The following is a 54,514-nucleotide window of genomic DNA, read 5'->3' as shown; positions in this document are numbered from 1 at the left end:
GGGGGGGCCGCAGCCGCGCTGGAGCGGGCCCGGGTAGCGCTTGAGCAGGCGCGTGTCGATCTTCGGCGCAACGAACAGCTGGCCCGGCAGAACTTCATATCGCCCGCCAAGCTCGACGCCGACAGGCTGGCCCTGCAGGCTGCGCAAAAGGATGTCGAGGCTGCCTTGGAGTCTCGCCACGTCGCCGAGCACGAGGCGGAGGTCGCCCGCGCAGCCTTGCTGGCGGTGCGCGCACCGGCGGGCGCGGCGAATGCCTTTGCTGTGCGCGCGCCGGTGGCCGGGCGCGTGCTGCGCGTGACGCAAGGCAGCGAAGCCACGGTGGCACTGGGCGCGCCGTTGCTGGAGATCGGCGACACCGCGCAACTCGAGATCGTGGCCGAGCTGCTGACGACGGACGCGCTGCAGGCGCTGCCGGGCTCGCTGGTGCGCATCGAGCGCTGGGGTGGCCTCGATACCTTGGAGGGTCGCGTGCGGCTGGTCGAGCCTGCTGCCTTCACCAAGGTGTCTGCGCTCGGTGTCGAGGAGCAGCGGGTCAACGTCCTGATCGAACTCACGAGCCCGCCTGCTTCCTGGCAAGCGCTGGGTGACGGCTACCGCGTCGGTGTGCGCATCGTCACGCAAGCCCAGGCTTCGGTGCTGCGCGTGCCGGTGAGCGCGGTATTTCCGCATGCCGACGGCGGCATGGCGGTGTTCGTGCTCGAAGGCGGGCGTGCACGGTTGACCCCGGTGGAGCTGGGCGGGCGCAACGGCAGCCAGGCGTGGATACGCAGCGGCATCGCAGAAGGCGCAACGGTGGTCGTCTACCCTGCAGCGGCGCTGCGCGATGGCGCTCGGGCGAAGGCGCGGCATGTGCCGGTGCAGGCAGCGTCGTGAGACCAGGCGCCGGAGATCCGTCCGAGCTCAGCTTGCACTGTGTGTGCTAGGGGAGCAGCACCGCGGCACCCTGAAGACGGCCGGCGCGAAGGTCGGCGAGCGCTTCGTTGGCCTGTGCCAGGCCATAGGTGGTGATGTGGATCTGCGGCGGGTGCGCTTGCACCTGGTCCAGGAACTCGCGGGCGTCAAGGCGCGTGAGATTGGCCACGGAGACCAACTGCCGTTCTTCCCAGAGCAGTCGGTAGGCAAAGGAGGGAATGTCGCTCATGTGGATGCCACCGCAGACGACCCGGCCGCCCTTGCGTACCGCGCTCAGCGCGATCGGGACGAGTTCGCCCGCCGGCGCGAAGATGATCGCCGCATCCAGCGGGACGGCGGGCATCTCGTCCGAGCCCCCGGCCCAGGTGGCTCCCAGCGATCGCGCAAAGGCCTGGCCCGCGGCATCGCCCGGCCGGGTGAAGGCATGGACCTGCCGGCCCTGGCCGACGGCGACCTGGGTGATCAGGTGGGCGGCCGCGCCGAACCCATACAGGCCCAGGCGCCGTGCGCCTTCACCGGCCGCCTTCAGGCTGCGCCAGCCGATCAAGCCGGCGCACATGAGAGGTGCGATCCGCGCCGGCTCCTGCGTCAACATGTCAAGCGGCAGGCAGAAATCGGCCTCGGCGATGACATGGCTCGCAAAGCCGCCGTCGCGGTGGTAGCCGGTGAAGCGCGGCGCATCGCACAGGTTCTCATGGCCGGTCGCGCAGAAGGTGCAGTGGCCGCAGCTGTGGCCCAGCCAGGGCACCCCGACGCGGTCGCCGATGCGGTGCGTGACGACGCCCGCACCAAGGGCTTCGACCTCGCCGACGATTTCGTGCCCCGGCACGATCGGAATCACGGGCAGCGGCAAGTCACCATCGACCACGTGCAGGTCGGTGCGGCAGACCGCGCAGGCCAGCACGCGCAGGCGCAACTCGCCGGCGGCCGGCTCCGGCAGCGGGCGCTGCTCCATCTGCAGCGCCTGGCCCGCGGCGTGGAGCACCATCGCCTGCATTACAGCTACGCCTCGTCCGTCAAGCGCATGCAAGTTGCAACTTCTCGTCATCGATGGAGAGTGCGGCCACTCAGGGCATGTACTTGCCGCCGTTGATGGACAGCGTGATGCCAGTGATGAAGCCGGCCTCGTCGGCGGCGAGAAAGACGACGCCGCGCGCGATCTCCGCCGGTGTCGCCAGCCGTCCCATCGGGACGGTCTTCAGGATCTGCGCCAGCGCGTCAGGCGGCACCGCGCCGACCATGGCAGTGTCGGTGTAGCCCGGCGCGACGACGTTGGCCGTGATGTTGCGGGACGCGCCTTCCAGGGCAAGGGACTTCGTGAAGCCGACCAGGCCCGCCTTGGTTGCTGCGTAGTTGGTCTGCCCCGCCTGGCCCGACAGTCCGTTGACCGAGCTCATGTTGACGATGCGGCCGAAGCGGCGCTCCCGCATGCCCTCGATCACGGCTCGGCACATGTTGAAGCAACCGCCCAGGTTGACGTCCAGCACCTCACGCCACTGCTCGAGCGTCATCTTGTGCAGCATCGCGTCGCGCGTGATGCCGGCATTGTTGATCAGCACCTCGATCGGTCCCAGTTCGGCCTCCACGCGTGCCACGCCCGCCTTGCATGCCGCCGGATCGGCCACGTTCCACGCGAATGCGGGTATGCCGGTTCGTGCGGTGAACGCCTCCGCCGCCCCGGTGTTCGAGCCGTAGTTGGCGGCGACGCGGTAGCCGGCGGCCGAAAGGGCTTCGGCCACGGCAGCTCCGATGCCGGCCGTTGCGCCGGTGACCAGTGCGACGCGCATCGTCAGGCTTCGACGAGCAGGTTGTTGATCACGTTGGCGACGCCCGGCGCCGACCATGCGGCGCCCTGGGCGGCCTTGCGTTCGGCCCAGGAGTGGACCTTGCCGCTGAGCGTGACATGGGCACCGTTCACCTCGATCTTGATGTGCCGGGCCTCGCGATCGGCCTGCCGCTCCAGGGCTTCCTGGATCTTATTTTCGATGTCGGCCGCCGTGAACTTCGGTTTGACGACGACCCGGTTCGTGACGCCGGTGACGCCGAGCAGGTCGCGCACGGCACTTTCAGCCGCCCTGCGCTGGTAATCCCACTCGACTTCTCCATTGAGCGTGACCCAGCCGCCTTCCACCATCGGATGGATCTTGTCGTCGGGCACGAGCACGTTCCACTCGATGGCGCGTTCCACCGCCATCGCGATGTCGGCGTCGGTTCGCGTGTAGTCGGAACTGAGCTTGACAGGCATCTCGATCGCCAGCGCCTTCACGCCCTTGACGCGCTGCGCAGCGCGCTCGATGGCATATTTCTCGGCATGGCTGGAGGGATGGCCGGTCAAGGTGACCACGCCATCCTTGACGATCACGCCGACGTCGGTCGCGGTGATCGCCGGGTCCCAGTTCAGTTCGGCGACGATGTCGCTTCTGAGTTGTGCATCGGATCTCATGGGATTTCCCTTTCGGTGGTGGATGGTGGCCAGTCATGGCGCCCCTGGTTTCGGGCTTGCGATGCCTGTGACCTCACTTTAGGAAGCCCATGGCGGTCGGGCGTTGCGCTGGATCAAGGGATCGGCATGGCGCGGTCACCGCCCCATGACATAGGTGCCCGGTGCATCGCAGACGGGGGCGTAGCCGAGCTGTGCGTGGCCCATGCGCGGTGGCTTGCGCCGCGGCCCCGAGCGAGCCGCGAGCCATGCTTGCAGCGCAGGCCACCAGGAGCCTTCGACCTGCTCGGCGCGGGTGGTGTACTCATCCGGCGATACGTAGGGCGCATTCCTGGCGCGGTGAAGGACCCGATAGTGGCGGTGCGCATGGCCGGGTTCGCTCAGGATGCCTGCGTTGTGGCCGCCGTCGGTGAGGACGAAGCTGATCTCGGTATCGCACAGCAGGTTCAGCTTGTAGACGGAGCGCCAGGGGGCGACATGGTCGGTTCGTGTGCCCACGGCGAAGATCGGTACTTCGATGTCGCCGAGCGAGACCGGGCTTCCGTTCACCCGGTATTGGCCGCGCGCAAGCGCGTTGTCGAGGAACAGGCTGCGCAGGTAGTCGGCGTGCATCCGGTAGGGCATGCGCGTGCCGTCTGCGTTCCAGGCCATGAGGTCGGTCATCGGCGTGCGTTCGCCGAGGAGGTAGTTCTGCACCATGGGTGACCAGATGAGGTCGATGGCGCGCAACAGGTGGAATGCGCCGGCCATCTGGCTCGAATCCAGATAGCCCTGGCGCGCCATCAGGTCTTCCATGAAGCTGAGCTGGCTCTCGTCGATGAAGAGGCCGAGTTCCCCCGGCTCCGTGAAATCAGTCTGCGCGGCCAGCAGCGTCACCGTCGCGAGCCGGTCGTCGCGGTCGCGCGCCATGGCTGCGGCGCCGATGGCCAGCAGCGTGCCTCCCAGGCAGTAGCCCACCGCATGCACGCGCTGCCGGGGCACGATGGCGTTGACCGCATCGAGGCTGGCCATGAGCCCCTGCGCCAGGTAGTCGCCGATGCCGAGGTCCCGATCCTTCGCATCGGGGTTTCTCCACGAGATCGCGAACACGGTATGGCCGTTGTCGACCAGATAGCGGATCAGGGAGTTGTGCGGGGAGAGATCGAGGATGTAGTACTTCATGATCCAGGCGCTCATGATCAGCACCGGCTCCGGATGGACCGTGGCCGTCGTGGGCGCGTACTGGATGAGCTCCATCAAGTGGTTGCGCAAGACGACCTTGCCAGGGGTGATCGCCACGTCGCGCCCAGGGAGGAAGTTCTCGGCGCCCTTTGGCGGCAGGCGCTGGAGGCTGCGCTGCAGATCTTCTGCAAAGTTGCGGGCGCCCTGCAGCAGATTCAGTCCGCCTGTCGCAGCGGTTCTTTGCAGCACCAGCGGGTGGGTGGCGGGCCAGTTCGCCGGCGAGCAGATCTCGTGCAACTGCCTTGCCGCAAAGGCGACGACCTGTTCGTGGTGGCGCTCGACGCCGGGCACGCCTTCGGTCAGCTGTCGCAGCCACTGGCCGCTTGCCCGGAACGCCTGCCGATACAGGTTGAAGGGCCACGCATCCCACGAAGGGTCTGCAAGGCGGCGGTCGTCTTCGTGCGAGTCCGGCGCAGGCGGCCCATGGGAGGGCAATGCCTGGAAAGCCTGGTCGGTGGCCTCGAGCCCCCGCGCCAGCGGAGCGCCCAGGAGCACTTGTGCACTGCGTGCCGGCTGCGCCGCCAGGTGGATGGCCCAGTCCGACCAGGCCAGCAACAGCGCTGCGGGTGAAAGCCCTCTCGTCAGTTGGGCCAGTCCGGCGTGCAGCGTCCGGTCCAGTGCTTCGACTCTGTCGTCCATCCAGATCCTCGATTTGATTGCCAATGGCGTCGAAGTCTGGGCGCTCGGGCGAGCCGGGCGTTTGATCGATGTCAAGGTGTCGCAACGTCGATCGCCGCGACTGCGGCAGCCCGGCTAGCGGACGCCGGCGAACTTCAGCACCAGTTCCGTGACTTGTGCGATCAGCTGGCGCAGGTCATCGCTCTGCGGCACGCTGCCCTTGAACGTCGCTTGCGCCGCATGGTCGGCGTAGAACTGGGTCACGGCGCAGAGATGGAGCAGGAACACCATCGGGTCGGCTGGCGCCATGAGGTCGTTGTTGATCCAGTCCTGGATCATCATTGCGACCTGGTGAGTGCGCTGCCTGCTCGTGTCCGTCATCGTCCTGAGCACCGGCGCACCGCGCAACACCTCGGCGGCCAGGATGCGCGCGCGCAGCGGATGCTCGAAAGAGAACACCATCTTGCGGTGGATCAGCTCCACCAGCACCCTGCGCGGCTCGCAGGCGCCGCGGCTGAAGTCGCAGCCACCGATCAGATCATCGACGATATCCTTCAGGACTTGCCGGTAGAGGCCTTCCTTGCTCTCGATGTAGTAGTACAGCTGCGCCTTCGATAGCCCCGCCTTGTCGGCGATTGCCTGGGCTGAAGCGCGGGCCGGGCCTTCGCTTGCGAACTCCCCGATCGCGGCATGATAGATTGCGTCCAGCACCTGCGCGTGCTTGCGCTTGCCAGGTGCCGAGGGCGCTGCCGTCCTGACTGGAGCACGCCCAGGCTGAACTTCCGTTCCGGTGGGTACGGCGTTGAGAAGTGCGACGTCTTCTGCTTCACTCATCGGGAGCTCCGTTGCTGGCGAGATGAACTTTGTTGTACTTCCGCAGGTCCGGCCAGAACTTGCGCTGCGTCAAGCGCGGTGTGGACGCTTCGACCGGGCGCCCGTGTGTTGACGCGCATCAAGACCGATGGGCATCCGTGCCCTGAAACTCGCACCGAACACCCTCTGGCCCTGCCGGGGGCTTGGCCATGTACAACCGCATTCCTGTTCCCTTCGACCGCAGCACGACCTCGGCAGGCCGTGCATCGGAGTTCGTCGCCGCGGCATGAGATTCACCGGCCGGTGCGATGAGGCCTGATCAAGACCCTGCGATCGACGACGCGCACCTGCAGTCTGCGGATGCCCTCGCCGCGCGCCTGGAGGTGAATCCGCGGATTGGCCTGACGGCCGAGCAGGCGCAGCGGCGGCGGGACATTCACGGCGAGAACCGGCTGCCCGAGGCAGCTCCGCGCGGCGTGATCCGGCGCATCGTCGATCAGTTCCGCGATTTCATGGTGCTGGTCCTGATCTCGGCTGCGCTGCTGTCCGGAGTCATCGGAGATCTTGCGGACACGGTGGCGATCGCGGCCATCGTGCTGCTCAACGCCGCGATCGGGCTCACCCAGGAGTGGCGCGCAGAGCGCGCGCTCGATGCATTGAAGCGCCTGGCCGCCGCGCGCACGACCGTTCGGCGCGATGGTCTCGCGCTGACCATCGACACCTCGCACCTGGTGCCCGGCGACGTGGTGCTGCTCGAGGCGGGCAACCTTGTCCCCGCCGATCTGCGCCTGCACAAGGTGGCCCAGCTGCGCGTGGACGAGTCGACGTTGACGGGAGAGTCCGTCACGGTGGAGAAGAGCACCGCGCACCTCCGCGAAGGTGAACATCCGCTCGGCGATCGGCTGAACATGGCCTTCAAGGGAACGGTGGTCACGCATGGTCGCGCCGAAGGACTGGTGGTCGCCACCGGCCAGCGCACGGAACTGGGCCGCATCGCCGGCTTGCTGCGTGACACCGGCGCGCGGAGCACGCCACTCCAGCTGCGCCTTGCCGACTTCGGCCGGCGGCTCTCCCTCGTGGTCCTGTTCATCTGCGGGCTGGTCTTCACCATCGGGGTGGTGCGGGGCGAGCCGGTGCTGCTGATGGCTCTCACGGCCGTCAGCCTTGCGGTGGCTGCGATTCCGGAGGCGCTGCCCGCGGTCGTTACGGTCCTTCTGGCGCTCGGCGCCCGACGCATGGTGAAGGTGAACGCCCTCGTCCGTCGGCTGCCCTCGGTGGAGACGCTGGGGTCGGTCAGCGTGATCTGCTCCGACAAGACCGGCACGCTGACCCAGAACCGCATGCAAGTGCAGGCCGTCGAATACCCCGGCGGCGGGACACCGCAACCGTTGTGGACCGCAGCGCTGCTGTGCAACGACGCGAGTCCGGACGCCAACGGCGCGTGGGTGGGCGACCCGACCGAGACGGCGCTCGTCGATGCGGCCATGAGAAGCGGCATGGACCCCCAGGCCATCCGCGCGGCGCATGTGCGGCTTCATGAATGGCCTTTCGATTCCGAGCGAAAGCGGATGAGCACCTTGCATCGGGATGGCAGCGACTGGGTCGTCTTCACCAAGGGCGCTCCCGAAGCGCTGGTGCCGCGCTGCACGCGCGTGGCCCGCGGACAGCAGGAGGCCGCGCTCGATGTCGCACAAGCCTTGGGCGCGGCGGCAGCGATGGCCGAGCAGGGCTTGCGCGTCCTCGCCGTGGCCCGGCGCTCGTTCGGGACGGACCCCGCCGGACAACCTGCGGAGGCCGTCGAGGCCGACCTGGTCCTGCTCGGCCTCGTGGGTCTGGCGGACCCGCCGCGTCCCGAGGTCAAGGCAGCCGTCTCGGATTGCCGCAGCGCGGGCATCACGCCAGTGATGATCACTGGCGATCATCCGGCGACTGCGCTGGCCATTGCGCGCGAGCTCGGCATTGCCGACGCCAACTCGCCCGTGCTGACCGGCGTGCAGCTCGCCGAGCTGGACGAGCCTGCGCTGCGACGCCTGGCCGGCGACGTGCATGTGTATGCACGGGTCGATCCGGCCCAGAAGATACGCATCGTGCAGGCGCTTCAGGCGCAAGGCCAGTTCGTTGCGATGACGGGCGATGGCGTCAACGACGCACCCGCGCTCAAGCAGGCTGACATCGGCGTTGCCATGGGGCTGGGCGGTACCGACGTGGCACGCGAGGCGGCGAGCCTGGTGCTCCTCGACGACAACTTCGCCAGCATCGTGGCTGCCGTCCGCGAGGGAAGGCGCATCTTCGACAACATCCGGAAGTTCATCCGCTACGCCATCACCGGGAACTCCGCGGAGATCTGGACCTTGCTTCTCGCGCCGCTCATGGGCATGCCGATTCCACTGCTGCCGCTGCATATCCTCTGGATCAATCTGGTCACCGATGGATTGCCCGGCCTGGCGTTTGCGGCAGAACCCGCCGAACGAGGCGTGATGCGGCGGCCCCCGCGCCCGCCAGGCGAGAGCCTGTTCGCAGGAGGAATCTGGCAGCACACGCTGTGGGTCGGGCTCCTGATCGCGGCCCTGTGCCTTGGCGTGCAGGCCTGGGCCTTGAAGACAGGCATGCATTGGCAAACGATGGTGTTCACGGTGCTCACGCTTTCGCAGATGGGATACGTGCTGGCCATCCGCTCGGAGAGCGAATCGCTCTTCACGCAAGGATTGCGCAGCAACCTGCCGATGGCCGGTGCGGTGTTGTCGACCTTCGCGCTCCAGCTCGCGGTGATCTATGTTCCGCCTTTGCAGAAGGTGTTTCGCACCGAAGCACTGGCGGTCGGCGAATTGGCGATATGTCTGGCATCCGCGGTCGTGGTGTTTGCCATCGTCGAAACGGAAAAGTGGTTGCGCCGGTCGGCACGCCGCCTCCGGCCGGCAGAGGCGGGCACGCACCAGGAGCCGGCTGCCTAGTAGCGCCCGGTGCCGTCCGCCGAGGGCGCGCGTCGGCTGGGCATCCCTCTTTGCAGATCCTGCGCCCGGGACGAGGGAAATCGGATGCACACTATTGGAATGACCGCGCCAGATTCAACTGCCGTCGCAGCGGACCGCACGCTGGTAACGGCCTTGCGTGAGCGCCTGCAGTCGGACACGGGCGAAGCGGTCTCTCTGGTGGAGACCCACATCTCGTGGGTGCTGCTGACCTCGCAGCTGGCCTACAAGCTGAAGAAGCCCGTCTCCCTGGGTTTCGTCGACTTCAGCACGCTCCCGCTACGCAAGCACTTCTGCGAAGAGGAGGTGCGCCTCAATCGGCGGCTCGCCCCTTCGCTCTACCTCGGCGTGGTGGCCGTGTGCGGCACGACCCGGGCTCCGCGCATAGGAGAAGGCGATCCCATCGACTTCGCCGTCTGCATGCGGCGTTTTCCCGAGGATGACTTGCTGCAAAGCCTGCTTGAGGCCGGGCGGCTGGAGGACAGGCATCTTGAACAGTTCGGACAGCGGTTGGCTGCGTTCCACGCGCAGGCGCAGATTGCCGCGCCTGCGTCCGAGTTCGGTGCGCCGGACCAGGTGGGTCGTCCAGCAGTCGATGCATTGGCACGTCTGCGCACCGATGCTGGCGCGCAGCGCACGAGAAGCCTGCAGGCCTGGATATTCGAGCAAGGGAAGGCGTTGCGCACGGCCTGGTTCGCGAGGCAGCGCAACGGCGCGGTGCGCGAGTGCCATGGCGACCTTCACCTGGCCAACGTGGTGCTGATCGACGACCATCTGACCGCCTTCGACTGCATCGAGTTCGATCCCGCTCTGCGCTGGATCGACGTGATGAGCGACGTCGCCTTCCTGACGATGGACCTGCAGGCGCACGGCCGCAGGGATCTCGCGTTCCGCTTTCTCGACGCGTACCTGCAGCACAGCGGCGACTACGCCGGCGTGCCGGTGTTGCGCTTCTACGAGGTGTACAGGGCACTGGTGCGCGCATGGGTGGCTCGCCTGCGTGTGCATGCAGGCGCCGGGCTTGGGCAGACCGTCGAGCCGGACTACCTCGCCTGCGCAACACGACTAGCGCAGACGTCGAGCACCGCACCGCGCCTGATGCTCACGCACGGCCTCTCGGGCTCCGGAAAGTCGACCATGGCCGCGGCGCTGCTGGCGGCCGCGGGCGCAATCCGCATCCGGTCGGATGTCGAGCGCAAACGCCTCTTCGGATTGGCTGCGCACCAGCGGTCCGTCGACCAGCACGCGGAGATCTACACGCAGGACGCGACTCAACGCACTTTCGCGCGCCTGGCCGAGTGCGCGCGCACAGCCCTGCAGGCCGGCTACCCGGTGATCGTCGACGCCGCCTTCCTGCGCCGCGACGAGCGGCTGGCATTCCGGGCCCTGGCGGCGGAGTTGCGCGTGCCCTTCTCGATTCTTCGTTGCCGCGCGGGCGAAGCGGTGCTGCGCAGGCGGGTGGCGGCGCGCGATGCCCAGGGACGCGATGCCTCCGAGGCGACCCTGGACGTACTGGAGCGGCAGCTTGCAACCCAGGAGCCCCTGGATCCGGCCGAATGCGCCCTCACGCTCGACGTTGCCACGGACGCGCCGGTGAATCTGGCTGTGCTGAGCGCCCGCTGGCTTGCGCTCCCCCTCTGATCCCGGCGCGAGGCCGCGACGGCGTGCGGCCGGTCACTCGAAGGCCAGGGCGCCCGTCGGCAAGCTCACCGTCTTCGTCGACTCGACCGGCTCGGCGGTCGAGTCGACCTCCGGCGCGCGCACCAGGAGCACCGGCACGTTTGCATAGCGCAGGATGTGCTCCGCACTGCTGCCCATGACGACCCGACCGACACCGCGGCGCCCGTGAGTGCCCAGGACGATCAGGTCCGCGGGCCACTTGGCGGCTTCGGCGTTGACCAGTTCGTGAACCGCGCCCGTAAAGCTGTCGGACAACACCGCGTCGGCTTCGATGCCGGCCGCCCGGGCGCTGGCCGTCGCATCGTCGAGGAGGCGCCTGCCGTTTTCACGAAGAATGTTCAGCCAGTCGCCGGCGTACCCCGAGTAGGCGTCCATGGCGAGGGCGAAGGAGAGCTCGTCGATGACATGGAAGAGACGCAGCCGCCCTTGCGTGAGCTTGGCCACGCGAATGGCCTCTTCGAGCCCGTGCCTCGATGTCGGACTGCCGTCGATGGGAACAAGAATCCGCTGATACATGACACGCTCCTTCAGTGCAGGTGAGACGGCCAGTATCGGAATGATGGTGCGCTGCATATTGATCTGGCTCAAGCGAACCCTTCGATCTGTGGTCATGGGGCCGCACTGTGCGGATCGTTGAAGAACTCGTGGCCGGCTCCGTCGCCAGGCGGCCTCAAGGCCTGAGCGCTTCGAGCCGGTCGATGAAGACGACCAGCCCAGGAAGGATGCTCCTGCGTGCTGATGCCGTCGCGAACCAGGCACCGCGGTCTGCTTCTGCGAACGTCCTGAGCGTGCCCGACCGCGGCGGCCATTCCAGCTCGAACGTGTTCGACACGAGCGCCTCGGGATCGCAGTCGCCCTCGAAGGCCCAGGCCGACACGAGCTTGCCGCCGCGCTGGCGAGCCTCTCCCAGGCTCAGATGCCGTGTTCCCGGCGCAAAACCGGTCTCTTCGGTGAATTCTCGTTTGGCTGCATCGAGGGCATCCTCGAGGCCGCTGTCGTACTCGCCCTTCGGAAACGACCATGCTCCCTCGTCGCGCCGTGCCCAGTACGGACCGCCGGGGTGCACCAGCAGCACCTCGAGCACACCGCCCTTGCGGCGGTACATGAGCAATCCAGCGCTTCGCTTTGCCATCTGCGGGCATTGGATCATGGGCAGCGACCTTGTGCGGGCGACGTGACGATCATTTGATCTGCAGCAAAGCCGCGCCGCGGCCGCCATGGGAGGCTAGAGCCCACCAACTGGAATTTGTATGGTCCACACCACCACCAAAATCATCCGTGAAGAGCATGCAGCGCTTTCGGCAATGCTGCGCTCCATCCTGTTGCTCCTGGCGCAGCATCGCCGGCAAGGTACGCTGCCCGACTTCGGCGCGTTGAGGGCGATGTTGTTCTACGTCGACGAGTTTCCCGAGAAGCGGCACCACCGCAAGGAGACGGAGTTGCTGTTCCCGAAGCTGCGTGCGCGGACGCCGCTTTCGCGGGAACTGCTCGATCGCCTGGACGACGACCACGCGCGTGGCGAGCGAAAGATCCGCGAAGTCGAGCATGCCTTGCTCGGCTTCGAGATGATCGGCGAGCCGCGGCGGCAGGCCTTCGAGCAGGCTGCAGAGCGCTATGTGGATTTCTATCTTGCCCACATGGCGATGGAAGAAAGGGAGATCCTGCCGTTGGCCGAACGGGTGCTCACCGACGACGATTGGGCCGACCTCGATGCGGCCTTCCGCGCCAACCAGGACCCGTTGACCGGATGCGAGCCCGAGGCGGACTACCGTGCGCTTTTCACCCGCATCGTCAATGCGGTGCCCGCACCGATCGGGTTGGGCGCGGCCAGTTGACGGGCGCTGGAGCGCCGCGGCTTGATCTGCCGCAAGCCTGCGCCATGGTCTGGGCATGAACATCACGCGAGCAACTCACGAGGCCCGAATGACCCACCCGACCAGCCGCTCTGCGGCAGACGATCTTTCCCTCCTTGATGCATGGTGGCGGGCCGCGAACTACCTGTCCGTAGGCCAGATCTACCTGATGGACAACCCGCTGCTGCGTGTGCCGCTCGCGCTGGAGCACATCAAGCCGCGCCTGCTGGGCCACTGGGGCACGACGCCGGGCTTGAACTTCATCTACGCGCACATGAATCGCGCGATCAGGGCGCGCGACCTGGATGCGATCTTCATTGCGGGACCCGGTCATGGCGGCCCGGGCGTCGTGGCCAACGCGTGGCTGGAAGGTACCTACAGCGAGGTCTATCCCAACGTAGGGCAGGACGCACAGGGGATCCAACGACTTTGCAAGCAGTTTTCCTTTCCGGGTGGCGTCTCGAGTCACGTCGGGGCCGAAACGCCAGGCTCGATCCACGAGGGCGGCGAACTCGGCTATTCCCTGCTGCACGCCTACGGTGCCGTCTTCGACAACCCGGACCTGCTGGCCTGCTGCGTGGTGGGTGACGGCGAAGCGGAGACCGGCGCACTGGCCGCCAGTTGGCATTCGAACAAGTTCCTGAACCCGGCACACGACGGCGCCGTGCTGCCGATCCTGCATCTCAACGGCTACAAGATCGCCGGCCCGACGGTCCTTGCACGCATCAGCGACGAGGAGTTGACCCAGCTGATGCGCGGCTACGGCTACGAGCCTCATTTTGTTTCGGGGCACGAGCCGGATGCAATGCACCGGGCGATGGCCGCCGCACTCGACACGGCGCTCGATGTGATCAACGCCATACAGGTGGAAGCCCGCGAGGATGGCTTCAGCCGACGCCGGCACTGGCCGATGATCGTCCTGCGCTCCCCCAAGGGCTGGACAGGTCCCAAGACCGTGGATGGAGTGCCGATCGAGGGGACGCAACGCGCGCACCAGGTGCCTTTGAACGGGTTCGTCGAGAACCCTTCCCATGTCGGGCTGCTCGAGGACTGGATGCGCAGCTACCGCCCGGAGGAGCTCTTCGACGAAGGCGGTGCATTGCGTGCGGACATTGCCGATCTCGCTCCCCGCGGGGCGCGTCGCATGAGCGCCAATCCGCACGCCAACGGCGGTCTGCTTCTCAAGGATCTGCGGATGCCGGAATTCTGCGACTACGCAGTGGCCGTCCCCGCGCCGGGAGCGGTGAAGGCGGAAGCCACACGGGTTACCGGCGAGTTCTTGCGCGACGTCATGCGGCTCAATGCCGCAGACTGCAATTTCCGGATGATGGCACCCGACGAAACCACCTCGAACCGCCTGGGCGCGGTCTTCGAGGTCAGCAAGCGGACCTCGACGGCCGAGATCCTCCCGGGCGACGACCACGTCGCGCCGGACGGGCGCGTGATGGAAGTGCTCAGCGAACAGCTGTGCCAAGGGTGGCTGGAAGGCTATCTGCTTTCCGGGCGGCACGGCCTGTTCTCGTGCTACGAAGCCTTCATTCACATCATCGACTCGATGTTCAACCAGCATGCGAAATGGCTGAAGGTGTCCAGCGGCATTCCGTGGCGCAGGCCGATCGCATCATTGAACTATCTGCTGACCAGCCACGTCTGGCGACAGGACCACAATGGCTTCAGCCATCAGGATCCGGGCTTCATCGATCACGTGGCCAGCAAGAAGGCCGAAGTGGTGCGCATCTACCTGCCGCCCGATGCCAACACGCTGCTCTCGGTGACCGATCACTGCTTGCGAAGCCGCGGCTATGTCAACGTGATCGTGGCCGGAAAGCAACCTGAGTTCCAGTGGCTCGACATGGAGTCCGCCGTGCGGCACTGCAGCGTCGGGATGGGGATATGGACCTGGGCCAGCAACGACGAAGGCCTGGCACCCGATGTGGTCATGGCCTGTGCCGGCGACGTGGCGACGCTGGAAACGCTCGCTGCGGTCGATCTGCTCCGGCGGGAGTTGCCCGACCTGAAGGTGCGCGTGGTCAATGTGGTCGACTTGATGAGCTTGCAGTCGCCGTCGGAACACCCTCATGGACTGGCGGATGCGGAGTTCGATTCGATCTTCACCGAGGACAAGCCGGTGGTCTTCGCCTTCCACGGCTACCCGTGGCTCATTCATCGGCTGACGTACAGGCGCACCAACCACGCCAACTTCCACGTCCATGGCTACCGGGAGGAAGGCACGACCACGACCCCGTTCGACATGACCGTGCTGAACAGGCTTGACCGCTTCCACCTCGCCGCTGATGCCATCGACCGCGTGCCGCGTGTCCGGGCGGCCGCGGGTCATGTCAAGCAGCACCTGCGCGATCGTCTCCTGGCGCACCGGGCATGGATCACGTCCCGCGGAGAGGACATGCCGGAGATCTTGAATTGGCGTTGGGAAGCCTGATTCGATCCTGAGACGGCGAATTCGAAGGAGGGCCGTTTGATCGCTCCGGTCGCCGCCTCGCCTTCCCGTCTACCATAGGGCCATGCCACTTTCGCAACTCCCGGCTGTTGACGCCAGGCAGCCTTTTTGCTGATGCTGCGGGCTCGAGCCGTGCGGCTGCTCTGGCGTCTGCTGGCCATTGTTCTTCTCGTTCTCGGCATGGTGGGGGTGCTTCTCCCCATTGTGCCGACGGTGCCCTTTCTTCTGGCGGCTGCCTGGGCGGCTGCACGGGGCTGGCCGGCACTGGAGCAGTGGCTTCTCGACCACCCGACCTACGGCGGGTTCATCCGCCAATGGCGCACTGCAGGGGCAGTACCACGGCGGGCGAAGTGGGCCGCGAGCCTGATGATGCTCATCAGTTCGGTGGCGTTGCTCGCCACGTCGGTGCCGGTCGGAGTGAAGATCGGCGTTCCCCTGGTCATGGGCCTGGTGGCGATCTGGCTCTGGAGCCGGCCCGAGCAGTAGCCCAAGTACCGGCAGCCGCTCTGCTGCCGCTGCTTCCCCATCTCACGCGGTCCCGGCCGGCTTCGCAATCATGAGCCAGAACAGGGCCAGGAAAAGGAAGAAGGCCGGCACGCCGAGGACGGCCCACCACCTGAACAATCTCCAGTAACGCGCGGGCAGCGCCTGGCCACGGCTCGCCGCTTCCGAGGCGAGATCGCGCAGCCGCATCTGCAGCCACACCACAGGCAGCCAACAGAGCATCGCGAGCACATAGCAGACGATCGACGCCTTGACCCAGGGCGTTTGCAGCGGCAGTCCGGCCAGATGCATCAGCCAGAAGCCGGTCAGCGGTTGCAGAACGGCGGTGGTTGCCGTGAAGAGCCAGTCGGCGCGCACCACCATCCGCGCCACCACGGCCACCGCGCGCACATCGCGCGAGAGCGTGGTCGCGAGAAGATAGAAGGCGGAGCCGACGCCGGTCCCGAAGAGCACGGTCGACGAGATCACGTGCAGCCATTTGACGAAGAGATATTCCATGGGCCCGCGTTCGTTGTTCAGCGGCGGGCAGCCCCGCGCCCGCTGTCCAGCGCCCAGAGCAGGAGAATGGCTGCGCACATGGGCAGGTTCTTCGACAAGGGCCCAAAGGGGTGCAGCCAGAACTCCGGCATTGCGATGCTGATGGCGGCCGTGTAGAAGGCGATCAGCGCCAACTGCGACGGCCACAGCCATCGCGCGCGGCCACGCGCACCCACCAGCAGGGTGGCGATGCCGAGCGCCAGGTCGAAGAAGGCTGCGCCGACGAGGGCGAGTTGCGCCCAGCCACCCTCGATTCCGACGCGTGCCAGCAAATCGAGGCTTTGGTCGCGCGGGTACAAGCCGATGGAGACGATGAAGGTCCAGATCCAGACAAAGGCGATTGCAAGACGCAGCGCCGGGAGCATCCACGCCAGCCAGGATGCTCGGCGCATGGCCTCGGCCTGCGCGGGCGCGACGAAGTGCCCGGGTGCGCGCGGCGGGCGGCCGAGCAGGGCGGCGAACTCGTCGGGCGCTGCCACGTTGCCGGCCAGCAGCATGCGCGCGGTGTCGCCGTCGAGAAAGCTCTGGCGCCAGTGCCCGGCGAGCTTCGCCATGTGGAGAAAGATGCTCTCCGGCAGCGGGACGACGAGCTGCCGGCGCCCTTGCCCGAGCTGCGAGCGCAGTTCGTGCAGGTAGTCGTTGAAGGCCAGTGCGCAAGGGCCGACGAAGGCCAGCGTGCGGGTGCCCGAGGGGCGCTGCGCTACCAGGGCGGCCACGCCCGCGACCAGATCCTCGATGTGCACGGGCTGCACGGCTTGCCGGCCGCCGCCCGGAAGCGCCAGCACCGGCAGTACGGCAAGCGCCGCGAAGAGCCGCGCGCTCGCGCCTTCGTCGCCCCATACGAGCGAAGGCTGCACGATGGCCGAGGCCAGCGGAAGGCCGCGCAGATAGGCATCCGCGGCGGCCTTGCTGCGGTGGTAGCCGGTGGCGGCCTCCTCGGTCGCGCCGAGTGCCGAGATCTGCACGACGAAGGCCACGCCAGCGGCTGCGCAGGCGTCGAACAGGCGCGCGGGCCCCTCGAGATGCACGGCCGCGAAGGCGCCCGGGCGGCCTTCTCGCAGCACGCCGGCCGCATTGATCACCACGTCGCCAGGCAGCAGATGGGCAAGCCAGAACGAAGGCGGCGGGATGGCATCGAAATCGACTGCAAGCCAACGCGTGCGCGCCTGGAGCCAGCCCGCGCCGCGCGCGGCTGCAACAGGATTGCGTGCCGTGCACAGCAGTTCATGACCGCGGCGCGCGAACTCGGCGGCCAGCGTCCCGCCCAGAAAGCCGCCAGCGCCTGCGATCACGATTCTCACGGCGAGCTGCGTCTGTTGGCGGCCAGGCATCCGGCCGCCAGGCCGACGGCGAAGGCGCCGTACACCAGCGCCATGGCGCCGGTGGACAAACGATGCTCGAATCCCGGCGTGAGCCGTTTGGGTGTGGCCTTGTAGTCGACCAAGCAGGCCAAGGCGGAGGCGACCGTGGCGCCCGCCATCGCCTTGGGCACCGTCTGCGCGTCCTGGCGATTGCCGTGCAGCCACGCATAGAGCACGGCCCAGAAGGTGGAACTGAGGTGGTGGATCGCATACCCGACCGCCGTATGGCGCAGCGTCGGCCGGTCGACCGCCAGGGCCTCGCCGCCCCAGAGCCAGTGGCTGATCGCGTTGGTCGGAGCCACAGCGCTGCCGGTCTCTCGCCGCCCGGCCAGGGCCAGCGCGACGGTGGACACCACGCTGGCCATCGCGCCCGCGATCAGGCCGGTGCGCAGAGCGGCGCCCAGTGCCGCGTCCGCACGCTTCTCGACCTGCCCGGCATCGGCGGGCGAGCCTTCTTCATGCGTATGGTCGTGGTAATTGGCCGCAGAAAACGTGGATGGCGCGGAATACGGCGGCTGGACCATGGCGAGGCTCCTATTGTTCAGCATGGATTGGCGAAGGCTCAGGACTGCAAGCGCGCTGCAGGTTCCACAACTGCAACCTACGGGCGAACGGGTCGTACCCATGTAGGAAGCAGCGCATTTCTTTCTTGGTGGCCGGCGGCACCGCTGGTTCCGCTTCATGCGGTACAAAGCCGCATGACCCTCCGACTCGCGGCTTCCCTCCTCGATCTCGTGCTCGGCCTGGAGCTCGGTCCTTCCGACAAGGGGACTCCCAATCGCTGCTCGCTCGACGGCGTCACATGGGAATCCAGGCAGGAGGGCGTGATCGATATCGGAATCCGCAAACTCGAGGCCGCAGCGCTTCGGCTTGCGTCGGGTGCGCTCGTGCTGGAGATCGGCCGCATTGCCGTGCACGAACTGGCGGGCCAGGTGCGGATCGAGGCCGGCGTGCCGCGCCTGTCTGCCCTCGGGGCCGCAGGGGTCGAGTTATCGGGAGTGAAGCTGCACGGCCCCTTGGGCTTGTCGCCGCAGCTCCAGGAGGTGTGGAACGCCCTGCCAGGGTCACCGCCTGCCGGCATCACGGCGGGCCAGGCCGCAGCGGATGCCTGGTCCCTCGGCCCGCTCGGCGAGGCCGAGGGCGTCATCCGCGGGGAGATCACCGACGCCCACCTGCTGTTCGACGCCGAGGTGACGGTGCCGATACGGCACGGGCAAATCGACTTCAGCGACGCGACCGTCGAGCACGTGGGGCCCGACTCGCGCATGGGCGTGAGCCGGCTGGGCCTCTATGTCGATGCGCCGAACGGGCGCAGCTACCTGTACCAGTTCGCGTCGGCGCCGCTCGCGGGCGTGGAGTTCGAGCGCCGCGGCGCCTTGCTGAGCCCCTGGGTCTCCGAGCGCGGCACGCTGCGGCTGCAGGCCTTCGCGGAGTCGATGCTGCGCCAGGGTCGCCGCGGCCACGGCCAGGGACTGACGGAGCAGGCCCGCCTGTTGCTGGGCCGCACCGCTTTGTCGGGCGAAGTGCAACTCGGCGATGGTCGCTTTGCCGTGCCGGGCCTGCAAGCGCACATGGTGGGACGCAGCGAAGGCCGCAATGCGCTCGGGCTGCGTTCCGAGGCCGTGGGCCACGGCTTGACCGTCGAGATGGCTTCATTGTCGGCCCGCGACGCAGCGGCGAAGTGGAAGGGCGCCGAGCTGGCCTGCGATGAAGTCACGGCGGGTCTCAAGCTCCAGCTCTTTGTAGAAGGCCGGCAGGTGCGCTTCGTCCTGGAAGTCGAGAACGGCAGGGCAGCGGGGCCGCGGCTGGATCTTGGTCGTTCCGAAAGTGCGTAACACGCAGGAAAGCGAACTTTCTCCGGACTTGCTTTGTAGGAAGCATCCTACTAATCTTCGTTTCGGTTTCTCCCGGGTGGGCATCAAGGACCAACCCCTTCAGGCCCGCCTCGTGCGGGCCTTTTTTCGAGGTCGGCGGCCATGCCGACTGCGCGGCAAGCGGGAATGCACAAGCTTGGCATGATCGGGGGCGGCATGGTCCTCGCGCATGCCTCGATACGTCCCAGCCTTCTCATGACGCCGCAGCTCTCGTCCTCCCGATCCTCGCCCCGCGTCAACGGGCGCGCCATCGCCATGATGATCGGTGCCATGGGCTGCTTCGTGCTCAACGACGCGCTGGTCAAGCACGTCAGTCAATCCATGCCTTCGGCGCAGCTGATCTTCGTGCGCGGGGTCATGGCCTCGGCGCTGGTGCTGCTGGTCGCCCACCGCCTGGGCGCGCTGGGCCACGCGAGTGCGGTGCTGAATCCCCAGGTGGCGCTTCGGGGCGCGGTCGATGCCTGCGCGACCATGATGTACCTGCTGTCGCTGTTCCGATTGCCGATCGGCAACGCCACGGCCATCAACCTCGCTGCGCCGCTCTTCATGACCGTGTTCGCGGTGTTCTTCCTGGGCGAGCGCGCCGGCGTGGCGCGCTGGTCAGCGGTGGTGTTGGGTTTCGTGGGCGTGCTCTGCGTGGTGCAGCCCAGCGGGGAAGGCTTCAACGCATGGGCGCTGCTGTGCCTGGCCGGCACGCTGTTCCACGCCATGCGCGACCTGATGACACGGCGTATCGATCCAGCCATCCCGTCCGTCATCATCACCCTTGCCACGGCACTGGCCGTCACCTTGCTGGCCGGCTGCCTGACTTTGCTGAGCGGCTGGCAGGCATTCGCGCTGCGCGACCTGGGTTTGCTGGGCGTCGCGGCCGCCTTCCTGGCATCGGGCTATTTCCTGCTGGTGCAATGCATGCGCACCGGCGAGGTCTCGCTCACGGCGCCCTTCCGCTACACGGCGGTTCTCTTCGCCATGCTGCTGGGCTACGCGATATGGAATGAGGTCCCCACCGGGTGGGCTTGGGTGGGGATCACGCTGCTCGTCGGATCGGGGCTGTACATGCTGCACAGCGAGCGGGGCCGGACCCGCGCGGCGGCGCTGGAGGCGCAGCCGGAATGAAAAATCACTTCGTGTGGGGCCGTCGGGTCATCGCTTGGACATGTGCGGGCACACGGCCGGCGGGCGAGGCTGCGGATCGCCGATGAAGGTGCGAGCCGACCATAGCTCGGGGAACGGGATCTCGTCCATCGTGGGCGCCAGCCATGCGATGCCCTCGGTGCCGAAGTACGCCGGCCTGGCGCCAAAGGTCCGGCGCGTTGCCATCAGGTGGCGATACTTCCAGTGCGTAAAGCCCTCTGCGATGTCGGCAAGTGTCTCGCCGAGCTGCTGCAGTTCGATGTGAGTGTCCGGGTCCGCATAGATGTTGCGCCAGACCTGCTCGACCTCCTTGCTGGGGCTGTAGCGTGCGCTCAGGTCACGCTCCAGCCAGGCACGCGGCACATCCATGCCGATGCGTGCGAAGCAGGCCAGCACATCGTCGTAGAGGCTCGGCTCGGCCAGTGCCTTGGTGAGCTGAGCCAGGCGCTGAGGCTGGGGAGCGAAGTGCTGCAGATGTTCCGCCTGCTTGATGCCCAGCAGATAGGCCATGTGCCGATAGGTCCATCCCTGCAGCGCCGTGTCCTTGCCATGCGTCGCGGCCGCGCGCGAGAGAATGGCCAGCAGGTCGTTGGGCGTCATCCAGGCAATGGAGCGCCAGATCGCATCCAGGGGTTCCTGATGGGCAACCACCCGCAGCAAGGTCCGGTGGGCCTGGGCGAGATTGTCCGCGCGCAGGCAGGTCTGCGCCGTCTGGATCTCCTTGATGATGAGCATCCAGTAGAGCTCGGACACCTGCACGTGCACGATCCACGCGTGCTCGCCCGGATGGTCGCTGACCGTGCGCTGCAGCGAGTGAAGCACGTCGGTCTGGATCCATGCGCTGTAGGGCGTCTGGCCGGCCGCCGTGCGCAGCGCTTCGGGCCTCTCGACGTTCTGGGGGCTGTTGCTCATTTCGTGCTCCTGGTTGTATTCACGTGGTGCAGAGGACTTCAGGCCGCGGCCGTGGCGGCACAGTGCGCGACGCCATCCATGTATGCAGAGTGCGGCATCGATCGGATGGAGGCCTGGATCGCCTCCTTGCAGAGGGACGGCCGCTCGGCGAGCATCTCGAAATAGCGCTCGACATGGGGAAGTCCTGCCCACATCGAGGACAGTCCCAGATAGTTCAGGCGGACAAGATTGACACCCCACAGCACGTCGGCGAGCGAGAAGGCGTTGCCGGACAGGCAGGAGAACGACTTCGCCCCGAGGTCTCGCTCCAGGCCCTTCAGGAGATCGTCCGCCGTTTGGCGAGCCGCACGTTGAAAAGCAGGGTCGCGGCACACCTTCTTGCCGCCGCTCTCCTTCGCGATCTTGGCGCGGCAGGCGGCAACCAGCTCGGCGTCGTCGGCATGGGTGGCAATCAAGCGCTCCAGCGCCATGATCTTGTAGTCATAGACCGTCTCCATGGACGACTTGAGTGGATCGGGCCGCCGGTCGGCGTCGGGGTGGAACCCGTAGAGCAGCGCCCCGTTCGGAATCCTGTCGACGATGCCGACCTGGCGCATCACCTCTGTGCGTGCCTCGGGATCGTCCGGCACGAGCCGGACCGGCGCGCTCGAGACCGCATCGAGATAGCAGCAGATCCGCCGCGAATCCGCCACCACTCGACCTGCCTGGTAGTCCACCAGCAACGGCACCACGCAAGGGTCGAAGCCTTCCGTTTCGACCGAGGTGCGGCCGCTGTAGCCGCTCACGAATTCCAGATCCAGCTCGCGCGCTGCGAGCAGCCGCAGGCGGATGTAGGCCGTGCTGTAGTGCTCGGCCGGTACCAGGCCGTGCGGTCCCATCGTACTGAGGATGAGCATGTCGTTGGAACGATAGGGCAGTGCCTTCTCGTGCAGCACCGTGCGCACCTTCTGCGAGCAGAGGGAGCTCGCGGCGTGGAACAGTTCGAAGCGCGGGTTCGCGCTGTCACCCACGACCGTGGTGCGGCCTGGGTCCTGGATGGCGGCGCGGGCGGAAGCGGCCATCGTCATCAACGGGGGCGTCATCACATTTCTCCTTCTCTGTGTGGCGGGCAGGTCGACCATTCACGATCGGTCTGGCATGGCAGGCAGGCAGACCGATGTGGCGGATGCAGCAGTCGCTCCATCCGCCGTGCGATCCGCAGCAGTGCGGCGTCCTCGCCGGGGCGGCCCACGACCTGCAGCCCGACGGGGAGCGCGCCGGGACGCCTGCGCAGCGGGATGGAAACGGCGGGGCAGCCTGCGAGGTTGAAGGGCGCCGTATAGGTCATCAGGGCTTCGCGCACGCTGCCGGTCCAGCCTCCGATCGCCAGCCTTGTCTGGCCGACGAGCGGTGCGGTGCATGGCGTGGCGGGCAGCACGAGGAAGCGGTGCCTGGCCATGAGGCGCTGGAGGCCGGCGGCGAACTTTCGCCGCGCCTGTTGCGCCAACGCGTAATCTTCCACTCGCGTCGCCCTGGCATGAGTGAGCCGTTCGACCGTTTCCGCGCCGTAGTGCGCGGCAATCCAATCGGAGTCTCTTCTCCCGAAGTGGACGAGTCCGCCTTCGGCCAGCACGATGCGCGCGAAGGCGTCGAAGCTGCCGCTGAAGAGATCCCCCGCGTTCAACTCCTCCAGAGGGAGGGCCGACGCCAGCGCATCCGCCGCGACGGCGAATGCGCATGCGACGTCCGAAGCGGGAGGCAGCGAAGCGATGCCGCAGATCACGCCGACCCGGGCATCATCGAGTTCGTCCGCTGCGCCGCTGCTGCCGACGATGCCCAGCGCATCGGCAAGAATGCTCACGTCGCCGACGCTTGCCCCCAGAAGGCCGGGATGATCAAGGCTGGCGGCCAGTGGAAACACGCCCTGCGTCGGCAGCGCACCATGGGTCGGCTTGAATCCGGCCACGCCGCAGAGCGCGGCCGGAATGCGCACCGAGCCGCCGGTGTCCGTGCCAAGCCCGGCAGCCATCACGCCGTCGGCGATGGCCACGGCCGCACCGCCGCTCGAGCCGCCCGGAATGCGGCGCGCGTCCAGCGGGTGGAGGGTATCGCCGAAGGCAGCGCTCGCCGTAGTGACTCCCCAGGCGAATTCGTGCGTGGTCGTCTTGCCGACCACGATGGCGCCCTGTTGCACGAGCATGCGCACGACGGCGGCGTCGGCGGAAGGGATGTTGCCGATGAAGGCGGGCGAACCGTAGCGCGTCTCGATCCCTCGGGTGTCGATCAGGTCCTTGACGCCGATGGGCAGGCCTTCGAGCGGACGTTGCGTGCCTTCGGCGTAGCGGCGATCGCTGGCGAGCGCCGCCGCCATCGCCCGCTCGCGCGGGATGGTGGCAAAGGCATTCAGCCTGCGCTGCGTGTCGTCGGCCCGCCGCAGCGTGTCCCGCACGAGCTCGCTTGCACTGATCCGGCCAGCGTCGAGATCGTCCAGCGATTGCCGCAGCGATGGCGCGGCCCGCGGTGAATGCAGACTCACCACAGGCTCTCCAGCAGCGGATCGAGGCGCGCGAGTGCGTCGTCGCCGAGATCCGCGACCTCTTGGGGATAGTTGGCCTTGAGCATCGCGGCCACTTCCGGCAGCTTTGCACGGTCGAGGTCGAAGTCGGACACGCGGCTCGGCAGCCCGAGCGCCGCGACGACGGCAGCGATGCGCCCGGCCAGCCGCGCCGCCGCGCCGGGCCCGCCGGGAGACAGCGCTTCGAGCTTGTCGCCGTAGAAGCCTGCGCATGCCTGGATGACGGGAGCGAGCGTGATGCACGAGGTCGCGCTGTGCGGCAGACCGAAGCTGCCTCCCAAGATGTGGCCGATGCGGTGGCTCAGTCCGTAGATCACCGAGGCCGGCGAGAAATAGCACTGCCAGGCGCCGAGCTGGAGTTGCAGCAGGTCGTCGTCGCTCACGAGTCCTGCCTCGATGGCTTGGCGGGTCTCGAGCTTGGCGGGCCACTTCTCGAGCACCCGGAGGAAGCGATCCACGCCGCTGGCGGCCATGATCGCGTGCGGATGGCTGCGCATCACCTTGCGCATTCCCTCGACGGCATGGTCGATGCCCTTGATGGCGGAAGACAGCAGCAACGTCCGCGGTGTGCCGCGCACCAGCAGCGGATCGATGAGCACCACCTTCGGCGTGGTCTCGCGCACCGCGTAGCTGCGCTTGAATTTCCGCGGCCCGTCGGTCTCGGTGATACCGAAGTAGTGCGAGAACTCCGAGCCCGAGAGCGTCGTCGGCAGCGCGACGATCGGCAGATGCCTGCCGGTCCGGCCGTGATGCAGGTGGGAGACCGCCTTGGCGGCGTCGAGCACCGAGCCACCGCCGAGTCCCACGATGGCGCGCGCATTCGAGTGCAGGCAGGCCTCGAGCGCCGCGTGCACTGCCACATCGGGGACGTGCGCGGGGAGGTCGACGAAGTAGCCGGCAGTGCCCTTCAGGTGCGGCTCGACATGGTCGCGAGCCAGCGCTTCGAGCGGTTCGACCGTGAAGACGATCGGCCGTTCGATGCCGTAGTCCCCGATGCGCGGGAGCGCGGCGGCCAGCGTGTTCTTGCCCCAGAACACCGCGTCTTGCGGCAGGCAGTTCAGATGGTTCATGTCGGCAGTCCTGATCCGATGGAGTCGGTGGACCGCGACGATAGGGCCGATGCGGCCTTGCTGGAACCACCCAGGCAAGGACTCTGCGTCCAGGGTTCTGGACGATCGCCGCGGCGGGCTTCAGTGGCCTGCGAAGCTGGTGACCTTCGGGATCTCGACCGCCAGGAAGTCCACCAGCGATCGCACCGCAGGCAGCAGTCCGGTGCGGTAGGGAATGAGTGCCGCAATGCGTGCATCGGCCGCGATCCAGCCGGACAGGATCTGCCGAAGCGATCCCGCCTCGAGCTCACTGCGGCAGATATAGCCTGGCAATGCCGCGATGCCGAGCCCTGCGCAGGCGGCCTCCTTGAGGGACACCATGCTGTTGCTCTGGAACCGCGGGGCCATGGCAACCACGAATTCCTTGCCGCCGGGGCCCTTGAGTTGCCACTGCACCGGGCCGTTTCGCACGATGGAGATGCTCGCGTGGTGCAGAAGGTCTTCCGGGCTTCGAGGCTCCTTCATCTTCGCAAGATAGGCCGGGCTGGCGAACAGGTACCACGGCACGCTCGCGATGGCGCGCTGCACGAGTGTCGAGTTCTGCAGCGGCGTCGTATGCCCGCGAATGGCCAGGTCGAAGCCCTCGCCCACGATGTCGACCAGCCTGTCGGTTGCGATCTCGACGATCTGGACCTTGGGGTGTCGGTTGAGGAAGACCGGCAGGAGGTCCCGCAATGCGAACTGCGCGATCTCCACCGCGGTGGTGATGCGGATGACCCCGCTGGGTTCGCCGAGACGCTGTCGAATGGCCTCTTCGGCGATGTCGGAGCTGCGCAGCATCGCGACGGCGTACTGGTAGAACTCCTTGCCGACGTCGGTCGTCCCGAACTGGCGCGAGGTCCGGTTGAGCAGCCGCACGCCCAGCGATGCCTCGAGTTCCTGCACGCGATGGCTCAGTGTCGATTTGGGCAACCGCAGCGCCTGGCCGGCCGAGGTGAAGCCGCCGCGGTCGACGACCTGCACGAAGTAGTAGACGTCCTTGAGATCGAGCATCGGTGTGGCGTGTCGGGGGGAATCGCGGCGAGCATAACGCCGCGGCGCCACGAATCACCCATCGTCCAGGAATCCGCAACCTTGCGTGCAAGCCGCGCCGGCTTCTCAAGCACGCTCGCGGTTCATACGATCTGCTCGCCTGGTCAACGCACCCGCTCACGACCACCACCACCCACGGATGGAGACACTTCAATGAACTCGCTCATCGACGAACTCATTTGCGAGCGCCGCACCAAGCGCGGCTTTCTCGATCGCCCCGTACCTCTTGCGACAGTGAGGGACATCCTGTCCGTCGCGAAGTACGCCCCCAGTTCGAGCAATACGCAACCGTGGCGCTGCTACGTGGTCACGGGCGAGGCACGCGAACGCGTGACGCGGGCCGCCGTCGAGGCGTTCCGCGCCGGGCCCGAGAAGCTCGCCCCCGAGTACCCCTTCTTCCCGCAGCCGCTGCACGATCCCTACTCGTCGCGCTTCAACACCTTCCGCGGCCAACTCGGCGACGCGCAGGGTGTGCACCGCAGCGACAAGGCGGGCCGCATGCGAGACGTGGAGCGGCAGTTCCTCTTCTTCGACGCGCCGGTCGGGATCATCTTCACGATGGACCGGCGCCTGGAGTGGGCCAGCTTCATCTGCTACGGCTGCTTCCTGCAGAACATCATGCTCGCGGCCAAGGGGCGGGACCTGGACACCTGTCCGCAGCAGATCTGGTCGCTGCAGTACCCCGTGCTTCGCGCCGAGCTCGGAATTCCCGAGGGCGAGATGGTCGTTGCGGGAATGTCGCTCGGGTATGCGGACAACAGCATGCCGGAGAACCGCATGGCCCTGCACAAGCTGGAGGTCGAGGAGTTCACCACCTTCATCGCCGCCTGATGGCGCATAGCGCTTCACCCCACCCAACCACTCAACAAGGAACCCGGATGTCGATCATCAAAGGCTTTCATCACCTGACCGCCTGCGTCAGCGGTGCCCAGGAGGACGTGGATTTCTACGTCAAGCTGCTCGGCCAGAGCCTGGTCAAGAAGACCGTTCTGCTGGACGGCGAGGACCCGATCTACCACCTCTACTACGGCAACCGCCAAGGCGATGCCGGCACGCTCGTCACCTCTTTCCCCTTCAGGCAGAAGGGCGTGAAGGGGCGCCGCGGCTCCGGGCAGATCCGCGTCATCAACTACTCCGTGCCGAAGGGTTCGCTGGAGTTCTGGCGCGAGCGCTTCGCGGCGCACGGAGTCGCCTTCGACAAGGACGTGGTCGAGCGCTTCGGAGAGCAGCGCCAGCGCTTCCATCACCCCTGCGGGATCGAGTTCGACCTGGTCGCTTCGGACCGCGACGGGCGCGCGCCGTGCGTGGCCGACGACATTCCCGAGGCCGTCGCCATCCGCGGCGTGCACAGCATCACGCTGTCGCTGCGGGAGGTTGCCGAGTCGATCACCTTCATGCAGGAGGCGATCGACTTCCGCTACGCGGGCGAATCAGGCCCGTACCACCGCTTCGAGACCCACAGCGGTGCGCCGGGCACTATCGTGGAGTTCGTTCACGAACCGGATCGCCTGCAGGGATCGTCGATCTACGGCGAGGGCACCATCCACCATGTCGCCTTTGCAGTCGACAGCGAGGAGCAGCAGATGCTGATCAAGGACAAGCTGATGGGCATGGGCTACATCGACACCTCGGAGTCGGTCAACCGCAACTACTTTCGCTCGATGTATTTCAAGATGCCCGGGGGCGTGATCTTCGAGGCCGCCACGACCGACATCGGTTTTGCCATCGACGAGGAGCCGGGTCATTTCGGCGAGGAGTTCCAACTGCCGCCGTGGCTGCGGGACCGCAAGCAGGAACTGCTTGGCCGCCTGGAGCCCATCTCGGTATGAACACGATCTTCAAACCCAAGGTCCTGGTCGCCTTCTACTCGCGCAACAGCTCGACCGAGCTGCTGGCCAGGGCGATCGCCGAAGGCGCGGCAGGCGAGGGTGCCGAGGTGCGGCTGCGCCGGGCACGCGAACTGGTCAGTCCCGCGGTCATGCAGCAGTCGCCCGGCTGGGTCGAGCGTGCGGAGAAGATGAACGCACGCTACGAGGCACCCGCGGAGGCAGATGCCGAATGGGCCGATGCGATCGTCCTGGGTACGCCGACGCGCTTCGGGTCCATCTCCTCGGAGCTAAAGGCCTACATCGACGGGCTCGGAGGGCTGTGGTTCCAGGGCAAACTCAACGGCAAGGTGGGCTCGGCCTTCGGCGCGACCTCGTCGCTGCACGGCGGCAACGAGTCGACCCTGTTGTCGATGTATACGCCGATGGCGCACCTGGGCCTGATCATTGTTCCGCTCGGCTATGCCGATGCCGCGATGTTCAAGGCGGGCACGCCCTATGGTGCAACGCATGTCTCGAAGCTCGACACCGTCGAGCCCGATGCCGAGCACCTCGACGTGGCGCGCTTCCAGGGGCGGCGCGTCGCCACGGTCGCAAGGGCGCTGCGGGGCGGGTCGAGCGTCGACTCTGCCGCCTGAGAAGCGCGGCTCATTGGAGTAGCTTTGCCTTCGGCTGCGGTGCTATTCGCCTTCGGAGCGGCCGTGCGGCTCATTCGCCGTTCAGCAGCGCAACCCAGCCGGGTTGCTCGCTCACGCGGCTCGTCCACGCCTGGATGGCCGGGTACCGGGCCATGTCGTAGCCGCCTTGCCCGGCCAGCGACACATAGCATGAGACTGCCAGGTCGGCGAGCGTGTACCGCTCGCCGACCAGCCAGGTGTGCTGGTCGAGCCATTGCTCGAGTTTCCCGAGTGCAGCGTTGCCATCCTTCTGGAAGCGGGCGATGTCTTCCGCCTTGTCGGCGGCCAGCCCCCTCAGGTGAAAGACGCGTGGTGTCGCGATCGGCTTCTGAAGATCCGCCTGCTCATAGAACAGCCAGCCCAGCACTTCCGCGCGCAGGAACGGCTCCTCAGGGATGAATCGGGTGCCCTCCGCAAGGTAGAGCAGGATGGCTGCCGATTCGACCAGTGTCCGGCCGTCCTCGAGCTCGAGCGCCGGAACGCGCGCAAAGCGGCTCTTCTGCTGGAACGTCTCGTCCGCGGCTTCCCCTTTGGCGAGATCGAGCGTGACCCGCTCGAACGGGATACCGAGCTGGTTCAGCAGGATGCGGACTTTCCAGCAGTTGCCGGAAAAGCGGCTGTCATAGAGGCGCAGCATGTGTGGCCAGGACGTGCGGGCAAATCCTTCGTCAGGCTTGCATTTCCTCGAGTGTCTTCCCTGCGTCCAGCGCCTCTTTCAACCAGCGAGGCTTCGGGCCCATGCCGGACCACGTATGCCCGGCATCGTCCTTGTAGGCAATCTTCGCCTTGCGCTTCTTTGCCGCCTTGCGCTTGCCGCCACCTGTATCCAGGGAGGGCGCTTGCGTTGCGAATTCATCGAGTGTCCTGCCGGCGTCGAGTGCATTGCGCAGCCAGCCTGGCCGCTTGCCCATGCCTGACCACGAATTGCCCTGGCCATCGCTGTATTTCGCTGCGCGGAGGGAGGCGGCTGCCTTGTTCGCCTTTCTTCTTGCACCATCGGGTGCAGCGCCAAAGCCCAGTTGCGCGGCGCTGAGCCCATAGTGCTTGATGGCGACCTTGATACGGGCGACAACTTCATCGATTTCTCGCACGCGAAGCTTTTCAGCCTGACGCTGGAGACTCTCGATCTGCTTCTGAATCTGCTCGTAACTCTGAGTCATTGGATTTGAATTCCAGGATGTGAAGAAGACTCGACTTTAATCTTATTGACGAGCCCTGCAAAACTGGATGTCCCGGAAACGGCAATTCTCCGAGCGAATGTGCTTCGCAACGGACTCGTTGCGAGAGCCGATCAATGACCGCCGTGGGGGCGGCCCGCCGTCACAGGCTTTCGACCATGCGCTGCAGGGCCACCATGCCGGGATCGTCGAGTCCCATGGTCTTGTCGGCGAACATGCGTGCGCGTCCGATGCGGTTCGGCTTGCCTCGAAAGGCGTCCAGTGCAGCACGCGATGCAACACTGGCCACACGGCGTGCATCGGCGTCCTCCGGAGACGACGCGAGGGCCGTGGCGACGGCATGCAGGCCGTCGAGCACGGTCTTGTCGCCCAGGCTTGCGCCGCCGCGCGCGGCGAGCGCCGAAACGACCTCCGTCAACAAGGCGGCGAGGTCCGCCCGGTCGAGCGTATCCACCCCCGCGCAGCGCCTGGCGCAAGTCATGAGAGCCACGGTCAGCAGCGTGCCGAAGCTCGAGCCGGATGCCTTGGCGCTCGCCTGGGCGCAGCGCCTGAAAATGCCCTCGAGGCTGTCAGGCAGCTCGGGCAGTGCCGCTTCGACCTGGGACGCGCACTTGTCGAGCGTGGCACCGAGGTCTGCGTCGCCGAGGCGGCCGTCGAGCGCATTGAGTTCGGGCGCGGCCGCGTGCATGCCGGCGCACCAGCGGGGCAGGGCGGCCGCGAGTCGCGCTGCGTCGAGCATCAACGCACCCTCCAGAAGGGACATTCGGCCGGGGCGGTCCACAGCGCCTCCAGCTCGGCATCGAGCTTCATCACGCTGAGCGAAGCGCCGGCCATTTCCATCGAGGTGGCATAGCGGCCCACCAGCGGCCGGACGATCGCGACACCGCGCTCGGCGAGCACGGCCGCGACGCGGCGGTACACGATGTAGAGCTCTTCCGCCGGCGTGGCGCCGAGGCTGTTCACCAGTACAGCAACGCGATCGCCGGTCGCGAGGTCGAGCTCGGGCAGCAGGTGCGAGAGCATCTCGTCCGCGAGTGCGTCCGCCTGCTTGAGTGGGCCGCGCCAGATCCCGGGCTCGCCATGGATGCCCATGCCGAATTCGATCTCCTCGTCGCCGATGGCGAAGGAGGCCCGGCCCGACTCGGGCACGACGCAAGGCGTGAGCGCCACGCCGATCGAGCGGCATGCGTCGTTGGCCTTGCGCGCCAATGCGGCGACCTGGTCGAGCGTGGCGCGCGTGGCTGCCTTCGCGCCCGTCACCTTGTAGACGAGCACCAGCCCGGCCACGCCGCGGCGCTTGTCGCGCTGCGAGCCGGGTGCGCTCGCCACGTCGTCCGTGACGCGCACCGAAGCCACCTCCATGCCTTCGAGCTCCAGCATCTCGGCCGCCATGTCGAAGTTCATGCGGTCGCCGCCGTAGTTCCCGTACAGCTGCAGCACGCCGGCGCCGCCGTCGGCCGCGCGCATCGCCTCGATGCAGTCGTCCATGCGTGGCCCCGCGAACACGTTGCCGACGGCGCAGCTGTCCAGCAGGCCCTCGCCGACATAGCCGAGAAAGACGGGCAGATGGCCCGAGCCGCCGCCCGTCACGATGCCGACCTTGCCGTTGATCGGTCCCCCGCTGCGCACGACCACGCGTGCGCCATCGCCGCGGCGCTGCAGCTCGGGGTGGGCCAGGCACAGGCCGTCGAGCATCTCGTCGACATAGGCGTCGGGATCGTTGAGGATCTTCTTCACGGTTCAGTCCACCTTGAGCCGGCCGTCCTTGGTGGCCTGGGTGGCCAGCGCGTACTCGGCGTCCAGGATGCGCGCGAATTCCTGGGGAGTGCTCGAGAAGGCGACGCTGCCGAGCTCCCGGGCACTGTGGACCGTCTGCGGGTCCTTGACGGCCTGGGCGAGCGCGGCGGCGAGCTTGTCCTGCAGGTCCTTCGGCGTCCCGCTGGGCGCCAGCACGCCGACGTAGGTGGTGCCATCGAGCTCGCCGAAACCCTGCTCGGCCACCGTCTGCACACCGGGCAGCGAGGGGTCTTGCGTCGGGCCGAGGACCGCCAGCGCCTGCAGCGTGCCGGCCTTCACATGCTGGAGCGAACTCGTCACCTGGTCGAAGTGCACGTCGACCTGGCCGCCGATCAGGTCGACCAGCGCCGGGCCGGAACCCTTGTAGCTGACGACGGTGAACTTGGTCTTGAGCAGGCTCTCCAGCTGCAGCAGCGCGAGGTGGTTCGGCGTGCCCGGCCCGGAGTGGGCCGCGACCAGCTTGCCCTCGCCCGAGCGTGCATAGGCGGCGAGCTCCTTGAAGTTCTTGAAGCGGCTCTCGTTCTTGCGCGCCAGCAGCACCATGGAGCTCTTGTTCACCAGCCCGATCGGCGCGAAGCTCGACCGACTGTAGCTGGTCTTGACCATCTCCGGCACGGTCACGATGACGCCGGCCCCGCACAGCAGCAGCGTGTAGCCGTCGGCCGCGGCGCGTGCGACCTGCATCGCGCCGATCGAGCCGCCCGCGCCGGCGCGGTTGTCCACGATCACCGATTGGCCCAGCACCTTGCCAAGCGCGACCGCCACCGTGCGAGCGACGATGTCGGTGTTGCCGCCCGGCGCGAACGGCACGACGAGCGTGACCGGCTTGGCCGGGAAAGCCTGCGCCCACGCGCTCGTGCCCAGGAGGCTGCCCGCGGCGGCGGCCGCGCCGAGATTCAGCAGTTTGCGACGTTGAATGTTCATGATGTTTGCCTGTCTCCGATAGCTGTGTTGAGGGAACTTGGGTCGCGCATCAGTTTTCGAAGCGCAGGACCTGGTCGAGCGCGCTCTTGATGCTGTTGAGCTGCGCCTCGCTCGTGGGTGGCATCGGGGCGCGCGGCAGGCCTGCGTTGCAGCCTTGCAGCGTGATCGAGGTCTTCAGGTTCGCAGGCAGGTTGTCGGCCACGATCGCGTTCCAGAACGCCAGCATCGACTTGTGCATCTCCAGGGCCTTGGCATGGTCGCCCGCCTGCACGGCATTCCAGAGCGCGACGCACACGCCCGGCAGCGCGGCCGGGGTCGCGGCGATCGTGCCGTGCGCGCCCAGCGCGAACGACGAGTACAGCAGCGCATCCACTGCGGAGAAGACCTTGCAGCCCTGGGGCACGCCCAGGAGCAGGTCGGCCATGAGCTTCAGGTCACCCTGGCTCTGCTTGATGCCCTGCACGCCGGGCAGCTCCTTCATGAGCCGGATCATCTGCGCCGGGTTCAGGTAGTTCCAGGGCACGACGTTGTAGATGATGACCGGGATGTCCACGGCCTCCGTCAGCGCCTTGAAATGGCGGAAGGTCGCGTCCTCGTCGGGCTTGAAGAGGTAGTGCACGGGCGTGACCTGCAGCGCCGCGATGGGCAGGTGCGAGATCGCCTTGGCGCGGTTGATCGCGTCGCGCGTGCTGTTGGAAATGATGCCGGCGACGATCGGCACGGCGCCCGCGACTTCCTCCGCGGTGATTTCCAGGAGGCGCTTGAACTCGTCGATCGTGAGCGTATGGCCTTCGCCGCTGCTGCCGCCGGGGCAGAGGCCGTGCACCTTCTTGTCCAGGTTGAAGCGGATGACCCTGCGGAAGGCGGCTTCGTCGATGTCGCCGGCAGCGGTGAAAGGCGTGACGAGCGGCGGAATGACGCCCGAGAGATCAAGACCCATGAAAAAAGCTCCAGGTTTGCGGTGGTGGAAGGTGTGGCAATGGCGGCAGGCGATGAGCAGCGCGCCGTGACCCCTTGCTTGCACCGAACTATAACCCGACTAACATGTCAGATGGATTCTAGTAATAACCCTAGCTCGTGCATCAGTCGATCGCGAAGAGATGTTTGCCCGTACCATCCGGGGGATGAACACCTCCGCCATCGCGTTGCCAGAGTTGCAGAAGGCGGCTGCGCGCCGGGCCGCCGAGCCTGAGCCAGTCACGCAACGGAACCGGGCCTACCAGGGGTTTCGCCAGCAGATCATCGATGCGCGAATCCGGCCCGGGCAATTCGTCTCCCAGCGCGAGTTGATGCAACTGCTCGAGATGCCGCTGGCCGCCGTGCGCGAGCTGGTGCCCAGGCTTGAGGCGGCCGGGCTCATCAAGGCGGTCCCCAAGCGCGGCCTGCAGATCGCCACCGTGGACATGAAGCTGATCCGCAACGCCTGGCAGGTCCGTGCGATGGTGGAGCGGGAAGCCGTGCTGAACTTCGCGCGCGTTGCCAGTGCCGAGACCATCGCCCGCCTCATCGCGGACCACGAGGCGATCCTCGAGCGCGCCCTGCAGCCTCGGCCAGACGATGCGCTCGAGAAGGACTCGCAGGCGGTCGACTGGGGACTGCACGACACCATGGTCGACGCCATCGGCAACGAGATCCTGTCGGAGATCTATCGCGTCAACAGCCTGCACGTCCGCCTGATCCGCTACGACGCGGATTCGATGCGCCCGGTGCAGGTCGTGCCTGCCATGCGCGAGCACCTCGAGTTCCTTCGCGCCCTGGCCGACCAAGACGCCGAAGGCGCGCTGAAGCACATGATGGCGCACATCGAGCAATCCAAGCACCGGGTGCTCGGCGGCATGCTGCGCGTGGGGCAGTAGCGCGCGGGCCCGAAGCGGCTTGCAGGATCGTTGCGCATGTTTGCACGATCCTGCAACGCGTCAGCCTCTTTCGAGACAAACGGCGGCGAGCTGCTTAAGCTTCCGCGCATGCTGACATCCATCCAGAAAGCGCCGCACGACGACCGGTCCTCGGAGCAGTTGCAGGTCACCATGATGCGGGCCGAGCTTGCCGCGCAGATCGACCGGCTCACCGGCGGCGTGGACGGCCTCTATCAGACTGCGGTTCCCCGCTTTCTGCTCGCACGGGTCTCGCACATGCAGCATCCGGCGCATGTGGTGCACGAGCCGGCCTTCTGCGTGCTCGCGCAGGGCAGCAAGCGTGTGCTGCTGGCCGACGAGGTCTATGTCTACGACAGTGGCCAGTACCTGGTGGTCGCGCAGAACCTGCCCGTGTCCGGCCAGGTGATCGATGCCTCGCCGGATGCGCCGTACCTGGGCCTGAAGCTGAGCTTCGACGTCAAGGACATCGCCGCCGCGGCGCTGGAGTTCAGGTTCGGCAATGCGGCTCCCGCGCGCGTCTCGCCCCGCGGGATCTACACCGGCGAGCTGTCCACCGCCGTGCTCGACCCGGTGCTGCGCCTCGTCAAGCTGCTGGCGTCGCCCGAGGACGTTCCGGCGCTGGCGCCGCTGGTCATTCGCGAGATCCTGTACCGGCTGCTGAGGTCGCCCGATGGCTGGCGCCTGGCCCAGATGGCGATGGTGGACAGCCACAGCCAGCGCATCACCCAGGCCATCAGCGTGCTCTCGCGGCGCTTCCAGGAGCCGCTGCGTATCGAGGTCCTCGCCGAAGAGGTCCACATGAGCGTGTCCTCGCTGCACCACCACTTCAAGGCGGTCACGGCCATGAGCCCGCTGCAGTTCCAGAAGCAGCTGCGCCTGCAGGAGGCAAGGCGCATCATGATCGGCGAGAACGTGGACGCCGCCACTGCCGGGCATCGCGTAGGCTACGAGAGCCAGTCGCAGTTCAACCGCGAGTACAGCCGCTTCTTCGGCTCGCCGCCGGCACGGGACGTGAAGCGGCTGCGGGAGCTGCAGCTGGGGCGCGTGTCCAGTTGACGGGGCTGCGCTGCCCTAAGATGCCTCCATAAAGCAAGGAGGCCCGAATGGGGAAGTGGCAGTTCGATTTTCCGCAGCCTGACCATGGACCGTGGAGCGACGCGGAAATCCTGACATGGCTTTCGAGCGCCGCGCGGGCTTTCGAATTCGAGTGCTGCTCCATCGGCATCCGGTTTCCGCTTCCCTTGACGAACCCCCGCATCAGCGTTCTCAACAGCTACCCGCACGAATGGTGGCAGAGATACATCGACAACAGCTACCATGCCATCGATCCTTCCGTTGCCCACTGCACCGCATCACAACGGCCAGTGATCTGGAGTGACTCCTTGTTCCAGCCAGCGAAAGAGTTCTGGGACGAAGCCCAATCGTTCGGCTTGAGGGTGGGGTGGGCCCAGTCGTGTCGCGATGGATTGGGCATCGTCAGCATGCTCACGCTCTCCCGTTCCGGTGAAACCTTGGGGACTGTCGAGTTGGCGTCGAAGGAGCGGGAGCTGCGCATGCTCACCGAATGCGCTCATCGGCTGATGCTGCATGCATTCCGCTCCAGGCTGATCGGGGAGATGCGGGCCGCTTTGACTGAACGAGAGGTCGAGATCCTGCGATGGGCTGCCGACGGCAAGACTGGAAAGGACATTGCGCTGATCCTCGGTATCTCCCTTTCAACCGTCAGGTTCCATCTGAAGAATGCCACGAGCAAACTGGACGCGGGCAACCTTTCGGGAGCAATCGCTCGTGCCATGGTGCTGGATCTGTTGCAGGGCCCGCGTCCCTCATTGTGCAAGGGCAGCTGAGAAGGCTTCAGCTCACGGGGCTTCTACAGCGGTGACCAAGATGCGCGGAGGGCTGCGCGAGAGGCTTCGATGTCTCTTCGATGTACTTGGCCAACTCCACGCCGAGCACGACGTCCAGCTCTCGCAGAAATTCATCACCTTTCAGCGCTGACGAATGTGGATTGGCGCCATGCACGATCACATGCCCAAGCGCTGAAAGATTGCTTTCGAAGCGTCGCAGCGGCATCCCGGGCGTCAATCTGAGTGTGCAGAACGAAATGCCGTAGCGATGCAAGAGGGCATCGAGTTCTTCCTGCATGAAGTTCCCGGACACAACGCCTTCATTCTTCGCGCCAACCAGCACCACGGTCGCCGCGCCGCGGATGGCCTCCTGGTCGACCGCAACATCTTCGGCGAGGTAGAGGCGGAGTAATAGTTCGAACGCATCACGGTCCGAAAGCGCTTGATACACCTGCGGGCCGACGCCACCCATCATGCGGGCATTGATCTCCACCAGGCACGGACCCTCGTCCGTATACAGGGTCTCGACGTGGTATAGCCCGAAGTCCAGGGCCAGGCATCTGAATACATCGCGGACATACTGCTCGAGCCTCGCGAGCTTGTGCCCCTCCAGCCCCGAGGGCATGGAGTAGCCCATCTCAAGCAGATCATTGTGCTGTGACCGGTAGCGAGTGGTGGTGGCATAGCACCGCACTTGCCCGTCCTTCACGATCACCTCGGACGAATGCAAGGAGCCTGTGACGTACTCTTCGAGGATGTAGTTGTTGTTGACGATCAGGTTGATCATCGGGTCCGATTGCTTGCGGGCAGCGTTCAGCGTGGCGACGAAAGCAACAAATTCAGCTTCAGTCTTGCACACCGCGGAGAACTGTTTCCCGAATCCCCGGGTGGGCTTGACGACAAGTGGCGGACGGATGATGCGTCCCCGGTCGGCCAGCAAATCTGCCTCCGACAACACCTGATGACGCGGAGAGCGCAGTCCCGCCTCGGCGAGCTTCCGGCGACACCGGTCCTTGAAAATGGCGTCCTGCAACGCCTCTGCATCGGGCGCGGGGAGGCCCAGCGTCTGCGCCGCCTGCGCTACCGGCAGGATTGCGGCTTCCGAGGTCGTGATCAGTGCGTCGATCGGCTGTGCCTCGGCAATCTTCCTCAACTCGTCCACCAGGCGGCCGTCCGCGACCGTCGGCAAGACCACATGCCGATCTACGTAGACGAGATAAGGCGTGATGCGATCCCGATCCTTGGTCGAGATCGCCAGGAACGAGGTGTCCTGCGGCTCGACAAAAGTGACTCGGCAGTCGAGATCCTTGGCAGTCTTGAACGCCAACAGGCCGGCCAGCGTGCTGTCCACGAAAACGACGTGCCGTTGGATCATCGGATTCTTTCAGGAGGTGCGGCGTACAGAGAAACGCGACTGGCGGCCCGCCACCGGACGAACTGGGCCGCACCGAAGCCCGCCGCGAAGAGGGCCGCCGTTGCCGCCAACCCGAACCATTTGACAGTGAAGGCGCCAACGAAGATGGCCAGCATCATGCCGGCGTAGACCAGTGCGTACTGGAGCGCGGCCACCATCGGCATCTGGTGTTTCGGTGCTGCCGCCATGATGTCCGCCTGCAGCCGAAAGAACGCAAGCTCAAACAGAAAGAAGTAGGCGAAGTACAGCGGATAACTTTCAGGCCAGCTTCGTCCGATGCAGGCTGCGAACATTGCAGCCGCGCAAGCCGGGTAGATGTAGCGCAGGTCGAACGCCGCGCCTCGCCTGCTCATGAAGTAGAAGTACAGCGCACCCGCCACTGCAGCCAGGCTGGCGACGATTTGAAGAAGGCCCACGTATTGCTGCGAAAGGCCGAGATGGTAAGCAGGCAACGCCACCCGGGAGATGTTGTAGAAGCCCTGGAAGAAGGAGCCCAGCAAGACAAAACTCACCAGACTTCGGCGCAGCGCGGGCAACTCCCGCAAAAGCTGGAGGCCGTTGGCCAGGCGGAAGGAGCCGGCTTGCCCGTGGGGCGCTTCACCTGCCGAGGGGGGCAGCAGGAAGGTGCAGAGTGCGGCACCTGCGAACAGAGATATGGTGGCGGTTGCCGTGGCGCCTGCAGTCATCTGGCTCGGGAAGAATGCCATGATGGCGCCCGCCACTGCGCCCGCAATGAACTGTGCCGTCAATGTAAGAGGCACAGTGAACTTGAGCTCGTCAGTCGAGAAATACTGCTTGATGACGACGATGCGGGCCACGCGCTGGATCGCGTCCAGTGCTCCGACCACGGTGGCCCCGATCAGGATGACCCAGGTGTTCAAGGTGGAGAACAGAAAGAGTACCAGGCATGCTGCCGCGCCCAGCGCGTTGGTGAGTCGCAGCAGCATGCGCACCTCGAGTCGGGCAGCCAGGCTGCTCAACTGGAACGCCAGGATCACCGGAACCACCATGGGCGCAAACAGCACGAACTCGGAAACCAGCAGACTGTCGAGTTCGCGCAATGCGTGGTGCGCAAGAAAGATGTAGACCAGCACGCTGGCCGAGATGGACGACAGATTGATCATCCACAGCAAGGCCGTGAGCGACCGCTTGCCGATGACGCTGCCGGGTTTCGGATCTTCCGGCGGCATGGTCATGCAGGGACTGGATCGTCAATGTGGATCGCGCCGTGGTTTCGCTCGAATTCCTCGCCATAGCGGCGACGCTCCCAGGCATTGAACGAAATGATCATGATGTCCCGATGCCCGCCCTCATCGCTCGCCGGCAGAATATGCGTTGCGTTGTGCCACATCTTGTCGTCGGCCATGATGATGGCTTCGTTCTCGCCCAGGATTTCCTCGAAGAAGCAGGGGCCTCCGCCCGTGGGCATGAGCTGGCTCACACCCCCGATGATGTTGTGCCGCGCGAAGATCGCATTCATGACAAAGTCGTGCCCGTCGCGATGCGGTCCTTCCGGAACTGTCACGCCTTTGATGCTGTGGTCGGTGACGACACGAACCTGGTGCACGTTGATCTGGTAGATCTGATTGACATCGAGTCGTGCCGCGAGCGCGCCTGCAGCGACCTGTGGTGTCGGATCGAAGCGGATTGGCTCGAACTTGCGCTCGACTCCACCCACGACGCCGTTATAGGTCTTCGACTGGATGAAGGGGCGGTGGGGCAGAAGTTCGGTACGCCATTCACCGCTCTCGAATCGAATCTTGAACTGGGAGAAGCGCCGATAGCGCTGCTTGCCTCCCGCATGAGGGTCGAATGCCAAGGTGCCAAATTCACGCATGGCTTGCTCGGAAAGCGGTGGCACTTTGAAGCGCGCGTAGTTTTGCTTCTTGAAGTTCAAGATGGTTGCTCCCAGGCTCGGAGATTGCTCTGCAGCGCGGCCTCAGGCCAGCGCCAGCGAGGCGGATTCGTGCCGTTCGAGGCAAAGGTCGATGGCAGCGCGAATGCGTTGCATCGCCTCGTCGATCTCGCGCTCGGTGATCGTCAGTGCAGGCAGGAAGCGCATCACTGCGCCGTGACGACCCCCGGTCTCGACAATCACGCCTTGCAGGAAGCACTCGCGCTTGATCGCCTGGGCCAGGGTTCCGTCCAGTGTGTTCTTGGCGCCCCCCGCAGCCGAGACGACCTCCGCGCCGAGCATCAGACCTCGACCGCGCACATCCCCGATGCAGGGAACGGATGCGGCCAGCTCCTGCAGCTTGCCCTTCAGATACGCTCCCACCGTCGCGGCTCGCGCCGGCATGTCGTGATCGCGCAGGAACTGCATGGTCGCTGCGCCCGCCACCAGGCCGATCTGGTTTCCGCGAAAGGTCCCCGCGTGCGCACCTGGCAGCCACTTGTCGTAGCGCTTCCGGTACACCAGGGCAGCCAGCGGAAAGCCGCCACCCAGGGCCTTGGAAAGGACCACGGCGTCGGGGACGATGCCAGCGGCTTCATACGCGAACATGGTGCCGGTTCGGGCGAAGCCGGTCTGGACTTCATCGATGACCAACGGGATGTCATGTCGACTTGTGATCTCCCGCAGCTTTTTCAGCCATCGCGGCGAAGCCGGAATGCACCCACCTTCGCCTTGAACGGCCTCCAGGATGAGTAGCGCGGGTTTGGAGATTCCGCTCTCCGGGTCGCGTAACACGTTGTCTAGATATTGAAGCGTGAGGTCTTCGCCTGCCGTGCCGCCGACACCGAAGGGACAACGGCTGTGGGATGGGTAGGGAAAGAAATGCGCTTGGCCTGTCCAGCCCTGCAACGCCGCCTTGGGCCCCAGATTGCCCATCAGGCCCAACGATCCGGAAGTCATGCCGTGATAGGCACCGTGAAATGCGATGACGCTTTGCCTGCCGGTCGCAATTCTGAACAGCTTCAGCGCTGCCTCCACGGCATCTGACCCCGTGGGTCCGCAGAACTGGATGCGCGCGTCGTCCGAGAAAGCGGTGGGCAGTGTCTGGAAGAGCTGGTCGATGAAGTTCAGCTTCGCTGGCGTGGCGATATCCAGTCCCTGCTGAATGTGCCCCGAACCCAGGAACGCGTGCACCTTGTCCATCACTTCAGGATGGTTGTGGCCCAGTGGCAGCGCGCCGGCGCAAGCGAGCAGATCGATGTACACCCGGCCTTCGATATCCCACACCCGGGACAACGAGCCACGGGCGATCATGCGGTCGAAGGTGCGCGCATATGTTCTTGCGCCGGACTCTTTCCGTGCAATGAATTGGATCGCCTCTTCATGCTCGGCAGTGGTCGCCAGTACTTCTGTCTTTTTCATTTGGAAATCCTGCCCCGGAACTCCAGGAGGAGCGGGATTTCATCATCTCTTGCGTTCTGTCGTAACTATCGAAAAAGATAGGATGCGGCGGCCACTGCATGCTCCGGCAGCTCGCACCGGGTCACAACACCATCTCGATGACGGTGAAGTCGTCCTCCAGCACGCCAGGCCCGTGCATCTCCCGCGCGAAGGCCAGCAGCCTGTCGAGCTCGGACTGTCCATCACGCACCGGCAGTGCGAGCACGTCGGTGAAGTCGGAGAACGCCAGCATGGACCCGTCCGGCCGGGTGATCTCGTAGGTCCCGTCGCTGAATACGAACAGCCGCGCCGGCGACCGCAGGATGCACTGTTCATCGCCGTAGCGCGCGGTCGGCGAGAGGCCGACGCAGGGGCCGCTCGCCTTCAGTGGCCGGCACTCCCCAGGGGCCTCGCGCGTGCCGCTCACCAGCATCGCGGGCGGGTGGCCGGCCGAGGCGTAGCGCAGCCGGCCGGTGCCGCGGTGATAGACGCCGTACCAGACGGTGCAGAACAGCTCGTTGTGGCGCTCCATCTGGTAGGCCAGGTTGAGCGCGGCGAGCACCTCCGCGGGCCGTCGGAAGTTGGTGCGCGGCAGGGCCTCGGAGCGCAGCGTGTCGGCGACCGCCACAGAGAGCAGGGCGGCGCCCACGCCGTGGCCGCAGACGTCGATCAGGTAGAGCGCGAAGTGATTGGCGTCGATCCAGTGGTAGCCGAAGGAATCGCCGCCCAGCTCGGTCGAGGGCACGAAGCGCCAATCGACCGTGATCGGCTCCGACAACGGTGCCGGCAGGATGGCGAGCACGTAGCGCTCGGCCTCGCGCAGTTCCTGCTGCAACCTGTCGTGGGCGCGCTGCAGGGCTTCGCGCGATGCGGCGAGCTCGCAATGGGCACGCGTGAGTTCGCGGTTGGCCGCCTCGAGCTGCTCGATCAGCCTGGCTTCGCGCTGGCTGAGCAAGGTCATGTCGTAGGCCTTCTGCTGGACCCGCTGCGCCTCCTCGTGCTCCGTCGTCACGTCGAGCAGGACGATCCAGACCGTGGCGTCATCGGCGAAGAAGTGGACGTCGGCCACTCGTCCGCTTGGCATTTCCATGGAACGAAGGAGGAAGGGGTTCTGCGCGAGCGGCAGCAGGCCTTCGAGGAAAGGGATCTGGTCGCAGGCGGAGTCGCCGGGCTGGATGCCGGCCAGGCCGTAGTGCGCCAACTCGCCGCCGGCATGCACCAGCTTCTGCGCGTCATCGACGGCCAGGTGCGCAAGCACGCGCTGCCCATGGACCAGCACCATGAGCGAGTCGGAAATCCGCTCCGGCAGGTCCAGCATGGCTACCGCGCCAGAAGCGCCGCCAGGTCCTGGAAGCTCGCCTCGACCCCGTCGCCGGTCTTGGCACTGGTGCGGCGGAAGGTCCACCCCGAAGCCTGCAGTGTTTCGATGCGTTCCGGCGGAAGGGCCCAGTCCTCCACGAGGTCCGCCTTGTTGAGCAGCGCGAGGAAGGGAATTGGGCCGACCTCCGCGTTGACGCGCGATTGGATCGACGCCGCGGTCTCGAGGGTCTCGGGCCGCGTGCCGTCCACCACCAGCAGATAGCCGGCCGCGCCGCGCAGGTAGCTCAGCCGCACCGCGGCCATGTCGTCCTCGCCGGCGATGTCCCAGAGGATCAGCGCGAGGGGCTCGGTGCCGAGGGTCATCACCTTCTTGTCGATCTTCACGCCGACCGTGGTGAGGTAGGCGTCGGAGAAGATGGTGTCGACATAGCGGCGTACCAGGCTGGTCTTTCCGACGCCGAATGCACCGAGCAGGCAGATCTTTTTTTGAAGCATGGGGAGAGGTCCTAGTCGCTCGTCCCGACCACGAAGGACACGCGCCGGTTCATCGACAACTCGTCGGCGCTGGCGCCGGGCCGCAGCGGCTCCAGCGGGCCGGCGCCACGAACGGAAAGCAAGTTGGGGTCGATGCCGCGCGCCCGCAGCATGGAGCGCACGACCTCGGCGCGCCCGAGGCTGAGCGCCAGGTTCGCCGTGTCCTTGCCGGTGGCATCGGCGTGGCCGACGATCGTCACGCGCACCGAGAAGCCGAGCCCGCGGGCCACGCGCACCAGCTCGCGCAGTTCGGCCGCCACGGTGTCGAGCTCGATGCCCTGCTCGGCGGTGGGCCGCGGGGCGTTGTTCTCGAACGGGATGACGTGGGCCTGGATGGCGTCGCGCAGGCGGATGTAGTTCGGGTCCTGCACGTCCTTGAGGGCGCTCAGGTCCACCGGCGGAGCGCCCGCGGGCAGGCTCTGCACGAAAGCCCGCGCCTTGTCCATCCAGTGCTGCGGGGCGCTGCCGTCTGCGCGGATGCCGTCCGCGTCCTGCGACAGGCTGACGGTGGGGGGCGGGTTCAGGGTCGCCTGCAGGCGCTTCAGCATGATGGCCGGATGCAACGCCTGGTAGGGTTCCCAGCGTCCGACGATGAGCGCCGGGTCCAGCTTCGCCGGGTCCAGCAGGGCTTCCGGCCGCGCCGCCAGCGGGTCGCGCAGCCCGGACACCCACCATTTGCCGTCATGGCGATCGGCGCCCATCACGACGATGCCGGGTTGGTCGCGCAGTGCCGCGACGTAGTCGTCGACGCGCTGGCTCTCGATCACCCGCTGCCCGATCCAATAGGCCAGTGCCAGCAGCAGCGCCAGGGGGATGACCCAGAGCAGCGGCGACAGCCTTCTCTTCGACTCTGCCGACTGGGACCAGAGCGTCGGCCGCAGCCGCTGCTGTGCGCCCTCTTCGAAGGGGGTGGTATCGCCTTCGAATTCATCGAGCTGCGTGCGCCATTCGTCGTGGATGGCGGCCAGCGTCTCCCCGAGGCATTCGCGCAACGCCGGCGGCGGGTTGCCGTGGATCACCGCGGCGAGGAAGGCCGAGGGTCCTTCCTCGCACCACAGCAGCAGGTCGCCCAGGCGCAGGCTGTCGATGCTGCGGCCCTTGGTGCCGCCCTCGGCGGACTCGTCGAAGGAGTCGCGCACGAAGTCCTGGATCGCGGAGAGCATGGCCGACACGAGCTGCGGGTCGCGCGAGGTCGCGTCCTCCGCCGCCTCGTGCGCCAGCAGCAGCCCGGTCTTGCGATGGACCAGGAACAGGTGCTCGACGCGGAACACGGCGGTGTGCCTGAGCACCACGTCGGCAAAGGCGCTGCCGCTGCGCCAGGCTTCGAGCCGCCACTTGAGGCCGCGCCACGAGAGGCTGTGCTTGAGCGCCTGGTTGAGCGACTGCAGCTTGCCTTCCAGGGTCTCGGCGATGGCCTTGCGGATCGCCGGCCCCATGACCGGGTACAGGATATCGACCATGGTGTCCGGATTCTTCCGGATCGAGGCCTGGGTGGCGCGCTCGACGGTGGGGGCGAGCACTTGGCCGAGTCGCGCGTCCTGCGCCGCCAGCTCGAAGGCTGCGGGCAGCACGGCGCCCACCGCATCGGCGAACTCTTGCGGGTCGTCGAACTTGCGTTGCAGCCTCGCCAGCGCCGCCTGCTCGCGTTCGAGCAGCACGTCGCGCAGCGCCTCCAGCCGCGGATCGACTGCGGGGCGAGGCGGCAGCGTCGCGACCACCGTTGGGTCGACGCAGCGCGCCAATTCGAGCAACAACCCGGCCAGCCGCTGGTTCGGACTTTCTTCGAAAGCACCGCCGGGCGCGCTGGTCGCGGCCAGCGGCAGGCGCGCTGTCACGTGGACTCCTCGGCCCCGGGCTCCCGCTGCGGCCGGGCGCGGCTCACCGGAGCACCTTCGCCTTCGGCTATGGTGCTCTGCGCCTCGGGAGCGGCCGCGCGGCTCAAACGCGCTCGCCGTTGCCGCCCTTCGGCGACGTGTCCTGGTTGAGGCATTTGGCAATCTCGACGAACAGCCCCGCGAGGAGGTTGCGGTCGGTCTTGACGTTGCTGAGCTCGGAGAACATCCGCTCGATGGTGGCGCGGGTGTCCTCCTGGCGCTTGCGCATGTCGTCGCGCAGGCCCTGGACCTCGTGGCCCAGGCTGTCGGTGAACTCGCGCCCTTGGCGCGCGAGCTGGTCGGACAGCTGGGCAAGGCGCTTTTCCAGCGCCTGCGTCTGCTCCCTCAGGTTGCGCTCCAGCTCCTTGTCGGCATCGGCGCGCAGGTCCTTCTCTTCGCGGAACTGCCCGGCGACCGATTCGAGCTGCTTCTTGATCGTCCCCTCGAGGTTGGTCAGGCTTCGGGACGACTCCGCCTCCAGGTCGCGCAGCCTGTGCTGGAAACGATCCTCGAGGACCGAGAAGCGCTTGTCGTAGTCCTGCATCTGGTTGCCGAACAGCAACTCGCGCATCTTGTCGACACCGGAGGCCTCGCCCTGGCCGTTGGGCTGGGTGGCAAGGGCCGCCTGCGCGGCCAGTGCGCTCTGCGCGTCGATGGTGGGGAGGGGGGATTTGGCTGCGGTTCCCATGGCTTGTTTCCTCGTAGTGGTTGCTATGTGAAGAGTTGGCGCCGTGGGGCGGCGCCCGCGGGATGGTGGATGTCGGGGCGTCTCATTCAGGGCGGCGCCGTCGGCCGGAAAAGCAGCGTCAGGCGATTGCGGCCGTCTTCGCGGCGGTAGTGCATGCCATCCGAGAAGCGGCGAACGATGGGGATGCCCCAGCCTCCGACGGGTGCGTCCTCGAGACTGCTTGCGTGCCCCGGTTCCGGGGGCTGCAGCGGATCGAAGGGGCGGCCCTCGTCCTCGACTTCCAGGGCCACGTCCTCGCCTTGCCACCCCAGCCGCAGGAAGATGCTGCAATGCGCCGCTTCGTCGCCGCTGCCATGGGTCATGATGTTGGTCACCGCCTCGGTCGAGCACAGGTCGAGTTGCTGCGCGACCCGGCTTGGAAGCTGCTGGCGCCTTGCCCAGTCCTGCACCCACGCGCTCACGCGCGAGAGCTCGCGCAGCTCGGAACCGACGATCAGGGATGCCTGGGGCTCCCTGTCGCTGGAGGACATCAGGGCCTCACTCGGCTCCCGCCTTCAGCGCGCTGAAGGCGGTGTCGACGTCGGGGTACAGCGGAATGATCGTGTCGACACCCGCAACCTTCAGCACATCCGCCACCAGCGGCGGCGGACCCGCCAAGGCCATCTCGCCGCCGCGCTGCTTCTGGGCTCTCGCGTTGGTGATCAGGGCTCGAATGCCGATGGATGCCAGGAACGACACCCCGGACATGTCGACCACGGCGAGAAGTTTCCGGGTCGCGACCAGCGCAGAGAAGCGCATGTCGATCTCTTGGGTACCGGCGCTGTCCAGGCGCCCGATCAGGCTGATTTTCTCGATGCCCTCAGCCAGTTGCTCCGTCCTTAGCTCCATGCCACCTCCGTATTGGATGTATCGATGAGCGCTGAACCGGCGGTCGTCCTCCCCAGCAAGGATCGCTCCACCCGCGCAGTTCTCTGGACCGGAGCACGGGGTGGTGAGCGTCCCGCGACCAACAAGCAGGAACTTTTGTAGGATACGCGCAAAGGGTTGCAGCGTCGACAGCCATTGGTCGTAAGCACAAGCCCTAGTGCGCCGTCCACGGTGCGCGGTTTGATTGCCCCCAATGCATTCACTCGAAGCCCACGGATGTGGAGACGCAGGGGCTTGCCGTTCTGCCTCAGGGGCGCTGCGCGACAGCCGGGCGTCTCTCGCTGTCGCGCCATGCCTGCGGCGTCAGGCCATGCTGCCGCGCGAAGGCACGCTGCAGCGCGTCCACCGATCGGAAGCCGCTGCGGCTCGCGATGCGGTCCTGCGTCCACCGCGTGCGCCGCAGCAGCTGCGCGGCAGCGGCCACGCGGGTCTGCTCGACGAAGCGCGCCGGCGTGCAGCCGGTCTCGGCCACGAAGGCGCGCGCGAAATGCCGCGGGCTCATCTGCACGCGAGCGGCCAATGCCTCGACCGACAGGGCCTCCTGCGGATGCGTGCCGATCCACGCCACCAGCTCGCGCAGGCGGTGGCTGGCCGCGGCCTGGGCCTGCAGCGTCGGGCTCAGCTGCGACTCGCCCCCGCCGCGCAGCAGGGGCAGCGCCAGCGTGCGGGCGATCTCCATCGCCACCGCGTGGCCCAGGTCGTCCTCGACCAGCGCGAGCGCGAGTTCGATGCCGGTGGTGACGCCGGCGGAGGTCCACACCGGTCCGTCGTGCACGTAGATGCGCTCGCGCCGCACGCGCACCTGCGGCCGCAGCGCCTGCAGCTGGTCGCAGGCGCGCCAGTGCGTGGTGGCCTCGCGGCCGTCGAGCAGGCCGGCCACGGCGAGCGCGAAGGCGCCGCTGCACACGCTCGCAATGCGGCGGACCCCGGGCGCGATCTCCGCGAGCCAGTCCGAGATGCGCTGCTCGACGATCGCCGCGCGCACGCCCGGCTCGTCGCCGCCGGCCACGATCAGCGTGTCGATTGCGGTGGGCAGTTGCTGCAGCGGGCGCGTGCCGGCAAAGCTCAGGCCCCCGTTCGTCGACACGGTGCCGCCGCCCGGCGAGGCGATGTGCAGCCGGTAGTGGCCGGGGCGCATCTGCTCGGCCTTGCTGAAGACGCTGGCCGGGCCGGCGACGTCGATCGCCTCGACCCCGTCGAACGCGACCAGCACGATGTCGCTGGCAGAAAGCGCGGCTTCTTCGTCGTTGTGGAGCAGGGCGGGCATACGTAGGCTCAGTGCATCGCGTTTACGGAAGGGCGGCCATGTGGAACTGGGTACGGGCGTCGATCGGGACAAGTATTGCAGCCTTGGTATTGGCGGGCTGTGGGGCGGGCGCGCCGCAGGCGCCCGCGCAGGATGACGCGGCCACGATCGCGCGCGACAGGCAGGCTTTCGTCGAGGCCCTGAAGCCGCGCGCTCCGGGCCGCCCGGTGGTCGCGGTGCTCGCCTTGAACGAAGGCACCGAGATGACCGACCTCCTGCTGCCGCACGCGGTGCTCCAGCGTGCCGGCGTGGCCGATGTGCGGATCGTGGCGCCGCGTGCCGGCCGGGTGAGCCTGTACCCCGCCGCGCTGGAAATCGACGGCGCGCAGGACCTGGCCGGCTTCGACCGGATGCATCCGTCGGGCGCCGACTACGTGATCGTCCCTGCGATGCGCACCGACGACGATCCAGCCGTGACAGCCTGGCTGCAGCGGCAGGCGCTGCAGGGTGCGCGAGTGATCGGCGTCTGCTCCGGCGCGCGCGTGGTGGGCCGGGCCGGCCTGCTCGATGGCCGGCGATTCGCGGGCCACTGGTATGACCGCAGCACGCTGCTGCGGCGCCACCCGGGCGCCACTTACGTCCCGAACCGGCGCTACGTGGTCGACCGCGGCGTCGCCACTACCACGGGCATCACGGCCTCGGTGCCGACGACGCTGGCGCTGGTGGAGGCGATCGGCGGGCGGGACAGGGCCCAGGCCCTCGCGGCCGAGCTCGGTGTCGCCACCTGGGACCCGGCGCACGACAGCGCGCCCTTCAAGCTCGAGGCAGCCCGGGCCTGGACCTATGTGGTCGACAAGGCCACGTTCTGGCGCGACGAGCGCTGGCGCGTCGAGGTGCGGGACGGCAGCGACGACGTCTCGCTGGCGCTGGCCGCGGACGCCTGGTCGCGCACTGGCCGCGTGAGCGTGGAGGCCGCGTCGGCATCGGGTCCGGTGCGGCTGAAGAGCGGGCTGGTGCTCATTGCGCGGGCCGCGGCCGGCGGGTCGCCGCGCGTGCCGATCTCTCCGTCGCTCAGGCCGGTGCAGCAACTGGATCGCACGCTGTGCGAGATTGCCGAACGCCATGGCACCGTGCGGCGCGACCGGGTCATGCAGGAGATGGAGTACCCGCGCGTGGAAAGCGCCTGCGGGCGCACTGTATCGACCGCAGGCTCGCCCCGTCCTGCGCGCCGGGTTGGCGGGCCTGCGGGCTGAAGCGCAGGCTCAAGCGGTCCCGCACATGGGTCGTGGCTCCCAGCACCGGGGGACGGGCACGATGCCGAAGGCGGGGCGGCGTCGCCCTCAGGCCGGCCGCGTGCCCGGCTGCCGTGCCGGCCACAGCCGCACGGCCAGCGCAGCGCCGGCCGAAGCGGTCGCCAGCGCCGTGACGCCCATCCAGCCCCACGCGGCCAGCAGCAGGCTGCCCAGCGCCGCGCCGATGGCCATGCCGAGGAACACGCCGACGAAGAGCACGGCGTTGAGGCGGCTGCGCGCGGCGGGCTCGATGCCGTAGACCAGGGTCTGGTGGGCGATCAGCGCGGCTTGCATGCCGAGGTCGAAGCCGATCGCGCAAAGCACCAGCAGGCCGAGGCGGGCCTGTGGCTGCAGCAGCGGCGACAGCGTCATTGCCGCGAAGGAGAAGACGGCCAGCCCCGCCCCCAGCCGCGTGACCCATTCCGGCCCGCGGCGATCCGCGATGCGCCCGGCCAGCGGCGCGGCCAGCGCCCCGGCGGCGCCCGCCAGACCGAAGGCGCCGGCGGCCGCAGCGCCCAGGTGGAAGGGCGCGGCGTGCAGCATGATGGCCAGGGTCGACCAGAACGCGCTGAAGCCGATCGCCAGCAGGCCCTGCGCCAGCGCCGCGCGGCGCAGCGGCGGATGGCGCCGCCACAGCGTGGCGAGCGAGCCCAGGAGCGCGCCGTAGGCCAGTTGCGTCGTGGGCTGGAAGCGCGGCAGCCGCCGCCAGGCAGCCAGTCCGATCAGCGCGATGCTCGCCGCCGCCGCGACAAACACCGCGCGCCACCCGAAGTGCTCCGCCACGAAGCCGCTCGCCACCCGAGACAACAGAACGCCCAGCAGCAACCCGGTCATCACCGTGCCCACGGCCTTGCCACGGCGCGATTCGGGCGCGAGCGTGGCTGCGGCGGGTACGACGTCCTGCGCCAGCGTCGCCGACAGCCCGATGACCAGGCTGAGGGCCAGCAGGACGCCGATGGAAGGCGCGACGCCTGTCAGCAGCAGCGCCGCGCCGAGCACCCCGGCCTTGATCAGGATGATGCGGCGCCGGTCGTAGCGGTCGCCAAGCGGGGCCAGCAGCCCGATGCCGAGGGCGTAGCCGAACTGCGTGAGCGTGGGAACGAGGCCGACGGCGCGATCGGAGGCGCCGACCTCCGCGCCGAGCACGCCGAGCATGGGTTGGCTGTAGTAGAGCGACGCGACCGCGAGGCCGGCCGCCGCCGCCAGCAGCAGGAGCAGCGATGCCGGCAGGGCCTGCGCCTCGGCCTCGCGTGACGGGGCCAGCGCGGCGCCCACCGGGGCATGCGAACAATGAATACCAGACATGGCGTAAACCCTATGAATTGCGTTGGAAGCGGAGTTTGAGGGCTAAGCTCCATAGGCGGTAGCCGGAAGGTCCGCACAACGTATATACGTAGATTGCATGAACGAACACGTCGCGCCTTCGGGCACCACCGATCGCATCGCTCTGATGCAGACCTTCGTCCGCATCGTGGAAGCCGGCAGCCTGTCGGCCGCCGCCGCGCAGCTGGGCGCGACCCAGCCGACGGTGAGCCGGCGCCTCCAGGCTCTGGAGCGCTCGCTGGGCGTGCGCTTGCTGCGGCGCTCGACCCACGCGATGAAGCTCACCGAGGACGGCGAGCGCTGCTTCGAGCGCGCCAAGGAACTGCTGGCGAGCTGGGAGGCCTTCGAGGCCGATTTGCGTGGTGCCGGCGACGAGGCCGAGGGCAGCCTGCGCGTGATCGCGCCGCATGCCTTCGGCCAGCAGCAGTTGGTCGAGCCGCTGGCGCGCTTCCTGCGGCGCCACCCGCGGGTCACCGTCGAATGGCTGCTGCACGACGACATGCAGGACTTCGTGGCCCATGGCGTCGATTGCGCGATCCAGGTCGGCGAGGTGCGCGACCCGTCGGTGGTGGCGGTCAAGCTGGCCGAGGTGCCGCGCATCGTGATCGCCGCGCCTTCGTTGCTCGAGGGCCGGCCGGTGCCCGCCCATCCCGGCGAGCTGGCGACCCTGCCCTGGTTGGCGCTGCGGACCTACTACCGCAACGAGGTGACGCTCACGCATGCGGCGAGCGGCGAAACCCTGCGCCTCGCGATCCGCCCGCGCCTGAGCACCGACAGCCTGCTGGCCATGCGCAACGCCGCGCTCGCGGGCCTGGGGGCCTGCGTGGTCTCGGCCTGGCTACCGATCGACGACCTGGCCCAGGGGCGCCTGGTCCACTTGGCGCCCGAGTGGCGTGCGGCGCCCTTGCCGGTCTACCTGGTCTACCCCCACGCGCGCTTCCAGCCGGCGCGGTTGCGCCGCTTCATCGAGGCGATGCGGGAGGCCATGCCCGCGATGTTCGGGATGGATGCGCCGGCGCCAGCTGGCACGGCGCGTTTGCGCAGGCCCCTATAGCCGAATCGCGGCGTCCTGACAAGAGCACTTGTGAAGGAGGCGCCGCGCAGGCCTGCGCGCCACACTCCCGCCCCGAGGACCCCAGCAGCCATGACGAAGAAGATCCAGCTCAATGATGAACAGTGGCGAACGCTCGAAGCGTTGCGCGACGCGCTTGCCAAGCGGCGCCCGACCCACGCCATCAAGGTCTCGAGCCGGCTGCGCTCCAACGGGCTGGTCACCACCGACCGCCAGGGAGCCAGCGTGCTGACCGACCAGGGGCTCAGCCGGTTGAACCAGGGGCGCTGAGCGCTTCGACCGCTTCGTCCCCTTGGGGAGCGACCTCAAGCCTGCTTCCGCTTACCACGTCCGCACTACGCGAACGATGCGAGGCTTCCCCGCAGTGGCAGCCATCGAACCCAGCGCGGCCGGGGCAGCCGCCTGCAGCTTTCCCCCTGGACCTGAACGGAGATTGAAATCTCTCTTTTTGTCGCGCCGGTCTGAATCCAGCGACTGACGTTCCTAGCATTCGACGGTCGCCGCCCCCCACGGGTCCATGAACCGCGGCCCGAGCTTCCCGGACGGGTGCGTTGGGGAGGGGCATGCCCAGGCGGCAGTGAGCTGCGCGCGCGTCGCGCGTCGTTCGATCTTAGATTCCCGAGGCCCCATGAATTTCATCTACCGTCTTGTCTGGAACCGCAGCTTGCGCGTGCTGCAGGTGACATCGGAAGTGACACGCGCTTCACGTGGCGGAGCAGGCGGCACCGGCGCAACGCAGGCAGCCACGCGCTGCCGTTTGAACGCGAGGGCTCTCGCGGCTTTCCTTCTTGTGCTTGGCATGACCTCTGCCGCGCAGGGACAGATTTTTGGTGGCAACGGGGGCGCTGGTGGGGATACCGGGAGTGCACGGGGTGGCGCAGGCGGCACGACTGACAACGCGCCTGGATCGCCAGGAGGAGCGGGCACGTCCGCCGGAGGTGGCGGCGGCGGCGGCAGCAGTCTGTCCGTCGGAACTGGCGGAAATGGAGGAGATGGCGGGATTGACAACGTCAGTTACCGCGTCGGCGCAGGTGGCGTGGGCGGCGAGGTTGGCAGCACCACCGCCCTCGACAATTCCGGCACGATCATTGGGCGCGCAGGCACGAACGGCGGCATTGCCGAGCAGAATCTGGGAAGCAGTGGCGGAAGCGGTGGTGGTGGCGGCGGCGGCTTCGGCCTTGTCCTCGGGGGAAGCGGCTTCGCCGTCAATTCGAATCGCATTGCCGGCGGCGCGGGCGGCGCGGGCGGCGCCGGAGCAGGCTTCAGCGAGCCGCCCGACGGCTACCGCCGGGGCGGAGGCGGAGGCGGCGGTGGCAGCGGTGGAGGTGGTGTGTTGCTCACGGGCGGGGCGAGCTTCACGAACTCCGGGGTCATCGAGGCTGGCCGCGGGGGCGACGGTGGCGCGGCCGTCGCAGGTGGCGAGGGTGGCAGTGGGGGCGATGGTGGCATCGGCCTTGCATCGACAGCCGGCGGCAGCGTCGTCAATTCCGGCAGCATCGTCGCTGGCGCCGGCGGCGCCCCGGGTTCGCCTGATCCATCCGCTTTTTTCCGGGGGGGCTTCGCCAGCCATGGCGGTACGGCCGTCCTGGTCACGGGCGGCGGGACGGTGCTGAATACCGGCGTTCTGGAAGGCGGCAATGGTGGAGCCGGCGTTCCCGGTTCGCCTTTGTCCGAGATCCCACCCGGTGCCGGAGGCGCCGGCGTCGCCGCCACCGGCAATACGAGCGTCACCAACAGCGGCATCATCAGGGGCGGCCTGAGCGGCGACGGCGCAACCCGCGCGAACGCCATCGACTTTTCCGGCGGCAACAACACGCTCACCCTGCAAGCCGGCTACAGCTTCATCGGCAATGTGGTCAGCACCAGCGGCAACACCAACGGCGGCGATACGCTCAGGCTCGGCGGCGACACGGATCCGCCGGCCGCGCTCAATGTGTCCAACATCGTGGCCAACCTGCCGGCCTCGCCCAGCGGTACGCAGTACGTGGGCTTTGCCAACTTCGCCAAGGACGGCGCCAGCACCTGGCAACTGACGGGCAACGGCAGTCCCGCCCAGAATTGGTCGATCACCGGCGGCACGTTGCGGGGCGATGCCAATACGTTCAAGGGCAACATCCTGTTTGCACCTGCTTCTGGCGGCAGCGCACCCGGCGTGGTGTTCGATCAGGGCAGCGGCAATCCCAACAGTGCAGGGTCCGCCGAATATGCCGGCCGCATCAGCGGCGCCGGCGCGTTCACCAAGACCGGCGATGGCACGCTGACGCTCTCCGGTGCCAACACCTACACCGGTGGCACGCTCTTCTTCGACGGCGTGGTTTCCGTGTCGAGCGACGCCAACCTCGGCGACGCCGCGGGCAGCCTCTTCTTCGATTGGGGCGTGCTGCGGACCACCGCCGATCTCACGATGAACCGTGCCACCACGTTGCTGACTGGCGGGACGATCTCGACAAACGCAGGCACGACGCTGATCCATCAAGGTGCGATCGACGGGGGCGGAGGCCTTGCCAAGATCGGTGCCGGTACCTTGACCCTGACGGGCGCCAACACCTATTCCGGCGGAACCGTCCTCATCGAAGGCACGCTGTCGATTTCCGCAGACCAGAACCTGGGCGCGCCCACCCTGCTGATCATCGATGGTGGCACGCTGCGCACCACCAGTCCCTTCGCAACCGGGCGCACCATTCAACTCGGCTTGGCCGGCAGCACCTTGCAGACCGACGCTGATCTCACGGCGACCGGCCAACTCGGGGGTAAGCGCGGCGCCTACTTGATCAAGACCGGCACGGGCACCTTGACCCTGACCGGCAGCAACTCCTACACCGGCGGCACGCGCTTCGACGCGGGGGTTGTTTCCGTGTCCCGCGATGCCAACCTGGGCAGCGCCTCGGGGGGCCTCGTCTTCAACGGCGGCACATTGCGGACCACCGCCGACCTCGCCATGAACCGTGCCACCACGCTCGGCGCGTCCGGCGGCACCTTCGACACGCTCGCGGGCACGACGTTGAGCCAGCAGGGTGCGATCGGCGGGGCCGGCGGCCTGACCAAGACCGGCGCGGGCTTGTTGACGCTGACAGGCGTCAACACCTACGAGGGTGGCACCACCATCAGCGCCGGCACCCTGGCCGGCAGTGCTGCCAGCTTCGGCAGCGGCGCTATCACCAACAACGCCGCACTCCTCATCGATCAGGCCAGCGATGAGGCCCTTGGCAACACCTTCGCCGGCAGCGGCGCCTTGACCAAGACCGGCGCAGGCACGCTGACGCTCACCGGCGAGAACAGCTACAGCGGCGGCACCGACCTCAAGCAAGGCGGCATCGCCGTCGGCAACAACAGCGCTTTGGGCACCGGCGAACTCGCCATGCACGAAGGCACCACATTGCGCT

Annotated in this window: 51 protein-coding genes; 18 read left to right on the top strand and 33 right to left on the bottom strand. The window is 67.2% G+C overall.

Annotated features, from left to right (window positions below; all coding sequences use genetic code 11):
- Window positions 1–873: efflux RND transporter periplasmic adaptor subunit (locus tag APY03_RS13830; protein WP_232324255.1), on the top strand; the 873-nt coding region annotated here is incomplete at its 5' end.
- 46 nt (window positions 874–919) lie between these two features.
- Here the strand turns inward: APY03_RS13830 and APY03_RS13825 are convergent.
- From APY03_RS13825 to APY03_RS13805, 5 genes are all read right to left on the bottom strand, one after another.
- A complete protein-coding gene (locus APY03_RS13825; protein WP_068677736.1) occupies window positions 920–1,909 on the bottom strand; it encodes a zinc-dependent alcohol dehydrogenase family protein in 990 nt (329 codons plus the stop codon).
- Between the two features lie 70 nt (window positions 1,910–1,979).
- Window positions 1,980–2,699 carry an acetoacetyl-CoA reductase gene (gene phbB / locus APY03_RS13820; RefSeq protein WP_068677734.1) on the bottom strand — a complete coding sequence of 240 codons (720 nt, stop codon included), beginning with the start codon at window positions 2,697–2,699 and terminating at the stop codon, window positions 1,980–1,982.
- A 2-nt stretch (window positions 2,700–2,701) separates the two neighbouring features.
- The gene (locus APY03_RS13815; protein WP_068677732.1) at window positions 2,702–3,355 is read right to left on the bottom strand and encodes a BON domain-containing protein; all 654 of its coding nucleotides are present in this window, start codon (window positions 3,353–3,355) and stop codon (window positions 2,702–2,704) included.
- Window positions 3,356–3,490: 135 nt separating this feature from the next.
- Window positions 3,491–5,212: a PHA/PHB synthase family protein gene (locus tag APY03_RS13810; protein ID WP_068677730.1), complete on the bottom strand. Its 1,722-nt coding sequence runs from the start codon at window positions 5,210–5,212 to the stop codon at window positions 3,491–3,493.
- Between the two features lie 114 nt (window positions 5,213–5,326).
- A complete protein-coding gene (locus APY03_RS13805) occupies window positions 5,327–6,025 on the bottom strand; it encodes a TetR family transcriptional regulator C-terminal domain-containing protein (protein WP_083944340.1) in 699 nt (232 codons plus the stop codon).
- A gap of 287 nt (window positions 6,026–6,312) precedes the next feature.
- Here APY03_RS13805 and APY03_RS13800 point away from each other — a divergent pair, with 287 nt between their 5' ends.
- Together APY03_RS13800 and APY03_RS13795 are read left to right on the top strand one after the other, a co-directional pair.
- Window positions 6,313–8,955, top strand: coding sequence for a cation-translocating P-type ATPase (locus tag APY03_RS13800; protein ID WP_068677728.1), 2,643 nt, complete (start codon window positions 6,313–6,315; stop codon window positions 8,953–8,955).
- 84 nt (window positions 8,956–9,039) lie between these two features.
- Window positions 9,040–10,614: a bifunctional aminoglycoside phosphotransferase/ATP-binding protein gene (locus APY03_RS13795; protein ID WP_232324254.1), complete on the top strand. Its 1,575-nt coding sequence runs from the start codon at window positions 9,040–9,042 to the stop codon at window positions 10,612–10,614.
- A 33-nt stretch (window positions 10,615–10,647) separates the two neighbouring features.
- Here APY03_RS13795 and APY03_RS13790 read toward each other — a convergent pair whose 3' ends face one another.
- Window positions 10,648–11,169, bottom strand: a complete 522-nt coding sequence (locus APY03_RS13790) for a universal stress protein (protein WP_068677879.1) — start codon at window positions 11,167–11,169, stop codon at window positions 10,648–10,650.
- Window positions 11,170–11,323: 154 nt separating this feature from the next.
- Entirely contained in the window at window positions 11,324–11,872 is a 549-nt protein-coding gene (locus APY03_RS13785) for an NUDIX domain-containing protein (protein ID WP_232324253.1), read from the bottom strand.
- 31 nt (window positions 11,873–11,903) lie between these two features.
- Here APY03_RS13785 and APY03_RS13780 point away from each other — a divergent pair, with 31 nt between their 5' ends.
- From APY03_RS13780 to APY03_RS13770, 3 genes are all read left to right on the top strand, one after another.
- Complete coding sequence (locus APY03_RS13780) at window positions 11,904–12,488, top strand: hemerythrin domain-containing protein (RefSeq protein WP_068677725.1); 585 nt, start codon at window positions 11,904–11,906, stop codon at window positions 12,486–12,488.
- Between the two features lie 88 nt (window positions 12,489–12,576).
- Window positions 12,577–14,946, top strand: a complete 2,370-nt coding sequence (locus tag APY03_RS13775) for a phosphoketolase family protein (protein ID WP_068677723.1) — start codon at window positions 12,577–12,579, stop codon at window positions 14,944–14,946.
- Between the two features lie 132 nt (window positions 14,947–15,078).
- Window positions 15,079–15,450 (top strand): YbaN family protein, encoded by a 372-nt coding sequence (locus APY03_RS13770; protein WP_068677877.1) that lies wholly within the window; start codon window positions 15,079–15,081, stop codon window positions 15,448–15,450.
- A gap of 42 nt (window positions 15,451–15,492) precedes the next feature.
- On the opposite strand, the gene APY03_RS13765 is transcribed toward APY03_RS13770, so the two are convergent.
- Genes APY03_RS13765 through APY03_RS13755 form a run of 3 tightly spaced genes read right to left on the bottom strand, consistent with a single transcriptional unit; the run spans window position 15,493 to window position 17,890 of the window.
- Window positions 15,493–15,966: a DUF2269 family protein gene (locus tag APY03_RS13765; protein WP_068677721.1), complete on the bottom strand. Its 474-nt coding sequence runs from the start codon at window positions 15,964–15,966 to the stop codon at window positions 15,493–15,495.
- Between the two features lie 17 nt (window positions 15,967–15,983).
- A complete protein-coding gene (locus APY03_RS13760; protein ID WP_068677876.1) occupies window positions 15,984–17,306 on the bottom strand; it encodes an SDR family oxidoreductase in 1,323 nt (440 codons plus the stop codon).
- Window positions 17,303–17,890: a hypothetical protein gene (locus APY03_RS13755; protein WP_232081231.1), complete on the bottom strand. Its 588-nt coding sequence runs from the start codon at window positions 17,888–17,890 to the stop codon at window positions 17,303–17,305. Before APY03_RS13755 ends, APY03_RS13760 begins: the two co-directional genes overlap by 4 nt.
- Before the next feature lie 174 nt (window positions 17,891–18,064).
- Between APY03_RS13755 and APY03_RS13750 the strand changes: the two genes are divergently transcribed.
- Together APY03_RS13750 and APY03_RS13745 are read left to right on the top strand one after the other, a co-directional pair.
- Window positions 18,065–19,201, top strand: a complete 1,137-nt coding sequence (locus APY03_RS13750; RefSeq protein WP_068677719.1) for a hypothetical protein — start codon at window positions 18,065–18,067, stop codon at window positions 19,199–19,201.
- A gap of 165 nt (window positions 19,202–19,366) precedes the next feature.
- Complete coding sequence (locus APY03_RS13745; RefSeq protein WP_162487163.1) at window positions 19,367–20,356, top strand: DMT family transporter; 990 nt, start codon at window positions 19,367–19,369, stop codon at window positions 20,354–20,356.
- 27 nt (window positions 20,357–20,383) lie between these two features.
- Here APY03_RS13745 and APY03_RS13740 read toward each other — a convergent pair whose 3' ends face one another.
- From APY03_RS13740 to APY03_RS13720, 5 genes are all read right to left on the bottom strand, one after another.
- The gene (locus APY03_RS13740; RefSeq protein WP_068677717.1) at window positions 20,384–21,286 is read right to left on the bottom strand and encodes a tryptophan 2,3-dioxygenase; all 903 of its coding nucleotides are present in this window, start codon (window positions 21,284–21,286) and stop codon (window positions 20,384–20,386) included.
- 38 nt (window positions 21,287–21,324) lie between these two features.
- Window positions 21,325–22,368, bottom strand: a complete 1,044-nt coding sequence (locus APY03_RS13735; protein WP_068677715.1) for a glutathione S-transferase family protein — start codon at window positions 22,366–22,368, stop codon at window positions 21,325–21,327.
- A complete protein-coding gene (locus APY03_RS13730) occupies window positions 22,368–23,714 on the bottom strand; it encodes an amidase (RefSeq protein ID WP_232324252.1) in 1,347 nt (448 codons plus the stop codon). Before APY03_RS13730 ends, APY03_RS13735 begins: the two co-directional genes overlap by 1 nt.
- An 83-nt stretch (window positions 23,715–23,797) precedes the next feature.
- Window positions 23,798–24,910 carry an iron-containing alcohol dehydrogenase gene (locus APY03_RS13725; RefSeq protein ID WP_068677711.1) on the bottom strand — a complete coding sequence of 371 codons (1,113 nt, stop codon included), beginning with the start codon at window positions 24,908–24,910 and terminating at the stop codon, window positions 23,798–23,800.
- A gap of 120 nt (window positions 24,911–25,030) precedes the next feature.
- On the bottom strand, window positions 25,031–25,942 hold the full coding sequence (locus APY03_RS13720) for a LysR substrate-binding domain-containing protein (protein ID WP_068677709.1): 912 nt from the start codon (window positions 25,940–25,942) through the stop codon (window positions 25,031–25,033).
- 192 nt (window positions 25,943–26,134) lie between these two features.
- Here APY03_RS13720 and APY03_RS13715 point away from each other — a divergent pair, with 192 nt between their 5' ends.
- From APY03_RS13715 to wrbA, 3 genes are read left to right on the top strand one after another with little or no spacing between them, the layout of a single operon-like run.
- Window positions 26,135–26,812 (top strand): nitroreductase, encoded by a 678-nt coding sequence (locus APY03_RS13715; protein ID WP_068677707.1) that lies wholly within the window; start codon window positions 26,135–26,137, stop codon window positions 26,810–26,812.
- A gap of 47 nt (window positions 26,813–26,859) precedes the next feature.
- Window positions 26,860–27,810 (top strand): ring-cleaving dioxygenase, encoded by a 951-nt coding sequence (locus APY03_RS13710; protein WP_068677704.1) that lies wholly within the window; start codon window positions 26,860–26,862, stop codon window positions 27,808–27,810.
- A gap of 5 nt (window positions 27,811–27,815) precedes the next feature.
- Window positions 27,816–28,445, top strand: a complete 630-nt coding sequence (gene wrbA, locus APY03_RS13705; protein WP_068677873.1) for an NAD(P)H:quinone oxidoreductase — start codon at window positions 27,816–27,818, stop codon at window positions 28,443–28,445.
- A gap of 70 nt (window positions 28,446–28,515) precedes the next feature.
- On the opposite strand, the gene APY03_RS13700 is transcribed toward wrbA, so the two are convergent.
- From APY03_RS13700 to APY03_RS13675, 6 genes are all read right to left on the bottom strand, one after another.
- Window positions 28,516–29,121 carry a glutathione S-transferase family protein gene (locus APY03_RS13700; RefSeq protein ID WP_068677702.1) on the bottom strand — a complete coding sequence of 202 codons (606 nt, stop codon included), beginning with the start codon at window positions 29,119–29,121 and terminating at the stop codon, window positions 28,516–28,518.
- A gap of 31 nt (window positions 29,122–29,152) precedes the next feature.
- Window positions 29,153–29,644, bottom strand: a complete 492-nt coding sequence (locus tag APY03_RS40205) for an H-NS family nucleoid-associated regulatory protein (RefSeq protein WP_068677700.1) — start codon at window positions 29,642–29,644, stop codon at window positions 29,153–29,155.
- 160 nt (window positions 29,645–29,804) lie between these two features.
- Window positions 29,805–30,425, bottom strand: coding sequence for a dihydroxyacetone kinase subunit L (locus APY03_RS13690; protein WP_083944338.1), 621 nt, complete (start codon window positions 30,423–30,425; stop codon window positions 29,805–29,807).
- Entirely contained in the window at window positions 30,401–31,399 is a 999-nt protein-coding gene (locus tag APY03_RS13685; protein WP_068677697.1) for a dihydroxyacetone kinase subunit DhaK, read from the bottom strand. Before APY03_RS13685 ends, APY03_RS13690 begins: the two co-directional genes overlap by 25 nt.
- Window positions 31,400–31,402: 3 nt before the next feature.
- Window positions 31,403–32,383: a Bug family tripartite tricarboxylate transporter substrate binding protein gene (locus APY03_RS13680; protein ID WP_068677695.1), complete on the bottom strand. Its 981-nt coding sequence runs from the start codon at window positions 32,381–32,383 to the stop codon at window positions 31,403–31,405.
- 49 nt (window positions 32,384–32,432) lie between these two features.
- On the bottom strand, window positions 32,433–33,323 hold the full coding sequence (locus tag APY03_RS13675) for a dihydrodipicolinate synthase family protein (RefSeq protein ID WP_068677693.1): 891 nt from the start codon (window positions 33,321–33,323) through the stop codon (window positions 32,433–32,435).
- Window positions 33,324–33,507: 184 nt separating this feature from the next.
- Between APY03_RS13675 and APY03_RS13670 the strand changes: the two genes are divergently transcribed.
- The 3 genes from APY03_RS13670 (at window position 33,508) to APY03_RS13660 (ending at window position 36,107) form a co-directional block, all read left to right on the top strand.
- The gene (locus APY03_RS13670) at window positions 33,508–34,239 is read left to right on the top strand and encodes a GntR family transcriptional regulator (protein WP_083944337.1); all 732 of its coding nucleotides are present in this window, start codon (window positions 33,508–33,510) and stop codon (window positions 34,237–34,239) included.
- Window positions 34,240–34,347: 108 nt separating this feature from the next.
- The gene (locus APY03_RS13665; RefSeq protein WP_083944355.1) at window positions 34,348–35,316 is read left to right on the top strand and encodes an AraC family transcriptional regulator; all 969 of its coding nucleotides are present in this window, start codon (window positions 34,348–34,350) and stop codon (window positions 35,314–35,316) included.
- Window positions 35,317–35,363: 47 nt separating this feature from the next.
- Window positions 35,364–36,107 (top strand): autoinducer binding domain-containing protein, encoded by a 744-nt coding sequence (locus APY03_RS13660; protein WP_068677691.1) that lies wholly within the window; start codon window positions 35,364–35,366, stop codon window positions 36,105–36,107.
- Window positions 36,108–36,114: 7 nt separating this feature from the next.
- Here APY03_RS13660 and APY03_RS13655 read toward each other — a convergent pair whose 3' ends face one another.
- The 11 genes from APY03_RS13655 to APY03_RS13605 form a co-directional block, all read right to left on the bottom strand.
- A complete protein-coding gene (locus APY03_RS13655) occupies window positions 36,115–37,482 on the bottom strand; it encodes an ATP-grasp domain-containing protein (protein WP_068677689.1) in 1,368 nt (455 codons plus the stop codon).
- Complete coding sequence (locus APY03_RS13650) at window positions 37,479–38,717, bottom strand: MFS transporter (protein WP_083944336.1); 1,239 nt, start codon at window positions 38,715–38,717, stop codon at window positions 37,479–37,481. The genes APY03_RS13655 and APY03_RS13650 overlap by 4 nt, the downstream gene beginning before the upstream one ends.
- Window positions 38,714–39,418 carry a 2OG-Fe dioxygenase family protein gene (locus tag APY03_RS13645; RefSeq protein WP_232081232.1) on the bottom strand — a complete coding sequence of 235 codons (705 nt, stop codon included), beginning with the start codon at window positions 39,416–39,418 and terminating at the stop codon, window positions 38,714–38,716. Before APY03_RS13645 ends, APY03_RS13650 begins: the two co-directional genes overlap by 4 nt.
- A gap of 42 nt (window positions 39,419–39,460) precedes the next feature.
- Entirely contained in the window at window positions 39,461–40,837 is a 1,377-nt protein-coding gene (locus APY03_RS13640) for a diaminobutyrate--2-oxoglutarate transaminase family protein (protein ID WP_068677687.1), read from the bottom strand.
- Window positions 40,838–40,958: 121 nt separating this feature from the next.
- The gene (locus APY03_RS13635; RefSeq protein ID WP_068677685.1) at window positions 40,959–42,173 is read right to left on the bottom strand and encodes a PP2C family protein-serine/threonine phosphatase; all 1,215 of its coding nucleotides are present in this window, start codon (window positions 42,171–42,173) and stop codon (window positions 40,959–40,961) included.
- A gap of 2 nt (window positions 42,174–42,175) precedes the next feature.
- A complete protein-coding gene (locus APY03_RS13630) occupies window positions 42,176–42,670 on the bottom strand; it encodes a Rab family GTPase (protein ID WP_068677683.1) in 495 nt (164 codons plus the stop codon).
- Window positions 42,671–42,681: 11 nt separating this feature from the next.
- Window positions 42,682–44,544 (bottom strand): OmpA family protein, encoded by a 1,863-nt coding sequence (locus APY03_RS13625; protein WP_068677681.1) that lies wholly within the window; start codon window positions 44,542–44,544, stop codon window positions 42,682–42,684.
- Between the two features lie 103 nt (window positions 44,545–44,647).
- A complete protein-coding gene (locus APY03_RS13620) occupies window positions 44,648–45,271 on the bottom strand; it encodes a hypothetical protein (RefSeq protein WP_068677680.1) in 624 nt (207 codons plus the stop codon).
- An 86-nt stretch (window positions 45,272–45,357) separates the two neighbouring features.
- Complete coding sequence (locus APY03_RS13615) at window positions 45,358–45,801, bottom strand: ATP-binding protein (RefSeq protein WP_068677678.1); 444 nt, start codon at window positions 45,799–45,801, stop codon at window positions 45,358–45,360.
- Window positions 45,802–45,808: 7 nt separating this feature from the next.
- Window positions 45,809–46,159 (bottom strand): STAS domain-containing protein, encoded by a 351-nt coding sequence (locus tag APY03_RS13610; RefSeq protein ID WP_068677676.1) that lies wholly within the window; start codon window positions 46,157–46,159, stop codon window positions 45,809–45,811.
- A 286-nt stretch (window positions 46,160–46,445) separates the two neighbouring features.
- Complete coding sequence (locus APY03_RS13605) at window positions 46,446–47,465, bottom strand: GlxA family transcriptional regulator (protein ID WP_068677674.1); 1,020 nt, start codon at window positions 47,463–47,465, stop codon at window positions 46,446–46,448.
- Between the two features lie 38 nt (window positions 47,466–47,503).
- Between APY03_RS13605 and APY03_RS13600 the strand changes: the two genes are divergently transcribed.
- Window positions 47,504–48,697 carry a DJ-1/PfpI family protein gene (locus APY03_RS13600; protein WP_068677671.1) on the top strand — a complete coding sequence of 398 codons (1,194 nt, stop codon included), beginning with the start codon at window positions 47,504–47,506 and terminating at the stop codon, window positions 48,695–48,697.
- A gap of 87 nt (window positions 48,698–48,784) precedes the next feature.
- Here the strand turns inward: APY03_RS13600 and APY03_RS13595 are convergent, their stop codons facing one another.
- Window positions 48,785–50,041 (bottom strand): MFS transporter, encoded by a 1,257-nt coding sequence (locus APY03_RS13595; RefSeq protein WP_068677669.1) that lies wholly within the window; start codon window positions 50,039–50,041, stop codon window positions 48,785–48,787.
- 97 nt (window positions 50,042–50,138) lie between these two features.
- On the opposite strand from APY03_RS13595, the gene APY03_RS13590 reads away from it, so the two are divergent.
- The 3 genes from APY03_RS13590 to APY03_RS45335 form a co-directional block, all read left to right on the top strand.
- Window positions 50,139–51,113, top strand: a complete 975-nt coding sequence (locus APY03_RS13590) for a LysR family transcriptional regulator (protein ID WP_068677667.1) — start codon at window positions 50,139–50,141, stop codon at window positions 51,111–51,113.
- Between the two features lie 90 nt (window positions 51,114–51,203).
- Window positions 51,204–51,401 (top strand): hypothetical protein, encoded by a 198-nt coding sequence (locus tag APY03_RS13585; protein ID WP_068677665.1) that lies wholly within the window; start codon window positions 51,204–51,206, stop codon window positions 51,399–51,401.
- A 247-nt stretch (window positions 51,402–51,648) separates the two neighbouring features.
- On the top strand, window positions 51,649–54,514 hold a 2,866-nt coding region (locus APY03_RS45335), incomplete at its 3' end, for an autotransporter-associated beta strand repeat-containing protein (RefSeq protein WP_198161246.1).

This window comes from Variovorax sp. WDL1 (assembly GCF_001541225.1).
In the GTDB taxonomy this organism is placed as follows: domain Bacteria; phylum Pseudomonadota; class Gammaproteobacteria; order Burkholderiales; family Burkholderiaceae_C; genus Variovorax.
The sequence above is the reverse complement of the archived record's forward strand: the minus strand, read 5'-3'. Positions and strand labels throughout refer to the sequence as shown.

Bases quoted from the DNA above. Each gene is read 5' to 3' on its own strand.
- APY03_RS13825 (WP_068677736.1), bottom strand. From the start codon at position 1,909: ATGCAGGCGATGGTGCTCCACGCCGCGGGCCAGGCGCTGCAGATGGAG.
- phbB (WP_068677734.1), bottom strand. From the start codon at position 2,699: ATGCGCGTCGCACTGGTCACCGGCGCAACGGCCGGCATCGGAGCTGCC.
- APY03_RS13815 (WP_068677732.1), bottom strand. From the start codon at position 3,355: ATGAGATCCGATGCACAACTCAGAAGCGACATCGTCGCCGAACTGAAC.
- APY03_RS13810 (WP_068677730.1), bottom strand. From the start codon at position 5,212: ATGGACGACAGAGTCGAAGCACTGGACCGGACGCTGCACGCCGGACTG.
- APY03_RS13805 (WP_083944340.1), bottom strand. From the start codon at position 6,025: ATGAGTGAAGCAGAAGACGTCGCACTTCTCAACGCCGTACCCACCGGA.
- APY03_RS13800 (WP_068677728.1), top strand. From the start codon at position 6,313: ATGAGGCCTGATCAAGACCCTGCGATCGACGACGCGCACCTGCAGTCT.
- APY03_RS13795 (WP_232324254.1), top strand. From the start codon at position 9,040: ATGCACACTATTGGAATGACCGCGCCAGATTCAACTGCCGTCGCAGCG.
- APY03_RS13790 (WP_068677879.1), bottom strand. From the start codon at position 11,169: ATGTATCAGCGGATTCTTGTTCCCATCGACGGCAGTCCGACATCGAGG.
- APY03_RS13785 (WP_232324253.1), bottom strand. From the start codon at position 11,872: ATGGCGGCCGCGGCGCGGCTTTGCTGCAGATCAAATGATCGTCACGTC.
- APY03_RS13780 (WP_068677725.1), top strand. From the start codon at position 11,904: ATGGTCCACACCACCACCAAAATCATCCGTGAAGAGCATGCAGCGCTT.
- APY03_RS13775 (WP_068677723.1), top strand. From the start codon at position 12,577: ATGACCCACCCGACCAGCCGCTCTGCGGCAGACGATCTTTCCCTCCTT.
- APY03_RS13770 (WP_068677877.1), top strand. From the start codon at position 15,079: ATGCTGCGGGCTCGAGCCGTGCGGCTGCTCTGGCGTCTGCTGGCCATT.
- APY03_RS13765 (WP_068677721.1), bottom strand. From the start codon at position 15,966: ATGGAATATCTCTTCGTCAAATGGCTGCACGTGATCTCGTCGACCGTG.
- APY03_RS13755 (WP_232081231.1), bottom strand. From the start codon at position 17,890: ATGGTCCAGCCGCCGTATTCCGCGCCATCCACGTTTTCTGCGGCCAAT.
- APY03_RS13750 (WP_068677719.1), top strand. From the start codon at position 18,065: ATGACCCTCCGACTCGCGGCTTCCCTCCTCGATCTCGTGCTCGGCCTG.
- APY03_RS13745 (WP_162487163.1), top strand. From the start codon at position 19,367: ATGCACAAGCTTGGCATGATCGGGGGCGGCATGGTCCTCGCGCATGCC.
- APY03_RS13740 (WP_068677717.1), bottom strand. From the start codon at position 21,286: ATGAGCAACAGCCCCCAGAACGTCGAGAGGCCCGAAGCGCTGCGCACG.
- APY03_RS13735 (WP_068677715.1), bottom strand. From the start codon at position 22,368: ATGACGCCCCCGTTGATGACGATGGCCGCTTCCGCCCGCGCCGCCATC.
- APY03_RS13725 (WP_068677711.1), bottom strand. From the start codon at position 24,910: ATGAACCATCTGAACTGCCTGCCGCAAGACGCGGTGTTCTGGGGCAAG.
- APY03_RS13720 (WP_068677709.1), bottom strand. From the start codon at position 25,942: ATGCTCGATCTCAAGGACGTCTACTACTTCGTGCAGGTCGTCGACCGC.
- APY03_RS13715 (WP_068677707.1), top strand. From the start codon at position 26,135: ATGAACTCGCTCATCGACGAACTCATTTGCGAGCGCCGCACCAAGCGC.
- APY03_RS13710 (WP_068677704.1), top strand. From the start codon at position 26,860: ATGTCGATCATCAAAGGCTTTCATCACCTGACCGCCTGCGTCAGCGGT.
- APY03_RS13700 (WP_068677702.1), bottom strand. From the start codon at position 29,121: ATGCTGCGCCTCTATGACAGCCGCTTTTCCGGCAACTGCTGGAAAGTC.
- APY03_RS40205 (WP_068677700.1), bottom strand. From the start codon at position 29,644: ATGACTCAGAGTTACGAGCAGATTCAGAAGCAGATCGAGAGTCTCCAG.
- APY03_RS13690 (WP_083944338.1), bottom strand. From the start codon at position 30,425: ATGTCCCTTCTGGAGGGTGCGTTGATGCTCGACGCAGCGCGACTCGCG.
- APY03_RS13680 (WP_068677695.1), bottom strand. From the start codon at position 32,383: ATGAACATTCAACGTCGCAAACTGCTGAATCTCGGCGCGGCCGCCGCC.
- APY03_RS13675 (WP_068677693.1), bottom strand. From the start codon at position 33,323: ATGGGTCTTGATCTCTCGGGCGTCATTCCGCCGCTCGTCACGCCTTTC.
- APY03_RS13670 (WP_083944337.1), top strand. From the start codon at position 33,508: ATGAACACCTCCGCCATCGCGTTGCCAGAGTTGCAGAAGGCGGCTGCG.
- APY03_RS13665 (WP_083944355.1), top strand. From the start codon at position 34,348: ATGCTGACATCCATCCAGAAAGCGCCGCACGACGACCGGTCCTCGGAG.
- APY03_RS13660 (WP_068677691.1), top strand. From the start codon at position 35,364: ATGGGGAAGTGGCAGTTCGATTTTCCGCAGCCTGACCATGGACCGTGG.
- APY03_RS13655 (WP_068677689.1), bottom strand. From the start codon at position 37,482: ATGATCCAACGGCACGTCGTTTTCGTGGACAGCACGCTGGCCGGCCTG.
- APY03_RS13650 (WP_083944336.1), bottom strand. From the start codon at position 38,717: ATGACCATGCCGCCGGAAGATCCGAAACCCGGCAGCGTCATCGGCAAG.
- APY03_RS13640 (WP_068677687.1), bottom strand. From the start codon at position 40,837: ATGAAAAAGACAGAAGTACTGGCGACCACTGCCGAGCATGAAGAGGCG.
- APY03_RS13635 (WP_068677685.1), bottom strand. From the start codon at position 42,173: ATGCTGGACCTGCCGGAGCGGATTTCCGACTCGCTCATGGTGCTGGTC.
- APY03_RS13630 (WP_068677683.1), bottom strand. From the start codon at position 42,670: ATGCTTCAAAAAAAGATCTGCCTGCTCGGTGCATTCGGCGTCGGAAAG.
- APY03_RS13620 (WP_068677680.1), bottom strand. From the start codon at position 45,271: ATGGGAACCGCAGCCAAATCCCCCCTCCCCACCATCGACGCGCAGAGC.
- APY03_RS13615 (WP_068677678.1), bottom strand. From the start codon at position 45,801: ATGTCCTCCAGCGACAGGGAGCCCCAGGCATCCCTGATCGTCGGTTCC.
- APY03_RS13610 (WP_068677676.1), bottom strand. From the start codon at position 46,159: ATGGAGCTAAGGACGGAGCAACTGGCTGAGGGCATCGAGAAAATCAGC.
- APY03_RS13605 (WP_068677674.1), bottom strand. From the start codon at position 47,465: ATGCCCGCCCTGCTCCACAACGACGAAGAAGCCGCGCTTTCTGCCAGC.
- APY03_RS13600 (WP_068677671.1), top strand. From the start codon at position 47,504: ATGTGGAACTGGGTACGGGCGTCGATCGGGACAAGTATTGCAGCCTTG.
- APY03_RS13595 (WP_068677669.1), bottom strand. From the start codon at position 50,041: ATGTCTGGTATTCATTGTTCGCATGCCCCGGTGGGCGCCGCGCTGGCC.
- APY03_RS13590 (WP_068677667.1), top strand. From the start codon at position 50,139: ATGAACGAACACGTCGCGCCTTCGGGCACCACCGATCGCATCGCTCTG.
- APY03_RS13585 (WP_068677665.1), top strand. From the start codon at position 51,204: ATGACGAAGAAGATCCAGCTCAATGATGAACAGTGGCGAACGCTCGAA.